The 56,852-nt window shown below is 69.4% G+C and carries 49 protein-coding genes and 2 pseudogenes (1 of these 51 running past the window's edge); 18 read left to right on the top strand and 33 right to left on the bottom strand.

Annotation, left to right across the window (positions count from 1 at the left end):
- Positions 1-957: the 5' portion of a DUF3068 domain-containing protein gene (locus A5655_RS07895; RefSeq protein WP_067007796.1), read on the bottom strand. Its footprint begins 333 nt before the window's first position; only the first 957 of its 1,290 coding nucleotides appear in the window; the start codon lies at positions 955-957; its stop codon lies beyond the left edge, outside the window.
- A gap of 144 nt (positions 958-1,101) precedes the next feature.
- Here A5655_RS07895 and A5655_RS07890 point away from each other — a divergent pair.
- Positions 1,102-2,299, top strand: a pseudogene (locus A5655_RS07890) (acyltransferase family protein).
- Position 2,300: 1 nt separating this feature from the next.
- Here the strand turns inward: A5655_RS07890 and A5655_RS07885 are convergent.
- The 8 genes from A5655_RS07885 to A5655_RS07850 form a co-directional block, all read right to left on the bottom strand.
- Positions 2,301-2,774: a YbjN domain-containing protein gene (locus A5655_RS07885; protein ID WP_067007790.1), complete on the bottom strand. Its 474-nt coding sequence runs from the start codon at positions 2,772-2,774 to the stop codon at positions 2,301-2,303.
- Between the two features lie 83 nt (positions 2,775-2,857).
- A complete protein-coding gene (locus tag A5655_RS07880; protein ID WP_067007787.1) occupies positions 2,858-4,330 on the bottom strand; it encodes an AMP-binding protein in 1,473 nt (490 codons plus the stop codon).
- On the bottom strand, positions 4,331-5,308 hold the full coding sequence (locus A5655_RS07875) for a phosphotriesterase (RefSeq protein ID WP_067007784.1): 978 nt from the start codon (positions 5,306-5,308) through the stop codon (positions 4,331-4,333).
- Between the two features lie 61 nt (positions 5,309-5,369).
- Positions 5,370-6,062 (bottom strand): bifunctional 2-polyprenyl-6-hydroxyphenol methylase/3-demethylubiquinol 3-O-methyltransferase UbiG, encoded by a 693-nt coding sequence (locus A5655_RS07870; protein WP_067007780.1) that lies wholly within the window; start codon positions 6,060-6,062, stop codon positions 5,370-5,372.
- Between the two features lie 12 nt (positions 6,063-6,074).
- Positions 6,075-7,334, bottom strand: coding sequence for an ATP-grasp domain-containing protein (locus A5655_RS07865; protein ID WP_067007776.1), 1,260 nt, complete (start codon positions 7,332-7,334; stop codon positions 6,075-6,077).
- Positions 7,334-7,858 (bottom strand): MaoC/PaaZ C-terminal domain-containing protein, encoded by a 525-nt coding sequence (locus A5655_RS07860; protein ID WP_067007772.1) that lies wholly within the window; start codon positions 7,856-7,858, stop codon positions 7,334-7,336. Before A5655_RS07860 ends, A5655_RS07865 begins: the two co-directional genes overlap by 1 nt.
- Positions 7,859-7,873: 15 nt before the next feature.
- Positions 7,874-8,779, bottom strand: a complete 906-nt coding sequence (locus tag A5655_RS07855) for a CoA ester lyase (protein WP_067007769.1) — start codon at positions 8,777-8,779, stop codon at positions 7,874-7,876.
- Positions 8,776-10,017, bottom strand: coding sequence for an aminotransferase class I/II-fold pyridoxal phosphate-dependent enzyme (locus A5655_RS07850; RefSeq protein ID WP_067007766.1), 1,242 nt, complete (start codon positions 10,015-10,017; stop codon positions 8,776-8,778). The genes A5655_RS07855 and A5655_RS07850 overlap by 4 nt, the downstream gene beginning before the upstream one ends.
- 174 nt (positions 10,018-10,191) lie before the next feature.
- Here A5655_RS07850 and A5655_RS07845 point away from each other — a divergent pair, with 174 nt between their 5' ends.
- The 4 genes from A5655_RS07845 (at position 10,192) to A5655_RS07830 (ending at position 14,546) form a co-directional block, all read left to right on the top strand.
- A complete protein-coding gene (locus A5655_RS07845; RefSeq protein ID WP_067007763.1) occupies positions 10,192-11,097 on the top strand; it encodes a hypothetical protein in 906 nt (301 codons plus the stop codon).
- Positions 11,098-11,147: 50 nt separating this feature from the next.
- Complete coding sequence (locus tag A5655_RS07840; protein ID WP_067007760.1) at positions 11,148-12,845, top strand: acyl-CoA dehydrogenase family protein; 1,698 nt, start codon at positions 11,148-11,150, stop codon at positions 12,843-12,845.
- Positions 12,846-12,921: 76 nt separating this feature from the next.
- Entirely contained in the window at positions 12,922-13,608 is a 687-nt protein-coding gene (locus A5655_RS07835; RefSeq protein WP_067007757.1) for a TetR/AcrR family transcriptional regulator, read from the top strand.
- Positions 13,605-14,546, top strand: a complete 942-nt coding sequence (locus tag A5655_RS07830; RefSeq protein ID WP_067007754.1) for a R2-like ligand-binding oxidase — start codon at positions 13,605-13,607, stop codon at positions 14,544-14,546. The genes A5655_RS07835 and A5655_RS07830 overlap by 4 nt, the downstream gene beginning before the upstream one ends.
- Before the next feature lie 2 nt (positions 14,547-14,548).
- On the opposite strand, the gene A5655_RS07825 is transcribed toward A5655_RS07830, so the two are convergent.
- On the bottom strand, positions 14,549-15,925 hold the full coding sequence (locus A5655_RS07825) for an NADP-dependent succinic semialdehyde dehydrogenase (protein WP_067007751.1): 1,377 nt from the start codon (positions 15,923-15,925) through the stop codon (positions 14,549-14,551).
- Positions 15,926-16,004: 79 nt separating this feature from the next.
- Here A5655_RS07825 and A5655_RS07820 point away from each other — a divergent pair, with 79 nt between their 5' ends.
- Both A5655_RS07820 and A5655_RS07815 read left to right on the top strand, forming a co-directional pair.
- The gene (locus tag A5655_RS07820) at positions 16,005-17,651 is read left to right on the top strand and encodes an acetolactate synthase large subunit (protein WP_067007748.1); all 1,647 of its coding nucleotides are present in this window, start codon (positions 16,005-16,007) and stop codon (positions 17,649-17,651) included.
- Between the two features lie 40 nt (positions 17,652-17,691).
- Positions 17,692-19,203 carry an HNH endonuclease signature motif containing protein gene (locus A5655_RS07815; RefSeq protein ID WP_067007744.1) on the top strand — a complete coding sequence of 504 codons (1,512 nt, stop codon included), beginning with the start codon at positions 17,692-17,694 and terminating at the stop codon, positions 19,201-19,203.
- A 7-nt stretch (positions 19,204-19,210) separates the two neighbouring features.
- On the opposite strand, the gene A5655_RS07810 is transcribed toward A5655_RS07815, so the two are convergent.
- The 4 genes from A5655_RS07810 to A5655_RS07795 all read right to left on the bottom strand — a co-directional run bounded on the left by A5655_RS07810 (position 19,211) and on the right by A5655_RS07795 (position 25,405).
- Positions 19,211-20,659, bottom strand: coding sequence for a lipase maturation factor family protein (locus tag A5655_RS07810; RefSeq protein WP_067007741.1), 1,449 nt, complete (start codon positions 20,657-20,659; stop codon positions 19,211-19,213).
- Positions 20,660-20,715: 56 nt separating this feature from the next.
- Complete coding sequence (locus A5655_RS07805; RefSeq protein WP_156764759.1) at positions 20,716-24,888, bottom strand: alpha-(1->3)-arabinofuranosyltransferase; 4,173 nt, start codon at positions 24,886-24,888, stop codon at positions 20,716-20,718.
- 67 nt (positions 24,889-24,955) lie between these two features.
- Positions 24,956-25,129 carry a DUF2613 domain-containing protein gene (locus A5655_RS07800; protein WP_065443914.1) on the bottom strand — a complete coding sequence of 58 codons (174 nt, stop codon included), beginning with the start codon at positions 25,127-25,129 and terminating at the stop codon, positions 24,956-24,958.
- 75 nt (positions 25,130-25,204) lie between these two features.
- Positions 25,205-25,405 carry a DUF2613 family protein gene (locus A5655_RS07795; RefSeq protein WP_067007738.1) on the bottom strand — a complete coding sequence of 67 codons (201 nt, stop codon included), beginning with the start codon at positions 25,403-25,405 and terminating at the stop codon, positions 25,205-25,207.
- Positions 25,406-25,503: 98 nt separating this feature from the next.
- On the opposite strand from A5655_RS07795, the gene A5655_RS07790 reads away from it, so the two are divergent.
- The 3 genes from A5655_RS07790 to A5655_RS07780 are packed head-to-tail and all read left to right on the top strand — an operon-like array spanning position 25,504 to position 28,598.
- Positions 25,504-26,649 carry a glycoside hydrolase family 3 N-terminal domain-containing protein gene (locus A5655_RS07790; protein ID WP_067007735.1) on the top strand — a complete coding sequence of 382 codons (1,146 nt, stop codon included), beginning with the start codon at positions 25,504-25,506 and terminating at the stop codon, positions 26,647-26,649.
- Between the two features lie 55 nt (positions 26,650-26,704).
- Positions 26,705-27,322: a TetR/AcrR family transcriptional regulator gene (locus A5655_RS07785; RefSeq protein ID WP_067007732.1), complete on the top strand. Its 618-nt coding sequence runs from the start codon at positions 26,705-26,707 to the stop codon at positions 27,320-27,322.
- Positions 27,323-27,338: 16 nt separating this feature from the next.
- Entirely contained in the window at positions 27,339-28,598 is a 1,260-nt protein-coding gene (locus A5655_RS07780; protein ID WP_067007728.1) for a chloride channel protein, read from the top strand.
- Here A5655_RS07780 and A5655_RS07775 read toward each other — a convergent pair.
- Both A5655_RS07775 and A5655_RS07770 read right to left on the bottom strand, forming a co-directional pair.
- Positions 28,595-29,440: a MaoC/PaaZ C-terminal domain-containing protein gene (locus A5655_RS07775; protein WP_067007726.1), complete on the bottom strand. Its 846-nt coding sequence runs from the start codon at positions 29,438-29,440 to the stop codon at positions 28,595-28,597. The two genes, A5655_RS07780 and A5655_RS07775, sit on opposite strands and share 4 nt — an antisense overlap.
- Positions 29,440-30,816 (bottom strand): 3-oxoacyl-ACP reductase, encoded by a 1,377-nt coding sequence (locus A5655_RS07770; RefSeq protein WP_067007909.1) that lies wholly within the window; start codon positions 30,814-30,816, stop codon positions 29,440-29,442. Before A5655_RS07770 ends, A5655_RS07775 begins: the two co-directional genes overlap by 1 nt.
- Before the next feature lie 150 nt (positions 30,817-30,966).
- Here A5655_RS07770 and A5655_RS07765 point away from each other — a divergent pair, with 150 nt between their 5' ends.
- Positions 30,967-32,280 carry an acetyl-CoA C-acetyltransferase gene (locus A5655_RS07765; protein ID WP_067007723.1) on the top strand — a complete coding sequence of 438 codons (1,314 nt, stop codon included), beginning with the start codon at positions 30,967-30,969 and terminating at the stop codon, positions 32,278-32,280.
- 294 nt (positions 32,281-32,574) lie between these two features.
- Here the strand turns inward: A5655_RS07765 and A5655_RS07760 are convergent, their stop codons facing one another.
- A complete protein-coding gene (locus A5655_RS07760; protein WP_067007721.1) occupies positions 32,575-34,410 on the bottom strand; it encodes an acyl-CoA dehydrogenase in 1,836 nt (611 codons plus the stop codon).
- Between the two features lie 190 nt (positions 34,411-34,600).
- Between A5655_RS07760 and A5655_RS07755 the strand changes: the two genes are divergently transcribed.
- Positions 34,601-35,641: an isopenicillin N synthase family oxygenase gene (locus tag A5655_RS07755; RefSeq protein ID WP_067007718.1), complete on the top strand. Its 1,041-nt coding sequence runs from the start codon at positions 34,601-34,603 to the stop codon at positions 35,639-35,641.
- Between the two features lie 5 nt (positions 35,642-35,646).
- A complete protein-coding gene (locus A5655_RS07750) occupies positions 35,647-36,135 on the top strand; it encodes a flavin reductase family protein (protein WP_067007906.1) in 489 nt (162 codons plus the stop codon).
- A 10-nt stretch (positions 36,136-36,145) separates the two neighbouring features.
- On the opposite strand, the gene A5655_RS07745 is transcribed toward A5655_RS07750, so the two are convergent.
- The 4 genes from A5655_RS07745 to A5655_RS07730 all read right to left on the bottom strand — a co-directional run bounded on the left by A5655_RS07745 (position 36,146) and on the right by A5655_RS07730 (position 40,064).
- Positions 36,146-36,892 carry a succinate dehydrogenase/fumarate reductase iron-sulfur subunit gene (locus A5655_RS07745; RefSeq protein ID WP_067007715.1) on the bottom strand — a complete coding sequence of 249 codons (747 nt, stop codon included), beginning with the start codon at positions 36,890-36,892 and terminating at the stop codon, positions 36,146-36,148.
- Positions 36,892-38,808 (bottom strand): fumarate reductase/succinate dehydrogenase flavoprotein subunit, encoded by a 1,917-nt coding sequence (locus A5655_RS07740; RefSeq protein ID WP_067007713.1) that lies wholly within the window; start codon positions 38,806-38,808, stop codon positions 36,892-36,894. The genes A5655_RS07745 and A5655_RS07740 overlap by 1 nt, the downstream gene beginning before the upstream one ends.
- A 42-nt stretch (positions 38,809-38,850) precedes the next feature.
- On the bottom strand, positions 38,851-39,678 hold the full coding sequence (locus A5655_RS07735) for a hypothetical protein (RefSeq protein ID WP_067007709.1): 828 nt from the start codon (positions 39,676-39,678) through the stop codon (positions 38,851-38,853).
- Positions 39,679-39,767: 89 nt separating this feature from the next.
- Positions 39,768-40,064 (bottom strand): hypothetical protein, encoded by a 297-nt coding sequence (locus A5655_RS07730; RefSeq protein ID WP_067007706.1) that lies wholly within the window; start codon positions 40,062-40,064, stop codon positions 39,768-39,770.
- 95 nt (positions 40,065-40,159) lie between these two features.
- Here A5655_RS07730 and A5655_RS07725 point away from each other — a divergent pair, with 95 nt between their 5' ends.
- Positions 40,160-40,918 (top strand): isocitrate lyase/phosphoenolpyruvate mutase family protein, encoded by a 759-nt coding sequence (locus tag A5655_RS07725; RefSeq protein WP_067007903.1) that lies wholly within the window; start codon positions 40,160-40,162, stop codon positions 40,916-40,918.
- A 180-nt stretch (positions 40,919-41,098) separates the two neighbouring features.
- Here the strand turns inward: A5655_RS07725 and A5655_RS07720 are convergent, their stop codons facing one another.
- A complete protein-coding gene (locus tag A5655_RS07720; protein ID WP_067007900.1) occupies positions 41,099-41,548 on the bottom strand; it encodes an Hsp20/alpha crystallin family protein in 450 nt (149 codons plus the stop codon).
- 214 nt (positions 41,549-41,762) lie between these two features.
- Here A5655_RS07720 and nirB point away from each other — a divergent pair, with 214 nt between their 5' ends.
- Positions 41,763-44,327 carry a nitrite reductase large subunit NirB gene (gene nirB, locus A5655_RS07715; RefSeq protein WP_082978549.1) on the top strand — a complete coding sequence of 855 codons (2,565 nt, stop codon included), beginning with the start codon at positions 41,763-41,765 and terminating at the stop codon, positions 44,325-44,327.
- A 13-nt stretch (positions 44,328-44,340) separates the two neighbouring features.
- Positions 44,341-44,706 (top strand): nitrite reductase small subunit NirD, encoded by a 366-nt coding sequence (nirD, locus tag A5655_RS07710; protein WP_067007701.1) that lies wholly within the window; start codon positions 44,341-44,343, stop codon positions 44,704-44,706.
- 13 nt (positions 44,707-44,719) lie between these two features.
- On the opposite strand, the gene A5655_RS07705 is transcribed toward nirD, so the two are convergent.
- The 10 genes from A5655_RS07705 to A5655_RS07660 all read right to left on the bottom strand — a co-directional run bounded on the left by A5655_RS07705 (position 44,720) and on the right by A5655_RS07660 (position 54,066).
- Positions 44,720-45,169 (bottom strand): hypothetical protein, encoded by a 450-nt coding sequence (locus A5655_RS07705; RefSeq protein ID WP_067007698.1) that lies wholly within the window; start codon positions 45,167-45,169, stop codon positions 44,720-44,722.
- A 31-nt stretch (positions 45,170-45,200) separates the two neighbouring features.
- Positions 45,201-45,974, bottom strand: coding sequence for a sirohydrochlorin chelatase (locus A5655_RS07700; protein WP_067007695.1), 774 nt, complete (start codon positions 45,972-45,974; stop codon positions 45,201-45,203).
- Positions 45,965-47,116: a uroporphyrinogen-III synthase gene (locus tag A5655_RS07695; RefSeq protein WP_067007692.1), complete on the bottom strand. Its 1,152-nt coding sequence runs from the start codon at positions 47,114-47,116 to the stop codon at positions 45,965-45,967. Before A5655_RS07695 ends, A5655_RS07700 begins: the two co-directional genes overlap by 10 nt.
- A 77-nt stretch (positions 47,117-47,193) precedes the next feature.
- Positions 47,194-48,576: a NarK/NasA family nitrate transporter gene (locus A5655_RS07690; RefSeq protein ID WP_067007689.1), complete on the bottom strand. Its 1,383-nt coding sequence runs from the start codon at positions 48,574-48,576 to the stop codon at positions 47,194-47,196.
- 322 nt (positions 48,577-48,898) lie between these two features.
- On the bottom strand, positions 48,899-49,444 hold the full coding sequence (locus A5655_RS07685; RefSeq protein WP_067007684.1) for a GNAT family N-acetyltransferase: 546 nt from the start codon (positions 49,442-49,444) through the stop codon (positions 48,899-48,901).
- A gap of 35 nt (positions 49,445-49,479) precedes the next feature.
- Entirely contained in the window at positions 49,480-50,364 is an 885-nt protein-coding gene (locus A5655_RS07680; protein WP_067007681.1) for a 5-oxoprolinase/urea amidolyase family protein, read from the bottom strand.
- A 14-nt stretch (positions 50,365-50,378) separates the two neighbouring features.
- Positions 50,379-51,053, bottom strand: a complete 675-nt coding sequence (locus tag A5655_RS07675) for an allophanate hydrolase subunit 1 (protein WP_067007678.1) — start codon at positions 51,051-51,053, stop codon at positions 50,379-50,381.
- A 101-nt stretch (positions 51,054-51,154) separates the two neighbouring features.
- Positions 51,155-52,144 carry an ABC transporter substrate-binding protein gene (locus A5655_RS07670; protein WP_067007675.1) on the bottom strand — a complete coding sequence of 330 codons (990 nt, stop codon included), beginning with the start codon at positions 52,142-52,144 and terminating at the stop codon, positions 51,155-51,157.
- Positions 52,145-52,199: 55 nt separating this feature from the next.
- Positions 52,200-52,784, bottom strand: a complete 585-nt coding sequence (locus A5655_RS07665) for a TetR family transcriptional regulator (protein WP_067007672.1) — start codon at positions 52,782-52,784, stop codon at positions 52,200-52,202.
- A 31-nt stretch (positions 52,785-52,815) separates the two neighbouring features.
- On the bottom strand, positions 52,816-54,066 hold the full coding sequence (locus tag A5655_RS07660) for a DNA polymerase domain-containing protein (RefSeq protein ID WP_067007669.1): 1,251 nt from the start codon (positions 54,064-54,066) through the stop codon (positions 52,816-52,818).
- Between the two features lie 59 nt (positions 54,067-54,125).
- Here A5655_RS07660 and fadD2 point away from each other — a divergent pair, with 59 nt between their 5' ends.
- Positions 54,126-55,805: a long-chain-fatty-acid--CoA ligase FadD2 gene (gene fadD2, locus A5655_RS07655; RefSeq protein WP_067007894.1), complete on the top strand. Its 1,680-nt coding sequence runs from the start codon at positions 54,126-54,128 to the stop codon at positions 55,803-55,805.
- 1 nt (position 55,806) lies between these two features.
- Here fadD2 and A5655_RS07650 read toward each other — a convergent pair whose 3' ends face one another.
- On the bottom strand, positions 55,807-56,136 hold the full coding sequence (locus tag A5655_RS07650) for an ATPase (protein ID WP_067007666.1): 330 nt from the start codon (positions 56,134-56,136) through the stop codon (positions 55,807-55,809).
- Positions 56,137-56,636: 500 nt separating this feature from the next.
- Here A5655_RS07650 and A5655_RS28645 point away from each other — a divergent pair.
- Positions 56,637-56,852: pseudogene (locus A5655_RS28645) on the top strand (hypothetical protein); the annotation flags it as partial.

Here is a 56,852-nt window from a genome sequence, read left to right as displayed (position 1 = left end):
CCGGTCCCGCTCGTCGCGCGCCGTGTTGACCTGGGCTTCGACGGTGTCCTCGTTCGAGGTGACGGTGTAGTCGGCCAGCGTCATCTCCGGTTTGAGGGGATCACGCGCGAAGTAGTGGTTGGCGTGCTCTTTCTGCTTGACGATGGTCCCCGACACCGGGTCCACCCAGAAGGTCCGCTGCGCGGCGTAGTAGCGGGTCATGGTGATCTGTTCGTTGGGATCGCCGCCCTGGACGCCCCACATCGCCGCCGAGGTGGTGAATTTGGAGTCCGTCGCCTGGTCGGCGTACAGCGTCGGGTATGTCACCGGGGCCACCAGCTTGCCGTCGCCGTTGTAGCCGACGTTCTGGGTGAACTTGTAGGTGGTCAGCCCGTTGACGTCTTCCTGGCTGTCGTAGTTGACGTCGAACGGCTTCTGCGCGATCGGATCGAAATAGGGATAGGTCTTCTTCTCGGTGTGGAACGGGAACCGGTAGGACAGCCCCTCGTGGCGGAGCGGCATCGCGGTGGGCGGGCTCTCGTCGTTGACCGTGCGCGGCTTCTGCACGGAGCCGCCGGTGTGGCTGTCGTCGGAGACGGCCAGCGCGGTCTTGCGGTTCAGCGTGACGGTGTCGACGATCGCCAGCAGCAGGCCGCTGTCCTTCTGCTTGTCGGTGCGCCGGACCGAGGTGCCGACCTGCAGCGTGACGACCTCGGCGTTGGCCGGGGATTCGACGCTGACCTGCTGCTGGGACACCAGCGGCACGTTCTGGTTGACGACGAGGTGGTCACCGGACAGCGACGCGGAGTCGAGCGCGGTTCCGTTGCCGTCGCTGATCAACGTGGCGTCGATGTTCAGCGGGATCTTGGCGATCCTGCTGCTGGTGTACGTCGACAGCAGCAGCGCGGCGATCAGCAGGGCAGCCCCGAGTCCGATGATCGCGCATGCGGCGAAACGCAACATGACTGCGCGGTTCATGTTGCCGTGCCCTCCTAATGGATTCCTCGTGGTCCGTGATGGTCTCCGGTCTTGTCGGCCGCGACCCGCTCGGATCCGACCAAGCGGCGTGGCAAACCCGTTCGACCCTAACAGCAGAATTTAAGGCCCCGGCTTACGTACCCGATTCGTCGGCGGACAACCGGCGGGCACACTTGTGAGCGTGACCGATGGCCAACAGGTGGGCGGAATCCGCAGCTTCCTGCCCGCCGTGGAGGGGATGCGCGCGTGCGCGGCCATGGGCGTGGTCGTCACGCACGTGGCCTTCCAGACGGGGCACTCCAGCGGTGCCGCGGGCCGGCTGTTCGGCCGCTTCGACCTCGCGGTGGCGGTGTTCTTCGCGTTGTCGGGGTTCCTGTTGTGGCGCGGGCACGCGGCGGCGGCCAGGGGTTTGGGGCCGCGGCCGCGGACCGGCCACTACCTGCGCTCGCGGGTCGTGCGGATCATGCCGGCCTACCTGGTGGCGGTCGTGGTGATCCTGACCCTGCTGCCCGACGCGGATCACGCCAGCCCGACCGTGTGGCTGGCCAACCTGACGCTCACCCAGATCTACGTGCCGCTGACCCTGACCGGGGGGCTGACGCAGATGTGGAGCCTTTCCGTCGAGGTCAGCTTCTATCTGGCGCTGCCCCTGCTGGCGTTGTTGGCCCGCCGCCTGCCGGCCGGCGCGCGGGTGCCGGCGATCGTCGCGCTGGCGGCGCTGAGCTGGGCGTGGGGCTGGGTGCCGGTCCACGGGCCGTCGGGGATCAACCCGCTGAACTGGCCGCCGGCCTTCTTCTCCTGGTTCGCCGCGGGCATGCTGCTGGCGGAGTGGGTGCATTGTGGGGTCGGGGTGCCGCACCGGCTGGCGCGGCACCGGATCGTGATGGCCGTCGTCGCGGCGCTGGCCTACCTGGTGGCGGCCTCGCCGCTGGCCGGCCCCGAGGGCCTGGTGCCCGGCACCGCCGCCCAGTTCGCGGTGAAGACGGCGGCGGGCTCCCTGGTGGCGTTCGCGTTGGTCGCCCCGTTGGTGCTGGACCGGGTCGACACGCCGCACCGGGTGCTGGGCAGCACCCCCATGGTGACGTTGGGCCGCTGGTCCTATGGCCTGTTCATCTGGCACCTGGCCGCGCTGGCGATGGTGTTCCCGGTGCTCGGGACGTTCCCGTTCACCGGCCGGATGCCCTCGGTGCTGGCGTTGACGCTGATCTTCGGTTGGGCGATCGCCGCCGTCAGCTATGCGCTGGTCGAATCCCCGTGCCGGGAAGCGCTGCGCGGCTGGGAGAAACGCCACCAGCCCGCGCCCCAGGTCACCGACGCCGAGGCGGACGCGATCGCGCCGTGACTCAGCGATCCATCCACTGTTCCAGCGCGTCCGCGGACGGCAGGGCGATGGCCCGCTCGATCTTCTCGAACAGGTCGGTCCCGTACTCGACGGTGGACCGGACGAAGTTGCCCAGCGCCTCGATGTGGATGCCGTCGGTCAGCAGGTAGGCGTTCTCGGCGACCACGGCCAGCCGGCCCGGCTGGGCGGTCTCGCGCACAAACGCCTTGGGCCAGTGGGTGTCTCGATTCCAGTCGTTCACCAGTTCCATCAGGCGCGGACGTTCGGCCGCAAGGTAGTACCCGGCCGGGCTGATCGAGATCTCCAGGACGTCGCGCCGCAGGCCGTTGATCCGCAGGTTCACGTGCAGCTTGCCGCGCTCGTGGCAAGACAGCAGCATCATGAATTCCTCGCCGTCACTGCTGCGGAAAAACCGCAGCTGACGCGATCGCAGATAACGTTCGATCAGCTCCGTGCTCAACGGCTCGATCTGCATGGCCCCTCTCCCGGACAACGGTCATCGACGCACCCATGGTGGGGCCGAGCGCTTGGAAGATTCTTGGGGCGAGCGTTCGGGCGTCAGGCCGGCTCGGCGGCCCCGAGGCGCGCGATGACCTCCGCGCGCACCGCCGAGCGCCGCGCCTTGCCGGCGTCGTCGCGCAGGGGAGTCCCGACGAACTCCACCGTGTGCGGCACCTTGTACGACGAGATGCGTTCGCGCAGAAAGTCTTTCACGGCGTCGCCGTCCAACGCGGACCCGTCGGCGGTGTGCACCAGGGCGTAGGGCACCTGGCCCAAATCATCGTGCGGCACGCCGACGACGAGGCAGGACAGCACCTCCGGGTGGGCCGACAGCGCGTTCTCGATCTCGGCGGGATAGACGTTGCGGCCCCCGACGGTGAACATGTCGACGCGGCGGTCCGACAGGTACAGGAACCCGTCGGCGTCGAAGTAGCCCAGGTCGCCCAGCGAGTCCCAGCCGTCGCGGCTCTTGGCCTCCACCCCGACGTAGCGGTAGGTGGGCGCGCTGCCGGGGGCGGGGCGCATGTAGATCTCGCCGATCACGCCGGGCGGGCAGGGGTTGCCGTCGTCGTCGAGCACCTTCATCTCCCCGGCGACCACGACGCCGACGGAGCCGCGGTGGGTCAGCCACTGATCGCCGCTGATGAAGGTGAGCGCCTGTAATTCGGTGCCGCCGTAGAGTTCCCAGACGGCTTCGGGGCCCAGCAGGTCGATCCAGGCCTGCTTGATGGCGGGCGGGCACGGCGCCCCCATGTGCCAGAACCGCCGCAGCGACGACAGGTCGTAGGCGCCCGGGTCGGCGTGGTAAACCGGCAGCGCCCGCTGCATGATCGTCGGCACCGTGGTCAAAAACGTCACCCGATGGTCGGTGATGAGCCGCAGGAACCCGTGCGGGTCGAACCGGCTCATCAGCACCAGGTGATGGCGCATCACCAACGCGATCGTCGCGGTGGTGAACCCGGTGTTGTGCGACAGCGGGATCGGCACCAGCGTGGTGTCGCCCTCCTGCGCGCCGAGCGGGTAGCCGACGGCGGGCGGAATCCGGCTGTCGCCGCCGGACTCGATGAGCTTGGGCCGCCCGGTGCTGCCGCCCGAGCCCATCGCCTTCCACACCGGCGAAACCGCCTCCGGCAACGCCGCGTCGGACAGCGCCGGGTCGGGGGCGAAACCGGCTGGGACGCTGGGTATTTCACGATGTTCGCGGCCCACCAGCAGGGCCGGCGGGCGCAACTCGAGCAGCCCGGCCAGCTCGGCGTCCGGCAACCGCGCCGACAGCGGCTGCGGTACCGCGCCCAGCTTCCAGCACGCCACCGCGGCCTGGATCCACTCGATCGAGTTGGGCAGCACCATGGTCACGTAGTCGCCGACCCCGACGCCGCGCTCGGCGTACGCGCGGGCCAACCGGTTCGTCGACCGGTCGAGTTCGCCGCGGGTGATGGTGCGACCGTCGCAGGTGACCGCGGGCTCGTCGGGAGCCAGCGCCGCAAGCTGCGAAATCTGGGTGCCGATCGGCGGGACCGGCTGGTTCATCTAGTAGGCGCCCTGTCGCTCGAAGACGCGGCGCGGGTTGTCCACCAGCATGGTGTGCAGCTGCTCGTCGGTGACGCCCCGCTCCTTGAGGGCGGGGATCACGTCGTTGTGGATGTGCAGGTAGTGCCAATTGGGCGCGGCGACCGGCAGCAGCTCCTCCGGGATGGCGTCGAAGTAGCAGTTGGCGTCGTGCGACAGCACCATCTTGTCGGCGTGGCCGCGCTCGCACATCCGCGCCACGGTGTTCACCCGGTCCTCGAACGGCAGGTACACGTCGATGCCGAACCGGTCCATCCCGATGTAGGAGCCGTTGCCGATCAGCTCCTCGAGGTAGTCGAGGTCGGTGGTGTCACCGGAGTGGCCGATGACCACCCGGCTCAGGTCGACGCCCTCCTCTTCGAAGATGCGTTGCTGCTCGAGCCCGCGCCGGGTCTCGGCGTGCGTGTGCGTGGAGATGGGCACGCCCGTGCGTTTGTGCGCCTGGGCGACGGCGCGCAGCACCCGGTCGACGCCGGGGGTGACGCCGGGCTCGTCGGTGGCGCACTTGAGGATGCCCGCCTTGATCCCCGTGTCGGCGATGCCCTCCTCGATGTCGCGGACGAACATGTCGGTCATGATCTCCGGGCCGTCCATCGCCGTGCCGGGCCCGAGGTAGTGGAACCGGAACGGGACGTCGTTGTAGGTGTAAAGGCCGGTCGCCACAACGATATTCAGCTCGGTGGCCGCCGCGACCCGGGCGATGCGGGGGATGTAGCGGCCCAGGCCGATCACCGTGAGGTCGACGATGGTGTCCACCCCGCGGGACTTCAGCTCGTTGAGCCGGTCGACGGCATCGGCCACCCGCTGGTCCTCGTCGCCCCAGGCTTCGGGATAGTTCAGCGCGATCTCGGTGGTCATGATGAACACGTGCTCGTGCATGAGCGTCACGCCGAGGTCGGCGGTATCGATGGCGCCGCGGGCGGTATTGAGTTCTGGCACGGGTCTGACTCTAGGTCGACCCGCCGCCAAACCAACAGGGGCGTTTTCGGTCGAGGTGTTGTCAAGCCCGCGAGCGCACCGCCTGCAGCCACTCCGTGGACTCGGGGGCGCGGTCGAGCAGCCGCAGTCCGGCGCGGTCGAGTTCGCGCCGGATGTCGGCGGGCGTCAGCACCTCGAGGTGAAAGCACTGCCGCATTTCGGATCCGTCGACCAGCAACGCGTATTCGCCCTCCACCAGCCGGTCGAGATCGCGGTGGATGGTCACGCGTGCCGTCGCCCCGCCGATCTTCTTGTCTTCCGTCCAGCCCGCGGGCCGGGCGGCCCAAAAGGCCGGCGGCTTCCACTGGATGATCGCCCTGCCCGCGGGTTTGAGGTGGTGGGCGACGGTGGCCAGCACCGCCCGCCGAAGCTCGGCGCCCCGGTAGTGAATCAGGTTGGTCGGCAACAGGACCGCGTCGAACCGCTCGGTCAGGCGCAGCCCCTCGATGCGGGCGCGGACGGTCCGCGCGTGCCGCACCTCGGCGAGCATCCGTTCGGAGTCGTCGACGGCGGTGACTCGGTGGCCCAGCCGCGCCAGCGGGTCGGCGATGCGCCCGGTGCCCGCGCCGAGTTCCAGCACCGAGCTGCGCGGCGCGAGGATCGCGTCGATCTGCTCGGGCTCGCCCGTGGGGGGCATGCGGCGGTAGAGCTCGACGAGGCTGCCGTCACCCGTCCGGTCCGGGTCCGTCTCGGCGTGGCAGTGACAAAACGTCATGGCTGATCCCTTCTAGGCGAGTTCGTAGAAGCCCGCGCCGTCGAGGTAGCGCAGCGTCCACAGGTCACGGGCCACCGCTTCGCCGACCTCGTGCAGCAGCGTGATCCAGACCGGGTAGGTCAGGTCGTTGGTGGTGAGCGGCAGATGTTCGCCGGGATTCACCCGCACCCGCATGTCATAGAAGCTGTCGAGCCCCTTGATGGCCTCCAGGCCGCGATAGGACACCAGCGTGCCGCGGCGCGGGGCGACCATCGTGGTCCGCGCGACGTGCCGGTGCAAGCGGTACGGCCCCCCGCAGTTCCGGGCGAACCGATCAGGTCGCGCGTAGGCGTCCACCGTCCAGTCGACCTGCGATCGCCCGGTGGCCAGCCGCGCGCACTCGGGCAGGCCGGCGCCCGCGATCCGCGCGCCCACCTCCACCAGGCACGGCCCGTCGGACGTCATCTTGATCTCGGCGTGGGCCGGGCCGTGCCGGATGCCCAGGGCGTCGAGCACCTCGAAGGCGTAGGCGACCAGCTCGTCCTGCAGATCGCCGATCGCCGGCAGCAGCCGCCAGGCGACCAGCAGGTCGGGAACGCCGTTGGCGTCGATGCGGTACGTCTCCCAGATGTCGCACACGTGGTGCTCTCCGTCGCGGCTGACGGTGTCGACGGTGTATTCGGCGCCGACCAGGCACTCCTGCGCGACGACGCCGTCGTTGCGGTGCGCGAGCACGTTGTCGCGCCCGTTGAGGCGCCGGAAGGCGCGCACCGAGTCATCGGGGGTGCGGCACCAGGTCACGCCGTCGTTGCCGGCGCTGCGCAGCGGCTTGACGACGACCGTGCCGCCAATGCCGTTGTGCCAGTTGCGGAGCTGGTCCGCGTCGTCCACCAGGGTCTGCCGCGCCCCCCGCAGGCCTTGCTGCTTGATCCGCTCGATCATCAGAAACTTGTCGCGCCGCGCGGGGCTCAGCGCGGTCCCGTTGGTGGGTGCGCCGGTGACCGGGTGCAGGGCCTCGCTCAACGCGTCGGCCAGTTCGACTCCCGGTTCGGTGCCGGCCACGACGGCCACGGGGCGGAAGGGCGACAGCCTGGCCAACGTCTCGGACAGGTCGCCGCGGTGCACGATGTCGACGTCGTAGGGGTACCGATCCGGTTGGCCGCGCAGCGCGACCGGCACCTCGGCGGTGCTTTGCACCCGCAGCGGCGTGTAGCCGAGGCTCCGGAAGCCTTGGGCCAGTTCGGTTCCGATGGCGGCGTAGGTATCGACCAGGACGACGTGTCGCTGCCTCATCAGTACGCCGCCTGATCTTCGAGATCGTGCTCGCGGGTCGGCAACAGGAACGCCCGCCGGCACGTCAGGAACAGCGTGCCGTCCGACTTGACCCCGCGCGTGGCGCAGCTGACGATGCCTTGGTGGGGGCGGGATTCCGACAGGCGCTTGTCCAGATACTCCGTCTCGGCGTAGATGGTGTCGCCGACGAAAACCGGCGCGACGAGGCGGATGTCGTCCCAGCCCAGGTTGGCCAGGCCCTTGGCGCTGGTGCTCGGGACGCTCATGCCCGACACGATCGACAACGTGACCAGGCTCGACACCAAAGGCCGCTTCCACTCGGTGTTTTCGCAGTAGGCATTGTCGATGTGCAGCGGGTGCAGGTTGTGCGACAGCAACGACATCCAGACGTTGTCGGCATCGGTGAGGGTGCGACCCGGACGGTGCTCGACGATCGCGCCGACCTCGATGTCCTCGAAGACCAGGCCCGGAGACTCCCGCCAGCGCCGGTCGCCGACCTTTTTATAGGCACGAATCTCGTCCACGACCAACCCCGTCCGCTAGTAGCGGACCCGACGCGCCGCCACGGCACGCCGCGTGGCGCCGTGTGCGTCGAGCGCTTCCGCGCGCCGCAGCAGACCGCGCGCCGCGGCGACCATGGGCGGGCCGACCATCTGCCCGTCCAGGATCCCGATCCGCCCGGACTCTTCGCGCGCGGTGTCGATGACGCGCCGGGCGCGCTGCACCTCGGTGGGCAGTGGGGTAAACCCGTCGTTGATCACCGCCACTTGCCGGGGGTGAACCGCGGCCTTGCCGCCGAAGCCGAGCTCGCGCGACCGGTTCACGTCCACCTTGAGGGCGAGTTCGTCGCCGACGGCGAAGGTGGGTGCGTCGATCGCCGGAACGCCGGCCGCGGCGGCCCCGGCGACGATGCGAGAACGCGCGTACAGCAACGGCTCCCAGTCCATCGAGATGCCGAGATCGGCCGCGAAGTCCGCGGCCCCGAAGACCAGCGCCCGCACCCGCGGGGTGGCGGTGGCGATCTCCTCGGCGGCGGCGAGGCCGGCCGCGGTCTCGATCGTCACCAGGAAATCGATGTCCGCGCCCGCGTCACCCAGCATGTCCTCGAGGATCAGCAAGTCGTGCGCGCAGTTGACCTTCGGGACCAGCAGCGCGTCGGGCGCCATGGCGCCGTACGCGAGCGCGAGCACGTCGCGCAGGCCGTCGGTGGTGCGCAGGCTGTTGATCCGCAGGGCGCGGAGGCATCCGGTCGGCGGCGCCTTGAACAATCGAGCGGCCAGGTGACGAGCCAGGTCGCGCCGGGCGGGCGGCACCGCGTCTTCGAGATCCAGCGTGCACACGTCGGCGCCCGATCGCAGCGCCGTGGGGTACTGGCGCGGATTGATCGCGCTGGTCATCAGCATGGTGCGAAACACCAACGGCCGAATGGCTTCTCGCTGACTCATGCCGGAACACCAAGCAGCTCAGGCGATTCCGGCGCCAGCAGCTCGCCCACCGTCGCGCACAGGCGGCGGATGTCGTCGGCCTCGTTGTCGGAGCGCAGCATGATCCGCAGCCCCGCCTCGCCCCTCGGGGTGACCGGGAAGAAGACCGCCGACGCGTAGAACCCGCGGTCGAGAAGTTGCCGGGACAGGCCGATCGCCTTGTCGTCCTCGCCCGTCCGGATGAGCCGGATGGGGGTGTCCAGGCCGGCCTGCGGGGTGGAGATGAGGCTGTCGAAGAGGGCGGCGTTGTCGCGCAAGTGCTGTTGCCGCCGGGCCAGCTCGGGCGAATTGTGCACCCGCAACGAACCCAGGCAGGCACCGATCGTCGGCGCGTTCGCCGGCTTGGACCAGGCCAGCGGACCGCCGAAGCGCATCAGGATGTCATGGTGTTTCGCCGGGCCCAGCATGATGACCCCGCCGCTGGCGCCGTAGGCCTTGCCGAGCGAGGCGACGATGATCGTGAGCGGGTTGAGCTCGTCGGGCATCAAGGACCGCACGATTCCCTCGCCGCGCTCGCCGTACATCGACAGCGAGTGGGCCTCGTCGAAGAAGAGGAACAAGCCGTAGCGGTCCTGCAGCTCCAGCAGCTCTTTGACCGGCGCGACGCCGCCCAGCGAGTAGGCGCCGTCGGCGACGTAGGCGACCCGCCGGTGCCTCTTGCACATGTCCTCGAGGTAGTTGAGGTCGTTGTGCGGGCTGGTGTAGACCGGCGCCTCGTCCGCGCAGATCGGCTTGATGTAGTTCAGTGAGAAGTGGCTGAACTTGTCGAACACCATCACGCGCGGCTCCCCGTCGTCGGTCAGGTGTCCCGAGGAGATCAGCGGCAGCACGGCCGAACTGGCCACCGCCGTGGAGATGGCGGAAACGCAGTGGGCGCGCCACAGCTCCGAGAGCCCGGCCTCCAGCTCGTCGATGATGGAGAACCGGATGCGCAGCCGCGAGGCGGACAGCGCGAACGTCTGTTCCGAATCGATCGCCGCGCGGGCGCCTTCCAAAACCCATGGGTGGGAATGCAATCCGAGGTAGGAGCAGGAAATCATGTTGATGAAGCGGTGCCCGTCGCTCTGGCGCTCCAGCAGGTCGTCGCCGACGTAGCGAACGATGTTGTCCAGCAGCCCGTTGTCGGCCGCCGCCTGCCACGCCGGATTGCCGACCTCGACGGCCTTGGCGTTGTTGCGGTATCGGTGGATCGGGTTCATGCATAGGACCGTAGAAAGATCCGCGCGCCCGGCCCTCCACCGATCGGATCGCGGACGGGATGAACCGTCGTTCCCCCGATCGGGGGACACGGGATTGGCCGGACAGTCGACAGACATCGCCGCGTTTCGCCGGCACTGTTGAGCCATGCTTTCGGCGACCGGCGGGGTGATCTGATGCCCTGGCTCGCCCTGATCACCGGCAACGGCCTGCACGCGGTGATCACCGCCCTGCTGGGGTTGTCCATGATCAACGTGGCGGACAGCCTGCTGATCCTGGCGATCGCCGCGGCCGGCTCGACCGTGCTGGGAGCCGTTGCGGCCCGCCGCAACCCGGCGGCGCGGGTGCCCGCCACCCGAAGCTTCGCCTGGCTGAACCTGTGGACCGCGGTCACGTTCGTCTCCTTCTTCCTGGGGCTGGCCGTCTACAGCGCGGTCGTCGTCTTCACCCTGGGGGCCTCGTTCGCCCCCCTGGCGGTGACGGCCTGGTCGGCCCGTCAGGCCCGCCGCGGCCACGCCCCGACGCGCCCGGGCCGCGCCCAATGGCTGGCCGTCTGCCTGCTGGTCGCGCTGGGCGCAGCGCTGGTGGCCGCGCTCGCGGGGTCGGATCCCGGCGGCATCGCGGCGTTGCTGGTCGCGGCGGCGCTGGGCGTCGTCGACGGCGCCGCCGCCGGCGGGGTGGCCATCGTTTCCCGCGGTCTGGGCGCCGCCGGGGTCGGTGTCTGGCAGGTGATGGCGCACCGCTATTACGCGACGCTGGTGGTGGCCGCCGCGGCCCTGCTGATCCTGGTCCCGGGCGGACCGCTCGCCGCGCCCGCGCTGCCGTTGGGCGTCTCGATCGCGGCCGCGTTCGCGTCCTTGGTGGTGCCATTCTTCTTGATCCAGTACGCAATTCAGCAGCTGGCGCCGGTTTTGGTGACCGGGGCGCTGGCATTGATACCGGCCATCGCGCTGTTCGTCGAGATGGCGGCCGGTCAAGCGGTGAGCTGGCCCGCGCTGCTGCTCGGGTTGCTGATCGTGCCGGCCAGCCTCGCGATACTCACCACCCGGCAGCAACCGGCGAGAGCTTCCTCGATCCGCTAGCAATGGCGTACCGTCACCCTCGTTCTGATCGCAACCCTGGGAGTCATGCGATGTTGCTCAATCCCAACCGCCTGCAACGCCGGTATCCGGACCGCCGCTCGGGGGAGATCATGGCCGCGACGGTCGACTTCTTCGAGTCCCGCGGCAAGGCGCGGCTGAAGGCCGACGACCACAACCGGGTCTGGTATTCCGACTTTCTGGATCACGTCGGGCGCGAGCGCATCTTCGCCTCGCTGCTGACTCCGTCCGCATACGGGGCGGACGACTGCCGCTGGGACACCTACCGGATCAGCGAATTCGCCGAGATCGTGGGCTTTTACGGGCTGAGCTACTGGTACCCGTTCCAGGTCACCGCCCTGGGCCTGGGGCCGATCTGGATGAGCGACAACGAGGACGCGAAGCGCAAGGCCGCCGCCCAGCTGGAGACCGGCGAGGTGTTCGCCTTCGGGCTGTCCGAGCGCACCCACGGCGCCGACGTCTACCAGACCGACATGATCCTGACGCCGTCGGAACACGGCTGGACGGCCAGCGGCGAGAAGTACTACATCGGCAACGCCAATGTGGCGCGGATGGTCTCCACGTTCGGCAAGATCGCCGGCACCGACGAGTACGTGTTCTTCGCCGCCGACTCCCAGCACGACCGGTACGAGCTCATCAAGAACGTGGTGAACTCGCAGAACTTCGTCGCGAACTACGCGCTGCGCGACTACCCCGTCACCGAGGCGGACATGTTGCACCGCGGCCCGGACGCCTTCCACGCCGCCCTGAACACCGTCAACGTCTGCAAGTACAACCTGGGCTGGGGCGCCATCGGCATGTGCACCCACGCCATGTACGAGGCGGTCACCCACGCGTCCAACCGGGTCCTGTACGGCACCGTCGTCACCGACTTCACCCACGTGCGGCGGCTGCTCACCGACGCCTACCTGCGGCTGATCGCGATGAAGCTCGTCGCCACCCGCGCCTGCGACTACATGCGCAGCGCGTCGGCGGCCGACCGCCGCTACCTGCTCTACAGCCCGCTCACCAAGGCGAAGATCACCAGCGAGGGGGAGCGCGTCATCACCGCGATGTGGGACGTCATCGCCGCCAAAGGCGTTGAGAAGGACACCTTTTTCGAGGCCGTCACCCGCGAGATCGGCCTGCTGCCCCGCCTGGAGGGCACGGTCCACATCAACATCGGGCTGCTCGCCAAGTTCATGCCGAACTTCCTGTTCGCCCCGAACGCCGACCTGCCCGTGATATCCCGCCGCGACGACGCCGCCGACGACACGTTCCTGTTCGCCCAGGGGCCGACCGGCGGCCTGGGCAAGGTGCGGTTCGGAGACTGGCGCACCCCGTTCGACGCCTTCCGGCACCTGCCCAACGTCGCGCTGCTGCGCGAGCAGGTCGACGTGCTCGCCGAGATGCTGGCCAGCGCCACACCGGATGCCGTGCAGCAGAAGGACATTGACTTCGCCTTCGGCGTGGGCCAGCTGTTCGCCACGGTGCCCTACGCCCAGCTCATCCTGGAAGAGGCCCCGCTGTCCGGGATGGACGACGCCGTGATCGACGAGATCTTCGCCGTGCTGGTGCGCGACTTCAACGGCTACGCCGTGGAACTCGGCGACAAGCCGGCGACGACCGACGAACAGGCCCGGTTCGCGATGCGGATGATCCGTCGCCCGGTGCACGACCCCGCGCGCTACGACCAGATCTGGAAGGAACACGTCCTTCCGCTCAGCGGCGCCTACCAGATGCGGCCGTAGGTCCGCGGCCCCGAGCCTTGACTGTGAGCTAGCTCACCGTAGAATGACCAGTGGTCATCGACGCTAGGAGGCCGCAATGCCGACGGTGACATGGGCGCGCGTGGACCCCGCCCGCCGCGCCGCGATCATCGAAGCCGCGGAAGACGAGTTCGGGGCGCACGGGTTCTCCCGCGGCAGCCTCAACGTCATCGCGCGGCGCGCCGGGGTCGCCAAGGGCAGCCTGTTCCAGTACTTCGCGGACAAACGCGACCTCTACGCGTTCGTCGCCGACGTCGCCAGCCAACGGGTGCGCGCCTACATGGAGGACCGCATCCGCGAGCTGGACCCGAGCCGGCCCTTCTTCGACTTCCTGACCGACTGGCTCGACGCGTGGGTCGCCTACTTCGCCGACCATCCGCACGAACGCGCGCTGCACGCCGCGGCCACTCTCGAAGTCGACACCGAGGCCCGCGTCAGCGTGCAGAACGTCATTCACCGTCACTACCTGGAAGTGATGCGGCCACTGGTCCGCGACGCGCAGCGGCGCGGCGACCTGCGCGCCGATTCGGACACCGACGCGCTGTTGTCGTTGCTGCTCTTGATCTTTCCGCACCTGGCGCTGGCCCCCTACATGCGCGGCCTGGACCCGGTTCTCGGGCTCGACGAGCCCACGCCGGAGCAGCCCGCGCTGGCGGTGCGCCGGCTGGTCGCGGTCCTGGCGGCGGCGTTCTCGGCGAACGCGGCCGTCGCCCCCGAGCCGAAACGATCTGAGGAGGTCACATGACACGCACACACTCGGGCTCGATGGTCGCGGGCGGACTCAACTGGGACAGCCTGCCGCTGCGGCTCTTCGCCGGCGGCAACGCGAAGTTCTGGAATCCCGCCGACATCGACTTCTCGCGCGACCGCGCGGACTGGGAGCAACTGACGGAGGACGAACGCCACTACGCCACCCGGCTCTGCGCCGAGTTCATCGCCGGGGAGGAGGCGGTGACCGAGGACATCCAGCCGTTCATGGCCGCGATGCGCGCCGAAGGCCGCCTCGGCGACGAGATGTACCTGACGCAGTTCGCGTTCGAGGAAGCCAAGCACGTGCAGGTGTTCCGCATGTGGCTCGACGCCGTCGGCATCGCCGCCGACCTGCACGCCTACCTCGACGACATCCCCACGTACCGAACGATCTTCTACGAGGAGTTGCCGGCCTGCCTCAACGCCCTGTCGAGCGACCCGTCCCCGGCCGCCCAGGTCCGGGCGTCCGTCACCTACAACCACATGGTCGAGGGCATGCTGGCGCTGACCGGGTACTTCGGCTGGCACAAGATCTGCGTCGAGCGCGGCATCCTGCCCGGCATGCAGGAATTGGTCCGGCGCATCGGCGACGACGAACGACGCCACATGGCGTGGGGCACCTTCACCTGCCGGCGCCACGTCGCCGCTGACGACGCCAATTGGGACGTCTTCGAGACGCGCATGAACGAGCTGATGCCGCTCGGGCTGCGCCTCATCGAAGAGGGCTTCTCGCTGTACGACCCGATGCCCTTCGGCCTTTCGGTGGACGAGTTCATGGCCTACGCCGCCGACAAGGGCATGCGGCGGTTCGGCACGATCAACAGCGCGCGGGGCCGCCCGGTCGCCGAGATCGACCTCGACTACTCGCCGGTGCAGCTGGAGGACACCTTCGCCGACGAGGACGAGCGGGCGCTGGCGGGCGCGTCGGCCTAGGCCTACCCGACCCAGACCGTCTTGGCGTTGCAGAACTCGCGGATCCCGAGGCCCGCGAGCTCGCGCCCGTAGCCCGACCGCTTGACGCCGCCGAACCCCAGCTCGGGGTAGGACACGGTCATCCCGTTGACGAACACCTGGCCGGCCTCGATGTCGTCGATGAAGCGCTGCTGCTCGGCCTCGTCGTTGGTCCAGGCGTTGGACCCCAGCCCGAAGGTGGTGGCGTTGGCGATCTCGATGGCCTCGTCGATGTCCTTTGCGCGGTACATGGAGGCGACCGGGCCGAACACCTCCTCGGTGTAGAGCGCCATGTCCTTGGTGATCTCGGTGACCACCGTCGGCGGGTAGAACCAGCCCGGGCGGTCGGGAGTCTTTCCGCCGCAGCGGATCACCGCCCCGGCCGCGGCCGCGTCCTCGACCTGCTTGGCGATCTCGTCGCGGCCCGACTCGGTGGCCAGCGGGCCCACGTCAGTGTCCGGGTCGGTCGGGTCGCCGACCTTCAGGGCTTCCATCTTTTCGACGAACTTGTCGACGAAGGTCTCGTAGATGTCGGTGTGCACGATGAACCGCTTGGCGGCGATGCAGGACTGGCCGTTGTTCTGCACCCGCGCGGTGACCGCCGTCTTGACGGCCTCGTCGAGGTCCGCCGACGGCATCACGATGAACGGGTCGCTGCCGCCGAGCTCGAGCACCGTGGGCTTGATCTCGTCGCCGGCGATCGCGCCCACCGATTGGCCGGCCGGCTCGCTGCCGGTCAGGGTGGCCGCCGCGACGCGGGGGTCGCGCAGGATGCGCTCGACGGCGCCGGACGGAACCAGCAGCGTCTGGAAACAGCCCTCCGGGAAGCCGCCGCGGGCGATGACGTCTGCGAGGTACAGCGCCGACTGCGGCACGTTCGACGCGTGCTTGAGGATGCCGACGTTGCCGGCCATCAGCGCCGGCGCGGCGAACCGCACGGCCTGCCACAGCGGGAAGTTCCACGGCATGACGGCCAGCACCACGCCGAGCGGTTGGTAGCGGATGTAGGCCTTCTTCGCGCCGACCTTCGCCGCGTCGGCCGGCTCGTCGGCCAGCAGCTGCTCGGCGTGCTCGGCGTAGTAGCGAAAACCCTTGGCGCACTTGAGCGCTTCGGCCTTGGCCGACTTCAGGGTCTTGCCCATCTCGAGGGTCATCATCGCCGCGACGTCGTCGGCCTCCTTTTCCAGCAGGTCGGCGGTGGCGTTTGCCCACTCCGCGCGCTGGGCAAAGGTGGTGTTATGGCGGTAGTCCTGGAACCGGGCGTAGGCGCGCGCGATGGCGGCGTCGACTTCCTCGTCGGTTGCGGGGGTGAAGGTTTTTACTGTCTCGCCGGTAGCCGGGTTGATCGTGGCGATGGGCACGCTGAGATCCTTCGCTTCGGGGTTGGTAAGAGGTCCAACAACCAGCCTGCCACTATCGTTCCCCCAAGGGAGGTGCCGGATGAGTAAAGCCGCTCAGCTGATCGTGAAGTGCCTGGAGAACGAGGGTGTTTCCGTCGTGTTCGGGGTGCCCGGCGAGGAGAACATCCGGTTCGTGCAGGCGCTGGCCTCCTCGAGCATCCGGTACGTGCTGACCCGGCACGAGCAGGCGGCGTCGTTCATGGCGGAGATGTACGGCCGCGTCACCGGCCGGGCGGCGGTGGTGTCGGCGACCCTGGGCCCGGGCGCCATCAACATGCAACTCGGCGTCGCCGACGCCACCACCAACAGCACCCCGATGGTGGCGATCTCGGCCCAGGTGGGCCAGGACCGCGAATACAAGGAATCGCACCAGTACGTCGACCTGGTGTCGATGTTCGCCCCGATCACGCGGTGGGCCGCGGGCATCCCGACCCCCCGCGCGATCCCCGAGATGGTCCGCAAGGCGTTCAAGGTCGCCGAGGCCGAACGCCCGGCCGCGGTCTACCTCGCGGTGCCCGAGCACATCGACGCCGACGAAGACGACTACGACCTCGCGCCGTTGCCCCGCAACGTCGTTCGTCCGGACGCGCCCGCGCCCCGTCAGGTCGCGCGCGCCGTCGACATCCTGCGCCAGGCGAAGCGGCCGGTGCTGCTGGCCGGGCACGGCGCCGCGCGCGCCGACGCGACCAAGGCCCTGGTCCGCTTCTCCGAGGAGTTCGGCATCCAGGTGGCCAACACGTTCCACGGCAAGGGCGTGATGCCCGACGACCACCCCAACAGCATCGGGACGCTGGGGTTCATGCGGCACGACTACGTCAACTTCGGGTTCGACAACGCCGACGCCGTCATCGCCGTCGGCTACGAGCTGCAGGAGTTCGATCCCGTGCGGATCAACCCGCAAGCCGACAAGAAGATCATCCACGTGCATCGCTTCCCGGCCGAGGTCGACGCGCACTACTCGGTCGACGTCGGGATCATCGGCGACATAAGCGATTCGCTGAACGCGCTCACCGACGCGCTGGCCGGTCACCGCTTCGAGCACGCCGCCGACGTGCCGGGGTCGGGACTGCTGGCCGAGGAATTCGCTCGGGGACAACAGGATTCGCGCTACCCGCTGGCGCCCGCGCGGTTGGTGGCCGACACCCGCGAGGCGCTGGGCCGCAGCGACGTGGTGCTCGTCGACACCGGCGCCACCAAGATGTGGATGGCGCGGCTCTACCCGACGTACGAGCGGAACACCTGCCTGATCTCAAATGGCCTGTCCACCATGAGCTTTGCGCTGCCCGGGGCGCTCGGCGTCAAGTTGGCCCGCCCGGACTCCAAGGTGCTGGCCGTCGTCGGCGACGGGGCGTTCCTGATGAACTCCCAGGAGATCGAGACCGCGGTGCGCGAGCGGATCCCGCTCGTCGTGCTGATCTGGGAGGACGGCGGCTACGGCCTGATCGAGTGGAAGATGGACCTCGAACTCGGCGAGCACCACTACGTGAAATTCGGCAACCCCGACATCGTGAAATATGCGGAAAGCTTCGGCGCCAAGGGGTATCGGATCAGCAGCGCCGACGAGCTGTTGCCGACGCTGAAGGCCGCGCTGGCGGACGACGGGGTGTCGCTGATCGCTTGCCCGGTCGACTACGCCGAGAACCTGCGCCTGACCGACCGGCTCGGTGAGCTGGACGAGACCCTGTAGTCGCGAAAGTTTGTCGCCGGGCCGCGCTATACTCGAACACATGTTCGATGAAACCGCGCAGGCCGAGGTGATGGCCCGGTTCGACGAGATGATCGAGCGGCGCTATCCGTCGACGACGGCGGAGTCGGCCGCGTTGATCGGGGAGATCTGCGCGGCGGCGCGGGCGGAGAACCGGGCCGCCGCCACCCAGCTGGACCGCATCGGGCGGTTGTTCGCCTACCGGCTTTCGCGCTGTTCGGAGACCGAGGACTGGGCGATCGACACGATGGAGGCGGTGGCCGCCGAGGTGGGTGCGGCGTTGCGGATTGGCCAGGGGCTGGCGGCCAGCCGGGTGCGCTATGCGCGGGCGATGCGCGAACGGCTCCCCAACGTGGCGGAGGTCTTTGCCGCCGGGGATATCGATTATGGGATGTTTCAGACGATCGTGTACCGCACGGATCTGATCGAGGATCCCGACGTGCTGGCGGCCGTGGATGCGCGGTTGGCGGCCAATGTGGCGCGCTGGCCCTCGATGAGCCGGGGCCGGCTGAGCGCCCAGGTGGACAAGATTGTCGCCAAGGCTGACGTGGATGCGGTGCGCCGGCGCGCGAAGGCCCAGCGTGATCGGGAGGTGTGGATCGGGCCGGATCAGGACGGCCGGGCCGAGATCGGTGGTGTCCTGTTGTCCCCGGATGCCCACGCCCTGGACAAGCGGCTGAATGCGTTGGCGGCCACCGTGTGCCCACACGACCCGCGCACCCGAGAGCAGCGCCGCGCCGATGCGCTGGGCGCGCTGGCCGCCGGGGCCGATCGGCTGGGCTGTCGCTGCGGGCGCCCCGACTGCGCCGCGGGGACAAGGCCCGCCGCGTCGCCGGTGGTGATCCATGTGATCGCCGAGCAGGACACGCTCGATGGGCGCAGCGGCGCGCCGGCCTCGGAGGTGGGTGCCGACGGGCTGATCCCGCCGGAATTGCTGGTCGAACTCGCGAAGTCGGCCAAGCGGGTGCCGTTGATCCACCCCGGCGACGCGCCGCCGGAGGACGGTTATGTGCCGTCGAAGGCGTTGGCCGACTTCGTGCGGTGCCGGGATTTGACGTGTCGTTGGCCGGGCTGCGATGCCCCGGCCATCGGCTGCGATCTGGATCATACGATCCCCTACAGCCAGGGCGGGCGCACGCACGCGTCAAACCTCAAGTGCTACTGCAGAACCCACCATTTGATCAAAACCTTCTTCGGCTGGACCGAAAAGCAACTCGCCGATGGCACCCTGATCCTGACCTCCCCGGCCGGCCAAACCTACGTGACGACCCCGGGCAGCGCGCTGTTGTTCCCGAGTTTGTGCTATTCGGTCGGTGGGGTGCCCACACCCGAGGCCGACCCGCCGCCCGACTACTGCCTCGAGCGCACCGCCATGATGCCCAAACGCCGGCGCACCCGCGCGCAAGACCGCGCCGCACGCGTCGCCACCGAACGCCGCCACAACCGCGACGCCCGTCTGGCCCGAAAAGCCCGACGCCCAAGTTACTTTGGACCCGCCCCGCCCCAAGACGACGACGACCCCCCGCCGTTTTGACGCCGGGCTAAGCTCCCCGCGGAGACTGCGCTTTTTCCAGCGTCATGGGCCGCACGTACTGACCGATCAGCGTCCGATGCCACCATGCCCGCTCGCGCCGCAGCTCGCGCCACGTCGTGAACCGGTACTCGTAGAGCTGCGCGCGCACGTACCGCGGCGGCGCGTCGGGGAAGGGATTGCGCCGCAACAGGCGCAGCGTCGGCCGGTCGTTGCGCAGCAGCCGCTGCATGAACGGTTTCAGCCAGGGCTGCGCGTAGCCGGGCGAGATGGCGGCGAACCACATCAGCCAGTCCAGGCGCAGGTGATACGGCGCCCACTGCCGCGGCAGCCGGCGCAGGCCGCCGGGCTTGCCCTTGAATTCGTATTCCTGCCAAACCGTTTCGTCGGTGATTGGCGAGCCGTCGGTGCCCTCGATCACCACCTCGCGGCGGATGCGTCCGATGCTGCCGAAGGCTCCGTACGTGTTCACCAGGTGAAATGGGTTGAAGGACATGTTCATTCGCTGACGCGGCGAGAGCATGTTGCGCACCGGCCAGTAGCTCATGAACAGCACCGCGGCGCTGAACGCCATCACCACGCCGGCGAACCACAGCGGCGTCCCCGGGCAGGCCGGGTGCGCGGGCAGGGAAAGCAGCACCCTGAAAGCGGAGTCGTCGATGGCGCTGAACGCCAGCATGATCGTCACCCAGTTGAGCCAGGCGAAGTTGCCGGAGGCCACCAGCCACAGCTGGGTGACAACGACGACCGCCCCGGCCACGCTGGCCACCGGCTGCGGCGCGAACAACCCGAACGGCACGATCAGCTGGGCGAAATGGTTGCCCGCCACCTCGACACGGTGCAGCGGCCTGGGCAGGTGGTGGAAGAACCAGCTCAGCGGCCCCGGCATCGGCTGCGTCTCGTGGTGGTAGTACAGGCAGGTCAGGTCGCGCCAGCACGGGTCGCCGCGCATCTTGATCAGCCCGGCGCCGAACTCGACCCGAAACAGCAGCAGCCGCGCCATCCACAGCGTCAGCACCGGCGGGGCCACCCGGTCGTTGCCGAGGAAGATCATCAGGAATCCCGCCTCCAGCAGCAGCGACTCCCAGCCGAACCCGTACCAGGTCTGGCCGACGTTGACGATCGAAAGGTAAAGCGCCCACAGCGCCAGCCACGCCAGCATCGCGGCCCACACCGGCGCCAGGTCGGCCGCGCCGGCGACGATCGCCGCAGCCAGCGCCGCGCCCAGCCAGGCCACCGTCGCGAACAGTCGGTCGGAATAGCGCAGATGAAAAAGGCTCGGCGCGCGCCAAAACGTCTGCCTGGCCAGGAATCGCGGCACCGGCAGCATTCCGTGTTCGCCGATGAGCGCGCGGAATTGCAGTGCGGCCGCGACGAACGCGATCAGGTAGATGGCCGCGACGCCCCGCTGCAGGACCATCCGGCCCAGCCAGTATTCGGGTGCCGAAAACCAATCCATGGTCGTCACGTATTACCAGTCAAGCAGCGCGGAAACCGCTAGCCAACGGCCAAAAGTCATTCGTCGCGCGGACGCGGCTCCCGTCGGGGCAGCGTCACCACCGAAGCGGCGAGCACCGCAAGCGAAATCAGCGCCAGCAGTTGCACATTCGCCGCATGCCCGGCGTATCCGTCGACCGAGCGCCAGGGATGCCGCGAGAGCACCGCCCCGGCCAGGATCAGCCCGCCGGCGCTCAGCGCCACGGCCGCGGTGTCTCCCCAGCGCCGCCGGTGGCGCAGCGCATACCGCAGGCCCAGGGGGGCGCCGGCCACGACCAGCCCCGCCACGCCCGCGATGAGCGCCCCGGCGGCCAGCACGCCGACCGCCGCCCAGGGCCCCGGCGCCCACGGCCGGGCGGGCGGGTCGTCGGCGCGCCCGCGCCGGCGCCATAAGGCGAGCGCGGCCAGCAGCGGCAGCAACGCCAGCCCCACCGCCAGGCCAGCTCGGTACAGCGAGTTCGAAGCGAAGGTCAACGTGATGGTTCCCGGATCCCCGGCCGGCACCACCCAGCCCTGCTGCCACCCGTTGACCGCGACCGGCGTCAAGCGGGCCCCGCTGCCGGTGCGCGCCACCCAGCCGGGGTTGATGCTCTCCGGGATGACCAGCAGCCGCGCGGCGGGCGACGCGGGCGCCCGCACCTCGCGGCGGCCCGGACCCCACGCTGTGGTCTGGGCGCGAACCGGCGAGGCGCCGGCGAGTTCGGCCGGTGTCGACAGCCGGGCCCCGTCCACGACGAACTGGGCGCCGGGGCTGATCAGCAGCTCCTGCTGGCCGGCCGGCAGCGCGATCGGCTCGGGTTCGCAGGGCTGCGCCGCGACCGGTTCGCCGTCCAGCAGCGCGCCGGCGGTGGTGCGGATCGAGGTGTGCACGAACCGGCCGGCGACCGCGATGACCGGGCCGCGGTCGCAGCCGACGGTGATCTCGCGTGAGCGGTTGCGGGCGGCGTCGGCGGGCGCGATCGGGTTGCCGTCGGCCCCGAGCACCGCGACCTCGGCCAGGCCGGGCGGCTTGAGCTGATCGAACCCCAGGGCGTTTCGGTCGATCACGTCTTCCCAGTCGAGCAGGCTGATGCTGACGGTGTCGGTCACCCGCGGCCTGAGCGAAAGCGTTTGCGGCTCACCCGGTTTCAACTCGCGGACCTGCGGGCCGTCGCCCAGGTTGACGGCCACCATCCTCGGGTGCGCGGGCAGCGTCGAGGAGCTGGGCACCACGCGCAGCCCGGCGACCTCGGTGGCCCGCGGCAGGGTGACGGTCAGCGTCGGCGGGGATTTGTGCTGAACCACCCGCTGGGGTGCGGTCCACGCGGTGGCCGGGTCGCCGTCGGTGGCGGCGAACGCGGAGCCGAGGATGTCCACCACGTCGGAATCGCCTTGGGCCCGAGTGGTATTCGGCTCGGCGACCAGGTCGGCCAGTTTGGGCCCCTGCCGTGGCCGCACCCACACCGTCGGCGTCACCGACACCGGGGCCGCGACGGTCAGGGTGCGGCTGAAGTTGACCGGCTCTTCCGGCGCCAGCGCCATCGACGCCGCGCAGCGCACGCCGTCGGGCGCCGCCGCGCAGCCCGGCCTGCCGAGCAATTCCGAACCCAGGTCCCAGGCGGCGACCGCCGCGCCCGGCGGCGGCCCGGGCACGGAAACGGTGTGCCGCAGGCTGACCGGGTGCGCGAAGCCGGACGCGTCGTACTGGGTGATCGACAGGTCGGTGATGCCGAACTGCACGCCGGGGGAGCCGTCGTCGGTGCCGGCGGCGGTGACCCGCAGCCATGGGGTTTCGCCGTAGGGCAGCGCCGTCGCGAGCGGCTTGCCGGGCTCGTCGAACCGCAGGGTGGTGCTGCCGTTGGCGGTCTCGATCAGGATGCGGCGGACCTGGGCGCCGACGGCGGTCGCGCTGGGCGTGATGGTGATCGAGCCGTTGCTCACCGGGTGGTCGAAGTCCACCCGCAGCCACTGCCCGACGGCGGCTTGCAGCGCGTTGGACACCCACGCCGTCCCGGAATCGCCGTCGACGGCCGCGGCGGGGGAGGTCGCTGGCGCGACGTCGGGCATGGCGGTGGAGTCCGACGACGAGCTCGACACCGTGATGCGCCCGCCGTTCCAGGCCCCGAACACCGTGTCGGCGCCCGGGACCGGATAGTCGGGCACCCGGTTGAAGGTGTGTCGGGCGTCGCCGGCCGCCCGGACGGCCGACGAATGCTGGTCGACGCGGCCGTAGTCGGTCTCGCGGGCCACCGGGGTGTCGGTGACCGTCACGAGGGGCGCGGGCAGGCCGGCACCGCGGGCGTCGGACGTTATCAGCGCCGGGCCCAGCGGCGGCCGGCCCAGCAGCCGTCGCCGCTCGTCCAGGCGCAGCAATACCTCGGGGCCGCCGTCGACACGGGCCACCCCGTCGGCGTCGACGAAGTACGGCGCGCCGGGGTCGACGGCACCCGCCACCCGGTAGATCTCCACCGCCGGGTAGCGCGGCCGCAGCCCGCCGTCGGAGACGAAACCCGCCAGCGTGCCGGGCCCCACCGGAGCGCCGAACTGCGCCACCTTCTGCAGTCCCGGCGAGCCAGCGATCGCGCGGTGCACCAGGATGGGGCGCGCAGAGCGCGACGCCTCGGGATCCAGGTCGTTGCGCAGCACGACATACGAAATACCTTGGCGGGCAAGGGTATCGGCCAGGCCGGCCGAGGGCTGCCCGGACGCGAACAGGCGTTGCACCGAATCCAGCGCGCGGATGGTCTGCGGCGGGGTCAACGGGATCGAGTCGCGCACGCCCCACGGGCTGCCGCCGAGCACCTGCAGCGGCTCGTCATGGGTGGTGCCCCACGCCTGGGTTGCGAACGGCGCCCCCGGGACCACCAGCACCCGCCCGGGAACCGGTGTGCCCGTGTTGTGTTCGTCGAGCCAGTCGGCGGCCTGGTGCCAGTACGCGGGGATCGCGCCGAACGTGCCCGGCGGGGCGAGCCGGCCGGTCCACGCCAGCGAGGTGCTGACCATCAGCGCCGTCAGGGCCACGATCGCCACGGCGGCCCGCTTGTCGCGCTCGGGATGGGCGAACGCGCGCAGCCACGCCGGGCGTGGCGCGCTGCCGGGCAGCGCGACCCGGCCCAGCAGCTGAGCGACGCCCAGCGCCACCGGGATCCGGATCACCGGTCCCAGCTTGTGCACGTTGCGCAGCGGCGCGCCGGCGGCGTCCATGAACGCCTGCACCTGGTGGGCGACAGGTGATCCCAGGCCGCCGCCGTAGCCGACGGCCATCAAGACCACGCCGACCAGCAGCATCGTCACCAGCCGCCCCCGCGCCGGCATCCCCGGGCCGGCCAGGCCGGCCAGCCCCGCCGCCGCGACCAGGCAGGTGGCCAGCACGGCCGCCGACCCGGTCACCAGGGGCGCGCCGGCGGTGGCGGTCGGCGCCACGAAAGGGGTCCAGGAGTCGGTGCCGCGCAGGATCTCGGTCAGCGACGACCACTGCGTCGTCACCCCGGAGGACTCGATGAAGTCCAGGAACGGGGGGCTGACGTGGCGCAGGCAGACCAGCGCCACCACCCACCACAGCGTGGCCAGGCCCAGCGCCAGCGCCCACCACGCCGTGTAGCGCCACCACAACCGGTTCGGCCGGTGGCACGCCCACCAGATCACCGCGGGCAGGCAGCCGGCCAGCGTGGCGATGGCGTTGACCGCGCCCATCAGCGCGACGGCCAGCCCGGCCTGCGCGGCCAGCGCCCGCACGGATCTGACCGTCGACGCCCGCAGGGCCAGGATCGTCGGCAACAACACCCACGGCGCCAGCATCATCGGCAACGTCTCCGACGAGATCGATCCGAGCGTGGTCAGCACCCGCGGCGCCAGCGCGAACGCCAGAGCGCCGATCACCCTGGACGTCGGGCTGCCGATGCCCAGCGTCTCGGCCACCCGCAGCAGCCCCCAAAAACCGATGCTGAGCAGCAGCGCCCACCACAGCCGCTGGGTGATCCAGCCCGGGACGCCGAGCGCGTGGCCGACCAGGAAGAAGGTGCCGTGCGGGAACAGGTAGCCGTAGGCCTGGTTCTGCGCCTGGCCGAACGGCAGTTCGCTGTTCCACAGGTTCGTGGCGCGGGCCAGGAACCGTAGCGGGTTGGCGGTGAGGTCGAGCTTGGTGTCGGGGGAGACCTGTCCGGGCGACTGCGCGAACGTCAGCGCCAGCGCGACGGCGCCGACCACCAGCAACCATCGGCGGGAAAGCGGCGCGGCCGACGAGCATGAGGCCGACGCTTCGGCCCGAGTCCTCGCCGGGCTAGCTACGGTTGCCGTACTCGACCCGGTTGAGCACTGACGACTGCGGATCGCCCCCGGGGAGTGGCGGCTTCGTGTCCTGCTGCACCATCAAGGTGATCCCGAAGATCGCGGCCGCGCCCAGCAACAGACCAACCACGACGCTCGCGGCGGCGGGCGCGATGATCCGGTTCATGAAACGGCTCCTGAAGTTTTGCGGGGGACCTAGCGCCAACCTAGCAGAACGGCCGCCGCCGGCCGGGCCCGCGAGTCACGGCCACGGAATGCAATGGCCACGCCAGCAGCGGGAGCCGTAACTCACCAGGTACGGCCCGGCGGGCTGCTGCGGTGCGGTCTGTACCGGCGCCGCCTTGTGGTCTTCGACCTCGAGCGTCACGCCGACGGTCGCCGCGGCGCCGATCATCAGCCCCGCCGCGATGCTTGCGGCCGCCGCCCACGAAAACCCGGCCATCGCTGGCTCCCCTCCCTGCCAGTCAAAAGCTCGTTGCCAACCTACCGCCGATGCCCCTGGCGGCAGGGACGAAACGCCCGCCGTGACAACATGGCCCGATGCCCTTCCCCCGGACCCTGGCCGTGCTCGTCGCCGCAACAGCGCTGGTCGCCGGCTGCGGTCATCACGGCGCGCATCCCCCGGCGGCCTCGTCGAGCAAGCCGGCGGCCGCCCCCGCGCCGCCGGTGTGCGCCGACCCGACGGCCGTCCCGGCCGCCCTGTCGACCCGCGACAAGCTGGCACAACTGCTGATGGTGGGCGTGCGGAACGCCGACGAAGCCCGAACCGTCGTCAACGAGAGCCACGTCGGCGGGATCATCATCGGCGGCTGGACGGACCTCTCGATATTCAAGGGCGGGCTGGCCGAGGTCGCCCACAGCGCGGGGCCGCTGCCGCTGGCGGTCGGCGTCGACGAAGAAGGCGGCCGGGTGTCGCGGTTGAAGTCGCTGATCGGGACGGCCCCGTCGGCCCGGCAGCTGGCGCAGACCCAGTCGCCCCAGCAGGTCCACGACCTCGAAGTGGAGCGCGGCAAAAAGATGCGCGACCTGGGCATCACCGTCGACTTCGCCCCGGTGGTCGACGTCACCGACGCCCCGGACGGCGTGATCGGGGACCGCTCGTTCGGCGCGGACCCGAACACCGTCACCGCCTACGCCGGGGCCTACGCGCAGGGCCTGCGCGACGCCGGGCTGCTGCCGGTGCTCAAGCATTTCCCCGGCCACGGACATGGCTCGGGCGATTCACACAAGGGCGGCGTCGTCACGCCGCCGCTGAGCGACCTGCAGACCGACGACCTCGTGCCCTATCGGACACTACTGACGCAGCTCCCCGTCGCAGTCATGATCGGTCACCTGCAAGTCCCCGGGCTGACCGGCGACGACCCCGCCAGCCTGAGCCGGGCCGCGGTGCAGTTGCTGCGCGACGGCACCGGCTACGGCGCCCCGCCCTTCAACGGCCCGGTGTTCAGCGACGACCTGTCCAGCATGGCCGCGATCTCCGATCGGTACGGCGTGGCGGAGGCCGTGCTGCGCGCGCTGCAGGCCGGTACCGACGTCGCGCTGTGGGTCAGCATCGAAGAGGCGCCCGCGGTCCTGGACCGGCTGGAAAAGGCGGTGGCGGGGGGCGAGCTGCCGATGCCGGCGGTCGACGCGTCGCTGGTGCGGGTGGCGACGATGAAGGGCGTCAATCGAACATGTGGCCACTAATGCGCCGCATCCTCGTTACCCTGTAGCCAGATAGCAGGCTAGAGAGGCAACAGCGATGGCGGGTGGTACCAAGCGGTTACCGCGTGCTGTCCGCGAGCAGCAGATGCTCGACGCCGCCGTGCAGATGTTCTCCGTCAACGGGTATCACGAGACGTCGATGGACGCCATCGCCGCCGAGGCGCAGATCTCCAAGCCGATGCTGTACCTGTATTACGGCTCCAAGGAGGACCTGTTCGGCGCCTGCCTGGACCGCGAGCTGGGGCGGTTCATCGAAGGGGTGCGCGCCGACATCAACTTCGATCAGAGCCCAAAGGACTTGCTGGGCAACGCCATCGGGTCGTTCATGCGTTACATCGACTCCAACCGCGCGTCCTGGATCGTGATGTACACGCAGGCCATCAGCTCGCAGGCGTTCGCGCACACCGTGCGCGAGGGACGCGAGCAGATCATCGAGCTGGTGGCCGAGCTGATGCGGGCCGGCAGTCGCACCGCGCGGTCGGACGCCGAGTACCAGATGATGGCGGTGGCGCTGGTCGGCGCGGGTGAGGCGATGGCCAACCGGCTGTCCAGCGGCGAACTCGGCGTCGACGAGGCGGCCGAGCTGATGATCGACCTGTTCTGGCACGGCCTGCGCGGCACGCCGGAGGATCGCGAAGCCGCCGCGGCCGGCTAGCCCCTACATTCGTGGGGTGGCCCCTCCGCCTCGAGTGCCTCCCCGGCGCAACCTCGACTTCTTTTGCGCCGTAGTCATCGTCGGGCTGCTGGCCGGGGTCGCCGGGTTGGCGACGACGGAAGTGCTGCGGTTCGTCGAGCACGTCACCTACCACTACAGTTTCGGCACGCTGCTGACCGGGATCACCGGCAGCAGCCCGGTCCGCCGCGCGCTGGGGCCGGTGGTCGGCGGCGCGCTGGCGGGGTTGGGGTGGTGGATCCTGCGGCGCCGCACCCCGGTGCCGCCGCTGGCCCAGACCATCGCCCGCCGCGAGCCGATCCCGCGGCTGGCGTGGAGCATCGACGCGGCGTTGCAGGTGCTGCTGGTCGGATCCGGCGCGTCCCTGGGCCGCGAGGGTGCCCCGCGCCAATTCGCCGCGGCCCTGGGTGATTTCGCCACCGCATGGCTGAGGCGGCTGTCCAGCCGGGACCGCGAGGTCCTGCTGGCGTGCGCGGCCGGGGCGGGGCTCGGCGCCGTCTACGCCGTTCCGCTAGCGGGCGCGCTGTTCGCCGTGCGGATCATGCTGAACACCTGGCACCCACGGGCGGTGGGCGCGGCCTTACTCACGTCGAGCCTGGCCGTCGCGATCTGCTCGGCCGAGACGCACGATCAGCCGAGCCTGGCCTGGCCCAGCACGGAATCGTCGTATCTGCTGACCGCGCACGGGCTGATCCTGGCGCCGGTGGCCCTTGCGGTGGGACTGGCGTTCAAGCGGCTGATGGCGGCGGCGCGGCCGGCCCGTGAGAGGCGTTCGTGGGTGCTGATCCCGGCGCTGGCGGCCGCGGGTTTGGTGATGGGCGTCTGTTCGCATTGGTGGCCGGAGTTGCCCGGCAACGGCCGCAGCATCCTGACCGTCAGCCTCGCCAGCCGCATGACGCTGTCGGCGGCCCTGGTCATCCTGGTGTTGAAGCCGCTGTTGACCGCCCTGTTCCTGCGCGCCGGCGGGGCGGGCGGAATGTTGACGCCCTCGCTGGCCACCGGTGCGGCCGCGGGATCCGCCCTGGTGCTGATCGTCAATTGGGCGGCCGGGACGCACCTGCACACGCCGGCGGTCTCGCTGGCCGGGGCCGCCGGGGTGCTCGCGGTGACCCAGGGATCGCCGATCTGGGCGGCGATCTTCGTCTGGGAGCTGGCCCACCCGCCGTTGTGGCTGTTCGGTGTGTTCCTGCTGACCGCCTGCGGCGCATACGGATTGAAGGTGCTCGCGATCGGCCGCAGGCCGGCGCGGACGGGCTAGAGGGCCCGCACGCTGCCGGTCAGATAGGGGTATCCCTTCGCGACGTTGCGCAGCGAAAGATCCCAGCCGCCGTCGTCGCCCTGATCGATGTACAGCCCCGCCGTGCCGGGCAGCACCAGCGGCTTGCCGAACCGCACCGCGTACTGCGCCGCGTCGGGAATCCGGGCCTCGATGTTCGCCAAAACCGCTGCGGCGCTGAACATCCCGTGCGCGATGACGCTCGGGAAGCCGAACAATTTGGCGGCGATCGGGTTGGTGTGGATCGGGTTGTGGTCGCCGCCGACGGCGGCGTAGCGGCGGATCTGGCCGGGGCTGATCCGCAGCACGGTGCTCGGCGGGGGCAGTTTCGGCTGCTTCTGCGGCGGCGGTTTGGGCTCGTCGGACAGGCTGGTGCGTTGCTGGTGCAGGAAGGTGGTCACCTGGTGCCACGCGACGTCGTTGCCCACGCTGACGTCGGTCACCAGATCCACCAGCAGGCCCTTGCGGTGTTCGCGCAGGTTCTCCGCGTGCACCCGCACGCCGACCGTGTCGGTCACCGCGATCGGGCGGTACTGGGTGATGCGGTTTTCGGTGTGCACCGATCCCATTGCGGCAAAGGGAAAGTCGAAGCCGGTAACCAGCGACATCATGGCGGGAAAGGTCAACGCGAAGGGGTAGGTCAGCGGCACGTGGTTGCCGTAGCGCAGGCCGGTGACGCCCGCGTACTCGGCGACGTTGGTCTGGTCGATCGGCAGTTCGTCGACCGTCACCGTGCGGCTGGGCAATTGGTCGGAGCGGGGTAGCAGCGGCAGCGCCCCGGCCGCCGCGCGCAGCATGTTTCGCAAACCGCTCGGCTGATTCATCATGCCCCCAACATCGCCTGGCCACAGACCCGAATGACGTTGCCGGTCACCGCGTTTGACGCCGGGCTGGCGAAGTAGGCGATCGTCTCGGCGACGTCGACGGGCTGCCCGCCCTGCAGCAGCGAGTTCATCCGGCGGCCGACCTCGCGGGTGGCCAGCGGGATCGCCGCGGTCATCTGGGTTTCGATGAAGCCCGGCGCGACCGCGTTGATCGTGATGCCCTTCTCGTAGAGTCCCGGGGCCAGCGCCTGGGTGAGGCCGATCATGCCGGCCTTGGTGGTGGCGTAGTTGGTCTGCCCGCGGTTGCCCGCGATGCCGGCCATCGACGACAGGCCGATCACCCGGCCCCCGTCCCCGATGCTGCCGTTGCCGATCAGGCCTTCGGTAAGCCGTTGCGGGGCAAGCAGATTGACGGCCAGCACGGCGTCCCAGCGCGCGTCGTCCATGTTGGCCAGCAGCTTGTCGCGGGTGATGCCGGCGTTGTTGACCAGGACGTCGGCGTGTCCGGAGTAGTGGTCGTGCAGGTGCTCGGTGATCTTGTCGACGGCATCGTCGGCCGTCACGTCCAGCCACAACGGGGTGCCGCCGACCCGGCTGGCGGTCTCGGCCAGGGTTTCGGCGGCCGACTCGACGTCGATGGCGACGACGCGGGCGCCGTCGCGGGCGAACACCTCGGCGATGCAGGCGCCGATGCCGCGGGCGGCGCCGGTCACGATCGCGACCTTGCCGTCCAGCGGCCGTTCCCAGTCGGCCGGCGGGGTGGAGTCGGCTTCGCCGACGTAGAAGACCTGGCCGTCGACGTAGGCGGACTTGCCGGACAGGATGAACCGCATCGTGGATTCCAGGCCGGTGGCGGCGGGTTTGGCGTGCGGCGACAGGTACACCAGCTGCGCGGTGGACCCGTTGCGCAGCTCCTTGCCCAGCGACCGGGTGAAGCCCTCCAGCGCGCGCTGCGCGATGCGCTCGTCGGTGCCGGCGGCCGCGTCGGGCGTGGTTCCGACGACCACGACGCGCGCGTTGTGGCCCAGGTTGCGCAGCACCGGGGTGAAGAACTCGTAGAGGCACTTGAGCCCGGCCGGCGTGGTGATGCCGGTGGCGTCGAACACCAGCCCGGCGAACTTGTCGGCCCAGCGGCCGCCCAGGTTGGCGCCCACCACGTCGTAGTCGGAGTGCAGGGCCGCGCGCAGCGGCTCGGCCACCCTGCCCGGCTGGTCTTGGGGACCCCCGATCAGCAGGGACCCGGCCAGCGGCGGCTCGCCGGGGCGGTACCGGCGAAGCGTCTCGGGCTGCGGAATGCCGAGTTGCTTTGCCAGAAACGATCCGGGGCCGGAGTTGACCACCTGCGAGAACAGATCGGACGAGCCTTTTGGAGCCACTGAGCTGCCTTCCATGTCGTTCGGTTGGGGAGTGCCCGTTATCGGCCAACCGTATCGGGACGAACTTACTTCAGAGTAAGAACAGTGGGTACTATGGCGAACAACGGCCGGTTCAAAAAGTGATGTACCCGGAGATGCACGGAGAGAAAAGTGGCCCCTGCGAGTTCTAAGACCAGGCGACCTGTCGCGGTACTGGGCGGCAATCGCATCCCGTTCGCGAGGTCGGACGGCGCGTACGCCGAGGCGTCCAACCAGGACATGTTCACCGCCGCCCTGGACGGGCTGGTGGACCGGTTCGGGCTGGGCGGCGAGCGGCTGGGCGTGGTCGTCGGCGGCGCCGTGCTCAAGCACAGCCGCGACTTCAACCTGACCCGCGAATGCGTGCTGGGCTCCGAGCTGTCGTCGTACACGCCAGCGTTCGACGTTCAGCAGGCGTGCGGGACGGGGCTGCAGGCCGCGATCGCCGCGGCCGACGGCGTCGCCTCCGGGCGCTACGAGGTGGCCGCCGCCGGCGGGGTGGACACCACCTCCGACCCGCCGATCGGCCTGGGCGACAACCTGCGCCGTCAGCTGCTCAAGCTGCGCCGATCCAAGTCGAACCTGCAACGGCTCAAGCTGGTGGGCACGCTGCCCGCCACGCTGGGGATCGAGATCCCCGCCAACAGCGAGCCGCGCACCGGGTTGTCGATGGGCGAGCACGCCGCCATCACCACCAAGCAGATGGGCATCAAACGCGTCGACCAGGACGCGCTGGCCGTCGCCAGCCACCGCAACATGGCCGCCGCCTACGACCGGGGCTTCTTCGACGACCTCGTCACGCCGTTCCTCGGGCTCTACCGGGACGACAACCTGCGCGCCAACGCCAGCACCGAGAAGCTGGCGACGCTGCGCCCCGTCTTCGGGGTGAAGAACGGCGACGCGACGATGACGGCCGGCAACTCCACCCCGCTGACCGACGGCGCGTCGGTCGCGCTGCTGGCCAGCGAGGAGTGGGCGGCTGCCCGCTCGCTGACCCCGCTGGCCTACCTGGTGGACGCGGAGACCGCCGCGGTGGACTACGTCAACGGGCGCGACGGGCTGCTGATGGCGCCGACGTACGCGGTGCCCCGCCTGCTGGCCAGGAACGGCCTGAGCCTGCAGGACTTCGATTTCTACGAGATCCACGAGGCGTTCGCGTCGGTGGTGCTGGCGCACCTGCAGGCGTGGGAATCCGAGGAGTACTGCAAGGAGCGGCTGGGGCTCGACGCCGCGCTCGGGTCGATCGATCGATCCAAGCTCAACGTGAACGGGTCGTCGTTGGCCGCCGGCCATCCGTTCGCGGCCACCGGCGGGCGGATCCTGGCGCAGGCCGCCAAGCAGCTGGCCGAGAAGAAGGCCGAGCAGAAGGGCGGCGGGACCCTTCGGGCGCTGATCTCCATCTGCGCCGCCGGCGGCCAGGGTGTGGCCGCGATCCTGGAGGCCTGACCGCGGGCCCCGAACATCGGGGCGCGAATGATTTCGGTCACAGTCGGTTACGAACCGGGGCTCTTGGGTATCCGAACGTCCGGATAGCCCCGTGTTGTGGTCTGACCCCCCGACCCCGACGGCAATACGGGGCATCCCTGGAATCGACCGCCGGTCGCGCACGGGGGGGCGAAAAGGGCCGCCGCTGGAGTGAGGGGATCCAGCGGCGGTCTTTTTTGCTTGTCCCGCCCAAAAACCCAAGGTCCCCCGCTTCAACGTGGAAGCGGGGGACCTTGTTCGTTCAGCCAGGCGGGCCTAGAACGCCGCCTCGTCGAGCTCCATGATGTCGTTGTCCAGCGTCTCGATGACCTCGCGGGTGCTGGCCAGCAGGGGCAGGAAGTTCTTCGCGAAGAACGATGCCACCGCGATTTTGCCCTCGTAGAAGGACCGCTCGGCGCCGGTGGCGCCGGCGTCCAGCGCCGCCACCGCAACCGCGGCCTGACGCTGCAGCAACCAGCCGATGACCAGGTCGCCGACGCTCATCAGGAAGCGCACCGAGCCCAGGCCCACCTTGTAGAGGCTGGTGACGTCCTCCTGCGCGGCCATCAGGTAGCCGGTCAGGGTGGCCGCCATGGCCTGCACGTCGGTCAGCGCCTTGCCGAGCAGCTCGCGCTCGGTCTTGAGCCGCCCGTTGCCGGACTCGCTGTCGACGAACTTCTGGATCTCCCCGGACACGTGGGCCAGCGCCACACCCTTGTCGCGGACGATCTTGCGGAAGAAGAAGTCCTGCGCCTGGATGGCCGTGGTGCCCTCGTAGAGCGAGTCGATCTTCGCGTCACGGATGTACTGCTCGATCGGGTAGTCCTGCAGGAAGCCGGACCCGCCCAAGGTTTGCAGGCTCTCGGTGAGCTTGGCGTACGCCTGCTCGGAGCCCACACCCTTGACGACCGGCAGCATCAGGTCGTTGACCTTGACGGCCAGCTCGGCGTCCACACCGTGCAGCGCCGCGGCGACCGCCGCGTCCTGGTAGGTCGCGGTGAACAGGTACAGCGCGCGCAGACCCTCGGCGTAGGCCTTCTGGGTCATCAGCGACCGGCGGACGTCGGGGTGGTGCGTGATGGTCACCCGCGGCGCGGTCTTGTCGGTCATCTGGGTCATGTCGGCGCCCTGCACGCGGGACTTGGCGTACTCGAGCGCGTTGAGGTAGCCCGTGGACAGCGTGGCGATCGCCTTGGTGCCGACCATCATGCGGGCCTGCTCGATGACGTCGAACATCTGCGCGATGCCGTTGTGCACCTCGCCGACGAGCCAGCCCTTGGCGGGCACGCCGTGCTGGCCGAGCGAGAGCTCACAGGTCGCCGAGACCTTGAGGCCCATCTTGTGCTCGACGTTGGTGACGAAGACGCCATTGCGCTCGCCCAGCTCGCCGGTCTCGAAGTCGAACAGGAACTTGGGCACGAAGAACAGCGACAGCCCCTTGGTGCCCGGGCCCGCGCCCTCGGGGCGGGCGAGCACCAGGTGGAAGATGTTCTCGAACAGGTCGCCGGAGTCACCCGAGGTGATGAAGCGCTTCACGCCGTCGATGTGCCAGGAGCCGTCCTCCTGCTGGACCGCCTTGGTGCGGCCGGCACCGACGTCCGAACCGGCGTCCGGCTCGGTCAGCACCATCGTCGAACCCCAGCCGCGCTCGGCGGCCAGCACGGCCCACTTCTTCTGCTCCTCGGTGCCGAGGTGGTAGAGGATGTTGGCGAACCCGGCGCCGCCGCCGTACATCCACACGGCGGGGTTGGCGCCCAGGATGTGCTCGTGCAGCGCCCACAGCAGCGCCTTCGGCATCGGCATGCCGCCGAGCGCCTCGTCGATGCCCGCCTTGTCCCAACCGGCCTCGGTGACGGCGCGGACGGACTCCTTGAAGGATTCCGGCAGCGTCACGGAGTGGGTCTCGGGGTCGAAGACCGGCGGGTTGCGGTCGCCCTCGACGAACGACTCCGCGACCGGTCCCTCGGCCAGACGGCTGATCTCGGACAGCATTTCCTGGGCGGTGTCGACGTCGAGGTCGCTGTACTCGCCCTGGCCTAATGCCTTGTCAACGCCGAAAACCTCGAACAGGTTGAACACCTGGTCACGGACGTTGCTCTTGTAGTGGCTCACTACGTTCCTCCTCGTTGAGAATGCCACTTGTGGTTGGGTACTAGGTCTAAGTTACCCACCAGTAACTGCCCTAAAATATAACCGTTATTGTCGGCGAAGCAAGCGAGTGTGAGCTAGATTCCACCGTCTAACTAACCAACCGGTTGGGGAGTCCACCTTTTCGCGCCTGACCTGCGGAGATGATTGAGCAATGACGGACGTGAGGCGCGTCACAACCCTGCCCGTGGTGGACCTACGGGCCGCCCCGGAGGCCCTGCGGGAGGGGCTGCGCGAGGCCGCCCACGAGGTCGGCTTCTTCTATTTGATCGGCCACCACGTGCCCGACGAGCTCGCCGCCCGGATGCTCGGCGCGGCGCGCCGGTTGTTCGCGCTGCCGCAGGCCGACAAGAACGCGATCGCGATGGTGCGCAGTCCGCATTTCCGCGGCTATACCCGGCTGGGCGGCGAGCTCACCCGGGGCCGGGTGGACTGGCGCGAGCAGCTCGACCTCGGCCCGGAGCGCCCCCCGATCGGCGGCCCCGGCCGGCCGGACTACCTGTGGTTGCAGGGCTCGAATCAGTGGCCGACGGCCCTGCCCGAGTTGCCCGGGATCGTCGCCGAGTGGGATGCCGCGCTTTCCGCGGTGGCCCGCACCCTGCTCGGGCACTGGGCGGCGTCACTGGGCAGCCCGCCGGACGCGTTCGACGCCGCGTTCGCCGACGCGCCGGCCACGCTGATCAAGATCATCCGCTACCCCGCCCGCGCGGCCGGCCCGCAGGGCGTGGGCGCGCACCGCGACGCCGGGGTGCTCACGCTGCTGCTCGCGGAGCCGGGCAGCCACGGCCTGCAGGTGCGCCGGGCGCGGGGCGGCCAGGCGGGCTGGATCGACGTGCCGCCGGTGCCGGGCGCGTTCATCGTCAACATCGGCGAGCTGCTCGAGGTGGCCACCGGCGGCTACCTGCGGGCCACCGAGCACCGGGTGAACCTGGACGGCCCCGCCGAGGAGCGCATTTCGGTGCCCTACTTCTTCAACCCCCGACTGGATGCCCAGATCCCGGTGCTGACGCTGCCCGACGACCTGGCGGACCGCGCCGACGGATCGGACGACCCGTCGGACCCGATCTTCTCCGTCTACGGCCGCAACGCATGGAAGAGCCGATTGCGCGCGCACCCGGATGTGGCTTCAGCCCACGGATATTCGGTAGGTAGGGTCGGGGGCGAGAATTCCGTTCCCGGAGCAAGGGGCGAATGACCGCGGTGAACCCGAACAAGAATCTGACGCCGTCCACCCTGCGTGAGGCCTTCGGCCACTTTCCGTCCGGCGTGGTGGCCATCGCCGCCGAAGTCGAGGGGATCCGAGAGGGCTTGGCCGCCAGCACCTTCGTCCCCGTCTCGCTCGAGCCGCCGCTCGTGTCGTTCTGCGTGCAGAACACCTCGACGACATGGCCCAAGCTCAAGGGCGTGCCGATGCTGGGCATCAGCGTGCTCGGCGAGGTCCATGACGCGGCCGCCCGCGCGTTGGCGGCCAAGACCGGGGACCGGTTCGCCGGTCTGGAGACGGTGTCCTACGACAGCGGCGCGGTGTTCATCAAGGGCACCGGCCTGTGGCTGGAGAGCGCGATCGAGCAACTGATCCCGGCGGGCGACCACACCATCGTGGTGCTGCGGGTCAACGAGGTGACGGTGGACGCCGAGGTGGCGCCAATCGTGTTCCACCGCAGCACGTTCCGCCGGCTCGGCGTCTAGGGCGCCTCGCCTAGCGGCGGAAGAGCTTGTTACCCAGCCAAACCACGGGGTCGTATTTGCGGTCGGCGACCCGCTCTTTCATCGGGATCAGCGCGTTGTCGGTGATCTTGATGTTCTCCGGGCACACCTCGGTGCAGCACTTGGTGATGTTGCAGTAGCCCAGCCCGTGCTCTTCCTGCGCCTGGTTGCGCCGGTCCAGCGTGTCCAGCGGGTGCATCTCCAGCTCGGCGATGCGCATCAGGTAGCGCGGCCCGGCGAACGCCTTCTTGTTCTCCTCGTGGTCGCGGACCACGTGGCAGACGGTCTGGCACAAGAAGCACTCGATGCACTTGCGGAACTCCTGCGAGCGCTGCACGTCGACCTGGGCCATCCGGTACTCGCCGGGCTGCAGGTCCTTGGGCGGCGCGAAAGACGGTATCTCGCGGGCCTTTTCGTAGTTGAACGAGACGTCGGTGACCAGGTCGCGAATCACCGGGAACGTGCGCAGCGGCGTGACGGTCACGACCTCGTCCTCGGCGAACGTCGACATCCGGGTCATGCACATCAGGCGGGGGTAGCCGTTGATCTCCGCCGAGCACGACCCGCACTTGCCGGCCTTGCAGTTCCACCGGACGGCAAGGTCGGGCGTCTGGGTCTGCTGCAGGCGATGGATGATGTCGAGCACCACCTCGCCCTCGTTGACCTCAACCGTGAAGTCCTCCAGCGCGCCGCCGTCCTCGTCGCCGCGCCACACCCGCATGGTCGCGTTGTAGGTCATTAACCTCTCCGTCCTGGGTGGTCGGCCAGTTCTCCGTCGGTGTAGTACTTCTCCAGCTCGGAGATCTCGAAGAGCTCCAGCAGATCGGGCCGCATCGGCACCTGCTCCTCGCGCGTGATGCTGATGTCGGGGATCACCTCGTCGCCGCCGGACGCGCGGCAGACCAGCAGCACCTTGCGCCAGGACGAGTCCATCGACGGGTGATCGTCGCGGGTGTGTCCGCCGCGGCTCTCGGTGCGCTCCAGTGCGGCCTTGGCCACGCATTCGCTGACCAGCAACATGTTGCGCAGGTCGATGGCCAGGTTCCAGCCGGGGTTGTACCGCCGCTGCCCCTCCACGTGGACGTTCTTGAACCGCTCGCGCAGTTTGTCGAGCCGGCCGAGCGCCTCGGAGATCTCCTCCGACTTGCGGATGATGCCCACCAGGTCGTTCATCGACTGCTGCAGTTCCAACTGCAGGGTGTAGGGGTTCTCGGCCGCGGCGCCGTTCGTCGGTCCCTCGAAGGGCGCGAGCGCGCGCTTGGCCGCCGTCTCGACGGCATCCTCGGCGACCGCCGGGCGGCTGCTCAGCGCGCGCACGTAATCGGCGGCCCCGAGGCCGGCGCGCCGGCCGAACACCAGCAGGTCCGACAGCGAGTTGCCGCCCAGCCGGTTGGAGCCGTGCATGCCGCCCGAGCACTCGCCGGCGGCGAACAGGCCGGGGACGGTCGCCGCGCCGGTGTCGGCGTCGACCTCCACGCCGCCCATCACGTAGTGGCAGGTGGGCCCGACTTCCATTGGCTCCTTTGTGATGTCGACCCCGGCCAGCTCCTTGAACTGGTGGTACATCGACGGCAGCCGCCGCTTGATCTCTTCCGGCGTCAGGCGCGAGGCGATGTCGAGATACACCCCGCCGTGCGGGGTGCCCCGGCCGGCCTTGACCTCCGAGTTGATCGCGCGCGCGACCTCGTCGCGCGGCAGCAGGTCCGGGGTGCGACGGGCCGAGTCGTTGTCCTTGAGCCACTGGTCGGCCTCTTGCGCGGTTTCGGCGTACTGGCCCTTGAACACCGGCGGGATGTAGTCGAACATGAAGCGCTTGTCGTCGGAGTTCTTCAGCACCCCGCCGTCACCGCGGACACCCTCGGTGACCAGGATCCCCTTCACGCTCGGCGGCCACACCATGCCGGTCGGGTGGAACTGCACGAACTCCATGTTGATCAGCGACGCGCCCGCCCGCAGGGCCAGCGCGTGCCCGTCCCCGGTGTACTCCCAGGAGTTCGAGGTGACCTTGAACGACTTGCCGATCCCGCCGGTGGCCAGCACCACGGCCGGCGCCTCGAACAGGACGAAGTTGCCGCTCTCGCGCCAGTAGCCGAACGCCCCGGCGATCGCGTCGCCGTCCTTGATCAGTTCGGTGATGGTGCACTCGGCGAACACCCGGATGCGCGCCTCGTAGTCGCCGAGTTCGGCGAAGTCCTCCTGCTGCAGCGAAACGATCTTCTGCTGCATGGTGCGGATCAGCTCCAGGCCGGTGCGGTCACCGACGTGCGCCAGCCGCGGGTAGGTGTGCCCGCCGAAGTTGCGCTGGCTGATCTTGCCGTCCTTGAGGCGATCGAACAGGGCGCCGTAGGTTTCCAGCTCCCAGACGCGGTCCGGGGCCTCCTTGGCGTGCAGCTCGGCCATCCGCCAGTTGTTGAGGAACTTCCCACCGCGCATCGTGTCGCCGAAATGGGTCTTCCAGTTGTCCTTGGGGTTGGTGTTGCCCATGGATGCCGCGCACCCGCCCTCGGCCATCACCGTGTGGGCCTTGCCGAACAGGGACTTGCACACCACCGCGACCTTCAGGCCGCGCTCACGCGCCTCGATGACCGCACGCAATCCCGCGCCGCCGGCGCCGATGACGACAACGTCGTAGGCATGCCGCTCGACCTCAACCATGAAACCTCGCTCAGTTCTCTCTATAGTCGGCGAAATGGCTTGTCAGCCAACAAATCTCAGGTCAGGGATGGTGCCGCTGGCCACCAGCGCGATGTAGAAGTCGGTGAGCATCAGGGTGCCCAACGTGATCCACGCGAACAGCTTGTGCCGCGTGTTGATGGCGCTGACCTGGGTCCAGATCCAGTACCGCACAGGGTTCTTGGAGAAGTGCTTGAGTCGTCCGCCGGTCACGTGCCGGCACGAGTGGCAGGACAGCGTGTAGATCCACAGCATGATGACGTTGCCGAGCAGGATCAGGTTGCCCAGACCGAAGCCGAATCCACCGGGCCCGCTGTCGGAATGGAACGCGACGATCGCGTCATAGCTGTTGATCACCGAGATAATGCCGGCGATGTAGAAGAAGTACCGGTGGCTGTTCTGGATGATCAGGGGAAGCCTGGTCTCGCCGGTGTAGTGCACGCGGGGCTCGGCCACCGCGCAGGCGCTGGGCGACTGCCACACCGTGCGGTAATAGGCGCCGCGGTAGTAGTAACAGGTCAGCCGGAAGAGCAGCAGGAACGGCAGCGACACCGCCGCATACGGCAGCCACCAGACGTCGGGCAGGAACTGGGGCCAGATGTCGCCGGCCTCGCCGCAACCCTTGCTCACGCACGGCGAGTAGAACGGCGTCAGGTAGTGGTACTTCGGGACGAAGAAGTAATTCTGCTGGAACGCGCGTGCCGTCGCATAGATGATGAAAGCCGCGAAGCCCAGGTCGATCCGCAACGGCGACATCCACCACCGGTCGGTGCGTAGGGTCCGCTGCGGGATGCGGGCGCGTGTGGGTGAAAAGACACCGGACGCAGGACGGTTCGCCGTGGGTGCGCTCATCTAGTGTTCCTCTTCGAACGGGCTGTCTGTCGAAGGGTACACAGAGCAAACCCCCTGTTTCGCGGGGGGCTTGAAGTTGTCCGAGGTTGTCAGGACCTGTTGTGACCCCCGACACCCTCGTCGTCGACATCGCGCCAGAAATCGGTGTCGTACTGGGTGTCGGGAATGACGATCTTCTCGCCGGACTGCTGCACGGTGGCGCGGTCCAGGTCCAACTCGGCGACGTCGGTGTCGAGCAGTTCGACGTCGGACAGGATCCGGTCGGCGTCGATGACGATGCGGCGCATCGCCGGGCTGTCGCCGTACCGCGCCCGCAAGGAGCTCACGCACCGCCGCAGGCCACCGATGAGGTCGTGCAGTTCGGCGAGTTCAGTCGTGGCGCTCAACGAATCTCCTACGTACTTTCCTGGGGGCCGGGCGGTGTTGCGGATCACAGTACGCCCTCGATAGTAGCGACCGTCGCGGCCTAATGTCGGACACCATGACAGCCCAAACCACCGCCCAGCGCGCCGCGGCGCTGCTCGAACTGCACCGGCCGGGCGACCCGGTGATCCTGCCGACCGTGTGGGACGCGTGGTCGGCCCGCCTGGCCACCGACGCGGGATTCGCCGCGCTGACGGTGGGCAGCCACCCGCTCGCGGACTCGATCGGCAAGCCCGACAACGAGGGCATGTCCTTCGACGACGTGTTGACCCGGGTCGCCCAGATCACCGCCGCGGTCGACGTCCCGGTGTCGGTGGACGTCGAATCGGGCTACGGGCAGCCGGCGGCCCGCCTGATCGAGGGCCTGCTGGGCGTGGGCGCCGTCGGGCTGAACATCGAGGACACCGTGCACTCGGAGGGCAAGCGGCTGCGCTCCGCCGGCGAACACGCCGAACTGGTGGGGACGCTGCGCGCGGCCGCCGACGCGGCCGGGGTGCACATGGTGATCAACGCGCGCACCGATCTGTTCCTGCGGCGCGACGGCGACGACGCCGACCGCGTCGAGCGGGCGGTGGCGCGGCTGACCGAGGCCGCCGCCGCGGGCGCCGACGTCCTCTATCCCGTGGGCTACCACGACCCGGAGACGTTGCGGCGCTTGGCCGCCGAGTTGCCGCTGCCGATCAACGCGTTCGCGCTGCCCGACCACGACGACCCGGCGTCGTTTGGCCCGCTCGGCGTCGCCCGGGTCAGCTTCGGCCCCTTCCTGCAGGCCGCGCTGGCGGCCCGGGGCAAGGAGCTGCTGGCCCGCTGGGCCTGAATGTGTTGCGGCTTGGCGGGGCCGTTTGAGTGTGAAGCGCTGGCTTTCGGTGTGAAGCCAGGCCGGGATTCGGCGATTTTCTCGCCCACGCTTCACACCCAAAGCCGTGGCTTCACACGCGAATCCGGCGAGGCCGTCCAGAATTGACGCGGCCCCGCCGGATTGATCTGGTCGCGGGGATTACTTGGTGATCGCGATGCGCTGCGGCTCGGTTCCGGCTGGGTCTTTATAGGCGCCGGCGACCCGCACGGTCAGCACGCCGTCGTCGTAGGAGGCGCTGATGGCCTCACCCGTGACGTGGGTGGGCAGCCGGAACGAGCGGCGGAAGGATCCGTAGCGAATCTCCCGCAGCGTGCGGCCGTCCGCCTCCTGGGCGTGCTCGTCGCGGTGTTCGCCATGGATGACCAGCCGGCCCTTGTCAACCTCGACGTTGACATCGTTCTCTACGTCGACACCCGGCAGTTCCAGGCGGACCACCGCGTCGTCGCCGTCCTTGACGACCTCGGCGGCCGGCGTGAAACCGCTGCTCACCGGCTTGAACCAATCGGTCGCCGCGGCGGGGCCGAAGAAGTCGCGCAACCAGCGGTCGGTGTCCCACGCCGGTCGCGACCACAGTGCGAGGTTGCTCATGGGGATCTCCTTATGCTTCATTGTGAGTTTGCTGTGACCGGCGCCATGCCGGCCGGTTATTACTAGAAACATGAGTCGACCACGCTAAAGTTCCACTCGGCCGTTCGCCCGCGGCGAACAGTTTCACAGTCGCCGTTGTGAGGTGTGAGGACGCCGTCATGTGGGTGTCACATTGCGCGATTCCGAGTTAATTTCCCGCCCCTACCCTCATGGCATGGCCCAATCCGAAACCTGGCGCGCGGAACGTGCTGCGCGTCACGTCGTTGTGGTCGGGCACGGCATGGTCGGGCACCGGCTGGTCGAGGCGCTCCGTGCCCGCGACACCGACGGGCGTTGGAGCATCACGGTTTTGGCGGAGGAGGCCGACGCGGCCTATGACCGTGTCGGGCTGACCTCCTACACCGAAAGCTGGGACCGGCAACTGCTGGCGCTGCCCGGCAACGACTACGCCGGCGACGACCGGGTCCGGCTGGTGCTGAACGCCCGCGCCACCGAAATCGACCGGGACACAAAGACCGTGGTGACCGCCGATGGTCAACGGCACGGCTACGACGCCCTGGTGCTGGCCACCGGGTCCTACGCCTTCGTCCCGCCGGTGCCCGGCCACGACCTGCCGCAGTGCCACGTCTACCGCACGCTCGACGACCTCGACGCCATTCGCGCCGGCGCCCAGCGCACGCTGGAGGCCGGCAACGCCACCGCTGGGGTGGTCATCGGCGGCGGCCTACTCGGGCTCGAGGCCGCGAATGCGCTGCGCCAGTTCGGGTTGCAGACGCACGTCGTCGAGATGATGCCGCGGTTGATGGCCCAGCAGATCGACGAGGCCGGTGGCGCGCTGCTGGCCCGAATGGTCACCGAACTCGACATCGCCGTGCACGTGGGGACGGGTACCGAATCGATCGAAGCCGTCGCGCATCCGGACGGGTCGACGTCGGCGCGCGTGCGCCTGACCGACGGCGAGCTGATCGACGCTGGCGTGGTGATCTTCGCGGCCGGGATCCGGCCGCGCGACGAGCTGGCGGCGGCCGCCGGGCTGGAGCGCGGCGAGCGGGGCGGCGTGCTCACCGATTTGTCCTGCCGGACAAGCGATCCCGACATCTACGCGATCGGCGAGGTCGCGGCGATCGGGGGGCGCTGCTACGGCCTGGTCGGCCCGGGCTACACCTCCGCCGAGGTGGTGGCCGACCGGCTGCTGGACGGCGCCGCCGAGTTCGGCGAGGCGGACCTGTCGACGAAGCTCAAGCTGCTGGGCGTCGACGTCGCCAGCTTCGGCGACGCGATGGGGGCGACGGAGAACTGCCTCGAGGTCGCCATCAACGACGCGGTGAACCGGACCTACGCCAAGCTGGTGCTGTCCGACGACGCCAAGACCCTGCTGGGCGGGGTGCTCGTCGGCGACGCCTCGTCGTACGGGGTGCTGCGGCCCATGGTGGGCAGCGAGTTGCCAGGCGATCCGCTGGCGCTGATCGCGCCGGCCCAGGCCGACGGCGCGCCGGGCCTCGGCGTTGGGGCGCTGCCCGATTCGGCGCAGATCTGCTCGTGCAACAACGTCACCAAGGGTGACCTGAAGGGCGCGATCGCCGGCGGCTGCGCCGACGTGCCCGCGCTCAAGTCGTGCACGGCCGCGGGCACCTCGTGCGGGTCGTGTGTGCCGCTGCTCAAGCAGCTGCTGGAAGCCGAGGGCGTGGAACAGTCCAAGGCGCTGTGCGAGCACTTCAGCCAGTCGCGGGCGGAGCTTTTCGAGATCATCACCGCCACCGAGATCCGGACGTTCTCGGGCCTGCTGGAGCGCTTCGGCCGCGGAAAGGGTTGCGACATCTGCAAACCGGTGGTCGCCTCCATCCTGGCGTCCACCGGCTCGGAGCACATCCTCGAGGGCGAGCAGGCCTCGCTGCAGGATTCCAACGACCACTTCCTGGCCAACATTCAAAAGAACGGCAGCTACTCGGTGGTCCCGCGGGTCCCCGGCGGTGACATCAAGCCGGAGCACCTGATCCTGATCGGCCAGATCGCGCAGGACTTCGGGCTGTACACCAAGATCACCGGCGGCCAGCGGATCGACCTGTTCGGCGCCCGCGTGGACCAGTTGCCGGAGATCTGGAAGCGACTCGTCGACGGCGGCATGGAATCCGGGCACGCCTACGGCAAGGCCCTGCGCACCGTGAAGAGCTGCGTCGGCAGCGACTGGTGCCGCTACGGCCAGCAGGATTCGGTGCAGCTGGCCATCGACCTGGAGCTGCGGTACCGGGGCCTGCGGGCGCCGCACAAGATCAAGCTCGGCGTCTCCGGTTGCGCGCGCGAATGCGCCGAGGCGCGCAGCAAGGACGTCGGCGTCATCGCCACCGAAAAGGGTTGGAACCTCTACGTCGGCGGCAACGGCGGCATGACGCCCAAGCACGCCCAGTTGCTGGCCAGCGATCTGGACACCGGGACGCTGGTCCGCTACGTCGACCGGTTCCTCATGTACTACATCCGGACCGCCGATCGGTTGCAGCGCACCGCGCCGTGGGTCGAATCGCTGGACGGCGGCCTGGATCACGTCCGCGAGGTCGTGTGCGACGACTCCCTGGGCCTCGCCGAGGAGTTCGAGGCCGCCATGGAGCGGCATGTGCAGAACTACAAGTGCGAATGGAAGGGCGTGCTGGAGGACCCGGACAAGCTGTCGCGGTTCGTCTCGTTCGTCAACGCCCCCGACGCCGTCGACTCGACGGTGACGTTCACCGAGCGCGCCGGGCGCAAAGTGCCTGTGCCCATTGGCATGCCGCGGGTTCGGTCATGATTAAGGAGACACGATGACACTTCTCAATGACGCTCAAGACATTCAGGTGTGGACGACCGCCTGCCCCTACGACCGCCTGATCCCCGGTCGTGGCGTCGGCGTTCTCCTCGACGACGGTTCGCAGGCGGCGCTGTTCCGGCTGGACGACGGGTCGGTGCATGCGGTCGGCAACGTCGACCCGTTCTCCGGCGCGGCCGTGCTTTCGCGCGGGATCGTCGGGGACCGCGGTGGCCGCGTCACCGTCCAATCACCCATCCTCAAGCAGGCTTTCGCGCTCGAGGACGGTTCCTGCCTGGACGATCCCCGGGTGTCGGTGCCGGTTTACCCGGCGCGCGTCACGCCCGACGGCCACATCGAGATCGGCCGCATCGCCGCCTAGGCGAAGACTCTCGCTAGTCGATATCCCCGACGAGGTAGCGCTGCAGCGTCGGGCCGATAGCGTCGACGATCGCCTCGACCGACATCGAGTGCAGCGGTTCGGAGCGCACGCCGTAGCGCATGATGCCCAGACCCACCAGCTGAGAGGCGCACAGCGACGCCCGCACGGCGACCTTGTCGGCGCCCAGGATCCTCAGCAGCGGTCCGAAGACCGGGCCGATGAACATGCCCTGCACGATCTCGGCGGTCTTGGCCAGCCCCGTGGACGCGATCGCGCTGGCCGCGAAGGGGCCGCCGCCGGCCGCGTCCCAGGTGGTGATCAGCATGTGCAACGTCCGGCGGCCCACCTGGTTGACCCCGCCGGTGACGATCCGGTCGATGAACTCCGGTGTGCCGAACGGCAACCGCAGCATCTTGGCCACCGGGTCGAGCAGCCCACGCGATGGCTCTTCGCGACGCGGCATGGTGCCAGGATCGCCGGTGTGCGATCAAAGATCAAGCGTCGCGCGCGTCGGCGTGCCTCGTCAGCCGGTTGCTGTGCTCCACCGAATTCGAAAGTGCGTGGGGGGCTTGGGTTCGCCGCCTCGGGAGTCCGGGCGCCGCGCGGCGGAACCGGTTCGCGATCAGCCGCGCCAGCCCGGGATGGGTGCCCAGCGGTTGGGTGACCGCGTCGGCGCCGCTGGCCCGCAGGCGCTGTTGGAACAGGCCGTCGGCCAGTAGGTAGGAGGCGACGACGAGGCGACGCGCGCCGCCGCGGCGCGCGGCGGCGACCGCGTCGGCCACGGACGGATCGCCGGTGGCCGCGAATCCCAGCCGCACCCGCGATCCCACCAGCGCGGACAACGTGGTCGCGGTCACGTGCAGATCGGCGCGCGCCCTGGCGTCGGTGGTGCCGGCCGCCGCGAGGATCACCGAATCGCCCGGCCGCCAACCGGATTCCGCCAGCTGATCGGCGACTATCCGGGCGATCTCCCCACTCGGTCCGAGCGCGGGGGCGACGGTGACGTTCGGATGCCCGCTGGCCGCCACGTGGGCGGGCACGTCGGTGCGCACGTGATACCCGCGCGACAGGAAGGCCGGGACGACGACGGCGGGGCGGCCGGTGGCCGCCGCCCGCGACAGCACCTCGCCGGGCGTCGGGCCCAACACGTCGACGAACGCGACCTGCACGCGGCGGTCGAGGAGCGCGCTCGCCTGCGCCGCGAGGTCCCCGATCATCGCGACGCCGCCCGGCCGGCGGGTTCCGTGTGCCGCCAGGATCAGGTCCATCGGGCACCGCCCGGCGGGTCGACGGCGAGCCGGTAACCCCGCTTGACCACCGTTGCCACGATGTTCTTGTCGCCCAAGGCCGTTCGCAGCCGAAGCACGGCCGTGTCGACGGCGTGCGGATCGTTGCTGCTGCCGGGCAGCACCCGCAACAGCTCGGTGCGCGCGACGACGTCGCCGGGCCGTTGCGCCAGCGCGCGCAGCACCGACATCCCGGACGGGGACAGCAGCTTGATGTCGCCGTCCACCAGCACGCACGTTCCGCGAATGTCGATCGTGTGGCCGGCCGCCTGCACCGTGGACGATCCCAGCAGCGGCAGCTCCTCGGCGATGTGGCGGGCCAAGGCGCCCAACCGCATTCGCGCGGGCGATGACGTCGGGACGCCCTTGCGGATCAGCGGTTTAGATGTCACCGGGCCGACGCACATCGCGTGCACGTCGGTGCGCAGGGCCTCCAGCACCTGGTCCTCGACGGACAGGTCGCGGCTGCGCTCCAGAACCGCGGCCGCCGCGGGCGCCGACGTGAAGGTGACCGCGTCGAACTGCCGTCGCGCGATCCCGGTCACCAGCAAATCGAAATCGCCACCCAACGGTGTTGACTTCCACCGGTACACCCGGATGGGCACCACCTCGGCCCCCGCGAAACGCAGGCCGCCGATGAATTCCGGGAACGGGTCCCAGGCGTCGGCGGCGCCGTGCAGCTGGATGGCGATGCGCATCCCGGACACGCCCGACTCGAGGAGATACTCGAGCACTTCCTGTGAGGATTCGGACTCAGGAGACCACTCCTCGTGCAGCCCGGCGGCGCGCACCGCGCCCGTGCCCTTGGGTCCCCGCGACACGATCCGGGTCTTCGACAGCGATGCGACCAGCTGGTTGGCCAGCCCCCATCCCTCGGCGGCGGCCAGCCAGCCGCGGAAGCCGATGCCGGTGTGCACGACCAGGATGTCGGGCGGTTGCGCGATCAAAGCTTCGGTGTGGCTTTGTAATTCGTCGTCCTCGGGCAGCGCGATCATGTTGATCGCGGGCGCGCTGCAGACCTCTGCGCCCTGCCGACTCAGCAGCGCGCAGAGTTCCTCCGCGCGCCTCGATGATGTAACCGCGACCCGGTAACCGGCCAGCGGCGTGGACCTCGGCTGAGCCATAAGACCTGTGTATGCCTGGGACGTTTCCGCCGCGTTACCACGCAATTGCTGCAGCATTGCCCTTGTTGCGACGGTCATCACACCCGGGCGTGATCCGCTGCGGGGACCGCTTCCGGGGCGCTCGGGCGGCGCACGTACAGCATCCAGGTGAGGGCCGCGGCGAACACATAGGACGCCGAAAACATCCAATAGGCGGACGTTTCGCTGCCGCTGTTGAGGTAGGACTCGCGCAGCGCCAGGTTGATTCCCACGCCGCCCAGCGCGCCGACCGCGGAGCAAAAGCCGATCAGCGATCCCGACATCGCCCGCGACCACTGCCGGCGCTCGGCATCGGGGAGATCCAGCCCCCGACTGCGCGCCTCGAAGATCGACGGGATCATCTTGAACACCGACCCGTTGCCCATCCCCGACAGGACGAACAGGGCGATGAAGCCGATCACATAGCCGATCATCGTCGTCGAGCCGCTGCCGTCGCGGCCGTCGAGGGTGCTGATGGCGACCAGCAACCCGGCGCCCACCGTCATGCCGCCCAGCACGCCCAGGGTGACGCGGCTGCCGCCCATGCGGTCGGCCAGCCGTCCCCCGTAGATGCGCGCCAGCGAGCCCAATAGCGGTCCCACGAAAGCGATCTGCGCGGCGTGCAGCGACGCGTGCTTGGCTGTTTCGCCGCTCGCCAGGAAGTTGACCTGCAGCACCTGACCGAACGCGAACGCAAACCCGATCCACGAGCCGAAGGTGCAGATGTAGAGCAGCGAGACCACATAGGTGTCGCGCTCGAACAGCACCGAGCGGATGGTGTTGACCTCGACGCCGTGGTCGAGGTTGTCCATGAACAGCGCCGCCGCGATGCCGACGATCGCCAGCAACACGAGGTACACCGCGCACACCCAGTACGGCGCTTGGTGGCCGGCGGTCGCGAGTACCAGCAGGCCGATCAGCTGGATGACGGCGACCCCGAGGTTGCCGACGCCGGCGTTGATCGCCAGCGCCGCGCCCTTGAGGCGCTCCGGGTAAAAGGCATTGACGTTGGCCAGCGACGCCGCGTAGTTGCCGCCGCCCAGGCCGGTCAGGGCCGCGCACACCACGTACGGCCACAGCGGCAGACCCGGATTGGCCATCAGGACGATGGTGCCGACGGTCGGGATCAACAACACGAACGCCGAGAAGGCGGTCCAGTTGCGCCCCCCGAAGGTGGCGATGCCCAGCGTGTACGGGATGCGCGCGCACCCACCGGCCAGGGTGGCGACGGCGCCCAGCAGCAGCTTGTCGCCGGCCGAGAAGCCGTAGACGGACGCGGGCATGAACAGCGTCATCACGGGCCACAGGGTCCAGATCGAGAAGGCGACGTGGTCGCCCGCGACCGTGCAGAGCAGGTTGCGGCGGGCGATGTTCTTGTTGCCGGCCTCCCAGGCCGCCGCGTCCTCCGGATTCCAGTCCGTGATGCGGTGGTTGCGGCCCATGCGGTCTGCACCTTTCCTCGGCGGAGGGATATCGCGAACGCTCACACCGGCGAAATCGCCTGGGCGCGTTGGGCGTCGGCGGGTGCGGGTCCTGTCGGGGCCGGGATTCGATGGGTTGTGGGTGCCCCGGACGAATATGCTTGGCCCGCCGTGCATTTCGATGCTCACATTTACCGGTTAAGTCCGTCAACTCAATTGGACGGTTATCGCCTGTAAGTTGAATCCCAGTTTTCTGGTAAATAGCTGGGGGTGCCCCGGGGGGTTTGTGATCCAGTGCGCCAGCCGGATTCGCTGTGAGCTGGAATACATCGCCGCCCGCGAGCTACCAGACGTCGCCCGCCCGCCAGTCGCACATCAACCCCGCGGTGGGGTCCAGGCCGATCTCGACCGGCAGGACGAACACGGCGCCGTCGTCGTCGGGCGTGCGGGTCGGGCCGGCGGGGGCCAGCACCGACGTCGGGCCGCGCCATGGCAGCCAGCCCCGGGCCGCGTAGATGCCGCGGGCGAGGTCGGTCGAACTGACGGCACCCACCTGGTAGGCGCCGCGGATCACCTGCTCGGCGCCGTCCAGCAGGGCGTGCACCAGGCCCTGCCCGCGGAAGTCCTCCCGCACCGCGATCCCCTCGACGTAGCCGCACCGCAGCGCGTCGCCGCGGTATAGCAATCGCCGCTGGACCACGGCGGCGTGCGCGATGATCGCGCCGTGCTGCCAGATCAGGGCGTGCATGCCGCCCAGCGAGTGCTCCCAGTCGTCGGCGGTGAAATCTCCGGCGAAGGCGGCGGTGACCATCTGGCGGACGCGCTGCCGGGTCTCGACGTCGAGGTCTGCGGTGTGGACCAGGCGCGCGGTGTGGACCTGGGTTGGCACCCTCTTTGTCTACCAGCCTTGTCCAGCGGCGGGCGCTACGAGTACGACGGGCCACCCCGGGGCCGCGCCCAGTGCAGGCGAACGTACTGGCCCGGCCGCACCTGCGCGATCTTGTCGACGTCCTCGTCGGTGACCACGCCGATCACCGGGTATCCGCCGGTGACCGGGTGATCGGGCCCCAGGATCACCGGTAATCCGTTGGGCGGCACCTGGATTGCGCCGCGCGTGGCGCCCTCGCTGGGCAGCTGCCGGTCCGGCCAGCGGTGCTGCAGCGGGCGGCCCTCGAGCCGCATCCCGACCCGGTCGCTGCGGTTGGAGGCCATCCAGATCGTGCGCACCAGGGCGTCGGGGTCGGTGAACCAGTCGTCGCGCGGGCCCGGCACCACCCGCACCTCGACCAGGTGCTCGCTGATCGCGGCCACCGGCGCCTGGTCGAGTTCGGGGTAGTCGTCGGTGTGCTCGCCGACCGGTAGCCGGTCGCCGCTGTGCAGCGGCGCCGGGCCGATCGCCGACATCACGTCGTAGCTGCGCGAGCCCAGGACGGGGTCCACGCAGATCCCGCCGCGCACCGCCAGGTACGTCCGCAGCCCGGCCCGCGGGGCGCCCAACGAGATCACCTGCCCGTCGCGGACGTGGTGAATGCTGTTGGTGCCGAACTCGATTCCGTTCACGGTGGGGTCGGTGTCGGCGCCCGTCACCGCGATGTCGACGTCGCCGCCGCGGACGCGGGCGGAAAAGCCGCCGAAGGTCACCTCGACGGTGGCGCGGTCGTCGGGGTTGGCGACCAGCCGGTTGGCCAACTTGTGGGCGCGCCGGTCGGCGGCCCCGGACCGGCTGACGCCGAGGTGGGCCAGCCCCGGGCGGCCGAGGTCCTGGACGACGGCGAACGGCCCGGTGCGCAGAATCTCCAAGGTCGGCATGGCTATCTCCTTGCTCAGACGGCGCGGAACTGGACCCACATGCCCCGCGTCAGCAGAGCCGGGTGGGGCCGGTCGAGATCCCACAGGACGGCGTCGGTGCGGCCGATGAGCTGCCAGCCGCCGGGCGATTGCCGGGGATATACCGCGCTGAACTCCCCGGCCAGCGCGACGGAACCGGCCGGCACCGACGTCCGCGGCTCCGACCTGCGCGGCACCCGCAGGCGCGCGTCGCCGTCGACCAGGTACGCGAAACCCGGTGCGAAGCCGCTGAATCCGACCCGCCACGGGGTGGACGTGTGGGCGTCGATCACCTGCGCCGTGGACAGCCCGGTGTGGCCGGCGACCTCGGCGAGATCGGGGCCGTCGTACACGACGTCGATCACCACGTCCGCGCTGCGGTCCGCCGGGGCCGCGGCATCGGCGGCGACCCGCATCCGGCGCAGCCGCTGCCGGGTGACGCCCTGCCGGCGGGGGCTGTCGAGCTTGACCAGCACCGTGCGGGCGGCGGGGACGACGTCGACCACGCCGGGCAGCGCCGCCGTGCCCAGCGCATCCACCCACGCCAACACCTCCGCGGTGCTGCCGCATTGAAGCATCAGCGCACGGTCGCCATAGTCGAACACGGTGTTGCCAACCAGGTCGGTCGACAGCTCCTGGGAGAGGCCGCTGCCCATATCCGTCACGCTCATTACTGAACGGTAACCCCGGCATCGGTGCAGGCGGGAGGGAATGCGGGCGGATTTTCGAGCAATGCCAGAGGTGCCTTACCGAACGCTCAAACAGGCGGGATTCAGCCCAGGATCTTGCCGATCAGCGGCGGCAGCTGATCGGCGATCAACGGGTAGCTCAGGGGCGACGCGAACGCGATCGCGCCGGCCTGGTCCTTGGTGGTGAAGACGTGGCGGTTCTGGGCGGTCGCCAGCGAGCCGGCCACCTCGGGATCGGCCAGGAGCGCCTTCTGATCGTCGGGGCTCTCGGTCGTCCAGATCACCACGTCGGCGGAATCGAGCACCGCCTTGATCTGATCGCGCGGGATGACGGCGCGGTGATCGCTACCGAAGGGCTTGATGCTGTCGGCGATGACGAGGCCCATCTGGTTCAGGAAGTCGGTCCGCCAGCCCGCCAGCGTCGCCACCACCGTGCCCTGCCACAGGGCGCCCTGCATCAGCAACGCCTTCTTGCCCGTCCACTGCGGATTCTTTTGGGCGACGGCGCCGAACTGCTTGTCCACGCCGTCGATCAGGGACTTCATCTGGTCGGCCCGGAACACCGCCTGGCCGACGGCGCTGGCCTGGTCCTTCCACGGCTCGAAGAACGCGTCGCCGTCCGACTGCGCGAGGGTCGGCGCGATGGCCGACAGCCTCTGGTAGGTGTCGGAATCCAGGCCCGCGTTGATGGCCACGATCAGGTCCGGTTTCAGGCCCGCGATCTGGTCGACCTGAATGCCGTTGTCCAGGTTCAACACCACGGGCTGGGCGCCGCCGAGCTTGGGCTGGGCCCAGGGCCACACCGCGAAGGGCTGATCGCCGAACCAGTTGGTCACCGCGACGGGCACCACGCCCAGGGCCAGCAGGTCGTCCTGCTCGGTGTAGCCGGCGCTGACCACCCGCTTGGGCGGCTCCTTGATGACGGTCTGACCGAAAAGGTGGGTGACGGTGACCGATCCGCCGGGAGCGGCGCCCGGCGAGGGTTTGCGTGGCGAGCACCCCGCGGCGATCGCGGCCATTCCCGCAGCCCCCGCGAGCTGCAGGAATCCCCGTCGATTCCATCCGTGTCGCATCGCGTGAGATTATCGCTTTCTTCGCTCTGACCCGCTCCGCCGCGCGGTTTCGCCGTCAGCTCAGCGGCATGCCGGCGTCCAGGAAGTCCAGCGCTCGATAGATAGTGTCGGCCGTCTTGGGCGCGCTGTCGTAGGCCGCCATCATGGCGCCCACCATGGCACCGACGAACACCCGAACTTCGAAATCGTCTGCGGGACGGCCGATTCGGTGACCGATCGCCTCGGCCATGACGGTCACGGTGCGGTAGTACTCGTCGTACAGCGCGGCCTTGAGTTCGGGTATCGAGAAGATCAGCCGCTGTCGCGTGTTCTCGAACTCCTGCTGTTCCGGCGATAACCCCGCCATCGTGGTCTCGTACGCGCGGCGGATGGCCTGGCTGGGCGACAGTTCGGGGGGCTGGTCGTTGAACGCCGCCAATATCAGCGGGTCGAGGTCGTCGGCGAGCAGCAGCGATTCCTTGGACGGGAAGTACCGGAAGAACGTGCTGGGTGACACCTCGGCGGCGTCGGCGATCTGCTCGACGGTGGTGGCGGCGTAGCCGTTCGCGTCGAAGAGGCGGAACGCCTCGCGCCTGATGGCCTGGTGCGTCCGGATCTTCTTGCGTTCCCGCAGTCCCTGGGGCTGGTCGGTCACGGGCATGGGGCAATTCTCGCGCATCCGGCGGCGCGGCTCATCCCCTTCGGGGCCCTTCGTACCCCGTCCAGGGGCTGTAGTCGGCGATCAGCTCTTCCTGCGGCGGGCGCCGGTCGGCCGGCACGTGCTGCAGGTTGATCCGGATCCGGTACCAGATGGAACTCGGCCCGCGCATGCCGTCGACCAGGACGTCGGCCGGCCGCAGCAGGGCAGCCGCCTCCGGATGCCGGTCGCGCCAGCTGTCCAGCGCGGCCATGGCCTCGTCCTTGGTTTTGGTGCGGGCGATCTCGATGAGCGGCTTCGACGAGACCCGCCCGCCCTCGGTGCGGGTCCCGGCCCCCTTGGGCGCCCGCTCCGGCGGCCCCAACTCCTCGGCCAGGATCAGCAGCCGGTCCAGCTCGCCGACCGCGTCGTCCATCCCGGCCCACGGGTCGCCCATCTCGGCGAATCGGGCGGGCACCGTGTCGATGGTGAATTCCGCGGGGTCGCAGCCGGCGACCTCGTCCCAGTGCAGCGGCGTCGAGACCCGGGCGTCCGGCGTGGCGCGCACCGAATAGGCCGACGCGACGGTGCGGTCCTTGGCGTTCTGGTTGAAGTCGACGAACACGCCCTCGCGCTCCTCCTTCCACCACCGGCTGGTCGCCGCGTCGGGCACCCGCCGCTCGACCTCGCGCGCGACGGTCTGGGCGGCCAGCCGCACCTGGCGGAATTCCCAGCGCGGGGCGATGCGGGCGTAGATGTGAAAGCCCCGGGACCCGGACGTCTTCGGCCACGCCACCAGGCCGTAGTCCTCCAGCACCTCGCGGGCCACCAACGCGACGTCGACGATGCGCCGCCACGCGACGCCCGGCATCGGGTCCAGGTCGACGCGCAGTTCGTCGGGGTGGTCGAGGTCCTCGGCGAGCACCGGGTGCGGGTTGAGATCGACGCAGCCCAGGTTGATCACCCACGCCAGCCCGGCGGCGTCGCGGACTACGGCCTCCGCGGCGGAGGTGCCCCGCGCGTAGTGCAGTTCGGCGACGTCGACGTAGTCCGGTCGGTTGGCCGGCGCCCGCTTCTGGAACACGGCCTCCTGCGCGATGCCCTTCACGAAGCGCTTGAGAATCATCGGGCGGCCGGCCACCCCGCGCAGCGCCCCGTCGGCGACCGACAGGTAGTAGCGGACCAGGTCGAGCTTGGTGTGCGGCCCCGAGCCGCCGTGGCGTTCGAAGACCACTTTGTCGGGGTGGGTGATGGTGACCTCGCGCCCGGCCACCTCCACTGACGCCGGGCCGGTCATGTTCATCATCGTAGGTCGGTGGGTATTAACTAGTGGCGCTGCGACCTACGTCACATAGGGTGGAATTCATGCCTAACCTCTTCGACCTGCCCGGCCAGGCTGTCTCCAAAGTTCAGCAGTACCTCGAGCGGGGCACGGCCGAACTGCACTACGTGCGCAAGATCTTCGAATCGGGCGCGTTCCGGATCGAGCCGCCGCAGAACTACGCCGCGATGGCCGCGGACATCTACAAGTGGGGCGAGTTCGGCATGCTGCCCTCGCTCAACGCCAGGCGCCATCCCGACCGCCCGGCCTGCATCGACGAGGAGGGCGAATTCACCTACCGCGAGCTCGACGAGGCCGCGCACGCGGTGGCCAACGGGCTGATCGAGAAGGGCGTCAAGGGCGGCGACGGCGTCGCCATCCTGGCCCGCAACACCCGCTGGTTCCTGATCGCCTACTTCGGCGCCGCCCGGGTCGGCGCCCGCATCATCCTGCTCAACAGCGAGTTCTCCGGGCCCCAGATCTGTGAGGTGTCGGAGCGCGAGGGCGCCAAGGTGATCATCTACGACGACGAGTACACCAAGGCCGTCAGCAAGGCCGAGCCGGAGCTGGGCAAGCTGCGGGCGCTGGGTTCCAACCCCGATGCGGACGAGTCGTCGGGAAGCGACGACCAGACCCTGGCCGACCTGATCGAGCGCAGCGACAATTCTCCCGCCCCGAAGGCGAGCAAGCACTCGTCGATCATCATCCTGACCAGCGGCACCACCGGCACCCCCAAGGGCGCGAACCGCAGCACCCCGCCGACGCTCGCGCCGATCGGGGGCATCCTGTCGCACGTGCCGTTCAAGGCCGGCGAAGTGACCTCGCTGCCGGCGCCGATGTTCCACGCCCTGGGTTTCCTGCACGGCACCATTGCGATGTTCCTCGGCTCGACCCTGGTGCTGCGCCGCAAGTTCAAGCCGCCGCTGGTGCTGGAGGACATCGAGAAGCACAAGGTGACCGCCATGGTCGTGGTCCCGGTGATGCTGTCGCGCATCCTCGAGGCGCTCGAGAAGATGGATGACAAGCCGGACCTGTCCTCGCTGAAGATCGTCTTCGTGTCCGGTTCGGCGCTCGGGTCGGAGCTGGCGGAACGGGCGCTCAAGGACCTGGGCCCGGTGGTCTACAACATGTACGGCTCGACGGAGATCGCCTTCGCCACCATCGCCGAGCCCAAGCACCTGGAATTCAATTCGTCGACCGTGGGGCCGGTCGTCAAGGGCGTCAAGGTCAAGATCTTCGACGACAACGGCAAGGAGTTGCCGCAGGGCGAGGTCGGGCGGATCTTCGTCGGCAACGCCTTCCCGTTCGAGGGCTACACCGGCGGAGGCAAGAAGCAGATCATCGACGGGCTGCTGTCCTCGGGCGACGTCGGCTACTTCGACGAGAACGACCTGCTCTACATCAGCGGGCGCGACGACGAAATGATCGTCTCCGGCGGCGAGAACGTCTTCCCGGCCGAGGTCGAGGACCTCATCACCGGGCATCCGGACGTCGTGGAGGCCACCGCCATCGGCGTCGAGGACAAGGAGTGGGGCCACCGGCTGCGCGCGTTCGTGGTCAAGAAGCAGGACGCCGACCTCGACGAGGACACCGTCAAGCACTATGTGCGCGACCACCTGGCGCGCTACAAGGTGCCCCGGGAGGTCGTGTTCCTCGACGAGCTGCCGCGCAATCCCACGGGCAAGGTCCTCAAGCGCGAGCTGCGCGAGATGGAGATCGACTGAACTACCTGCGGCCTTGGATGGCGCGGGTGATCTGCGCGGAGAGCTTGGGGTCGACCAGCAGCTGATCGATGAGCGCGGTCAGGACCTCTTGTCCGGTCACCCGCGCGACCCCGATGCGGTCGGCCGCCTCGCGCTGCCAGACGTCGAGCGCCCGGTGCGTGGCCAGCGGCAGATCGACGGTCCGTCGCGTTCGCCGGCCGCCCGCTGGCCGGGCGGCGGCTTCCCCGAACGGGGTGAGGCGCTGCGTCGGTCCGGTCTGTCCGGGCAGCGGCGGCTTGTAGTGGGCGAACCGGTTGGGGCTGGACTCGTGGCGGTTGGGGTTGATACTCATCGCGGCGACCCTCTCTGGGGTGCAAGTCAGTAGATCCGCTCGTCAGTATGCGCGTCGTCGAGCACCTCCCATTGATATCACCGCCGGGGGCGCCCGGCGCGTCGGGCCGCGTCCCGCGGGTCGCCGCGGGTTGACGGTCCTGGCGGTTTGTGAACGCGATATTCCGGCCGCACGAAAAATGGGTTTGCTGCGCTGACTTTGCCGGGCGGACATCCGAATTCCATGCGATTCATTGAAGTGCCATTTCATTAAATATGCGTCTACGCCATCGCGGACATACTGATCTCAGTAGATGGCGTATGAACAGGGCAAACATCCAAGCCACGGACGGCGCCGCCGGAGATACGGAAAAACGAATTTGCGCGACGATATTATCCGATCCTTTTGGCGCCGCGGCAAGATAAAGATCACATTGGGTAGCCATTTCCGGTGTATAACCAGCAGAATATGGATATTCAGACTTAAAGCTTCTTGTTCAACATCGTGGAAGGGGCTCGCAAATGTTGAATCCACTGTTTTCGATCCGCCGCGGCGCGGTCGGCGTGGCGGCGGTCGGGTTGGCGACCGGGGCGATCTTGTTCGGTGGTACCCCCGTCGCGCACGCCGCCCCGCCGCCCGGCGTCAGCTTCGACACGGTCGGCCCGCGACACGGGGAAGTCGGCCTATATCGGCGACGCCATCACCCGCCGGCCCGCCCTCCACACGCTGGACGCCGC

Source organism: Mycobacterium sp. 1081908.1, assembly GCF_001673535.1.
GTDB lineage: Bacteria > Actinomycetota > Actinomycetes > Mycobacteriales > Mycobacteriaceae > Mycobacterium.
This window is presented reverse-complemented; position numbering and strand designations above follow the sequence as displayed.

Excerpts from the sequence above, each read along its gene's own strand:
- A5655_RS07885 (WP_067007790.1), bottom strand. The coding sequence starts at position 2,774 with ATGCAGATCGAGCCGTTGAGCACGGAGCTGATCGAACGTTATCTGCGA.
- A5655_RS07880 (WP_067007787.1), bottom strand. The coding sequence starts at position 4,330 with ATGAACCAGCCGGTCCCGCCGATCGGCACCCAGATTTCGCAGCTTGCG.
- A5655_RS07870 (WP_067007780.1), bottom strand. The coding sequence starts at position 6,062 with ATGACGTTTTGTCACTGCCACGCCGAGACGGACCCGGACCGGACGGGT.
- A5655_RS07865 (WP_067007776.1), bottom strand. The coding sequence starts at position 7,334 with ATGAGGCAGCGACACGTCGTCCTGGTCGATACCTACGCCGCCATCGGA.
- A5655_RS07855 (WP_067007769.1), bottom strand. The coding sequence starts at position 8,779 with ATGAGTCAGCGAGAAGCCATTCGGCCGTTGGTGTTTCGCACCATGCTG.
- A5655_RS07850 (WP_067007766.1), bottom strand. The coding sequence starts at position 10,017 with ATGAACCCGATCCACCGATACCGCAACAACGCCAAGGCCGTCGAGGTC.
- A5655_RS07845 (WP_067007763.1), top strand. The coding sequence starts at position 10,192 with ATGCCCTGGCTCGCCCTGATCACCGGCAACGGCCTGCACGCGGTGATC.
- A5655_RS07840 (WP_067007760.1), top strand. The coding sequence starts at position 11,148 with ATGTTGCTCAATCCCAACCGCCTGCAACGCCGGTATCCGGACCGCCGC.
- A5655_RS07835 (WP_067007757.1), top strand. The coding sequence starts at position 12,922 with ATGCCGACGGTGACATGGGCGCGCGTGGACCCCGCCCGCCGCGCCGCG.
- A5655_RS07830 (WP_067007754.1), top strand. The coding sequence starts at position 13,605 with ATGACACGCACACACTCGGGCTCGATGGTCGCGGGCGGACTCAACTGG.
- A5655_RS07820 (WP_067007748.1), top strand. The coding sequence starts at position 16,005 with ATGAGTAAAGCCGCTCAGCTGATCGTGAAGTGCCTGGAGAACGAGGGT.
- A5655_RS07815 (WP_067007744.1), top strand. The coding sequence starts at position 17,692 with ATGTTCGATGAAACCGCGCAGGCCGAGGTGATGGCCCGGTTCGACGAG.
- A5655_RS07810 (WP_067007741.1), bottom strand. The coding sequence starts at position 20,659 with ATGGATTGGTTTTCGGCACCCGAATACTGGCTGGGCCGGATGGTCCTG.
- A5655_RS07800 (WP_065443914.1), bottom strand. The coding sequence starts at position 25,129 with ATGAACCGGATCATCGCGCCCGCCGCCGCGAGCGTCGTGGTTGGTCTG.
- A5655_RS07795 (WP_067007738.1), bottom strand. The coding sequence starts at position 25,405 with ATGGCCGGGTTTTCGTGGGCGGCGGCCGCAAGCATCGCGGCGGGGCTG.
- A5655_RS07790 (WP_067007735.1), top strand. The coding sequence starts at position 25,504 with ATGCCCTTCCCCCGGACCCTGGCCGTGCTCGTCGCCGCAACAGCGCTG.
- A5655_RS07785 (WP_067007732.1), top strand. The coding sequence starts at position 26,705 with ATGGCGGGTGGTACCAAGCGGTTACCGCGTGCTGTCCGCGAGCAGCAG.
- A5655_RS07775 (WP_067007726.1), bottom strand. The coding sequence starts at position 29,440 with ATGAATCAGCCGAGCGGTTTGCGAAACATGCTGCGCGCGGCGGCCGGG.
- A5655_RS07755 (WP_067007718.1), top strand. The coding sequence starts at position 34,601 with ATGACGGACGTGAGGCGCGTCACAACCCTGCCCGTGGTGGACCTACGG.
- A5655_RS07745 (WP_067007715.1), bottom strand. The coding sequence starts at position 36,892 with ATGACCTACAACGCGACCATGCGGGTGTGGCGCGGCGACGAGGACGGC.
- A5655_RS07740 (WP_067007713.1), bottom strand. The coding sequence starts at position 38,808 with ATGGTTGAGGTCGAGCGGCATGCCTACGACGTTGTCGTCATCGGCGCC.
- A5655_RS07735 (WP_067007709.1), bottom strand. The coding sequence starts at position 39,678 with ATGAGCGCACCCACGGCGAACCGTCCTGCGTCCGGTGTCTTTTCACCC.
- A5655_RS07725 (WP_067007903.1), top strand. The coding sequence starts at position 40,160 with ATGACAGCCCAAACCACCGCCCAGCGCGCCGCGGCGCTGCTCGAACTG.
- A5655_RS07720 (WP_067007900.1), bottom strand. The coding sequence starts at position 41,548 with ATGAGCAACCTCGCACTGTGGTCGCGACCGGCGTGGGACACCGACCGC.
- nirB (WP_082978549.1), top strand. The coding sequence starts at position 41,763 with ATGGCCCAATCCGAAACCTGGCGCGCGGAACGTGCTGCGCGTCACGTC.
- nirD (WP_067007701.1), top strand. The coding sequence starts at position 44,341 with ATGACACTTCTCAATGACGCTCAAGACATTCAGGTGTGGACGACCGCC.
- A5655_RS07705 (WP_067007698.1), bottom strand. The coding sequence starts at position 45,169 with ATGCCGCGTCGCGAAGAGCCATCGCGTGGGCTGCTCGACCCGGTGGCC.
- A5655_RS07700 (WP_067007695.1), bottom strand. The coding sequence starts at position 45,974 with ATGGACCTGATCCTGGCGGCACACGGAACCCGCCGGCCGGGCGGCGTC.
- A5655_RS07695 (WP_067007692.1), bottom strand. The coding sequence starts at position 47,116 with ATGGCTCAGCCGAGGTCCACGCCGCTGGCCGGTTACCGGGTCGCGGTT.
- A5655_RS07690 (WP_067007689.1), bottom strand. The coding sequence starts at position 48,576 with ATGGGCCGCAACCACCGCATCACGGACTGGAATCCGGAGGACGCGGCG.
- A5655_RS07680 (WP_067007681.1), bottom strand. The coding sequence starts at position 50,364 with ATGCCGACCTTGGAGATTCTGCGCACCGGGCCGTTCGCCGTCGTCCAG.
- A5655_RS07675 (WP_067007678.1), bottom strand. The coding sequence starts at position 51,053 with ATGAGCGTGACGGATATGGGCAGCGGCCTCTCCCAGGAGCTGTCGACC.
- A5655_RS07670 (WP_067007675.1), bottom strand. The coding sequence starts at position 52,144 with ATGCGACACGGATGGAATCGACGGGGATTCCTGCAGCTCGCGGGGGCT.
- A5655_RS07665 (WP_067007672.1), bottom strand. The coding sequence starts at position 52,784 with ATGCCCGTGACCGACCAGCCCCAGGGACTGCGGGAACGCAAGAAGATC.
- A5655_RS07660 (WP_067007669.1), bottom strand. The coding sequence starts at position 54,066 with ATGATGAACATGACCGGCCCGGCGTCAGTGGAGGTGGCCGGGCGCGAG.
- fadD2 (WP_067007894.1), top strand. The coding sequence starts at position 54,126 with ATGCCTAACCTCTTCGACCTGCCCGGCCAGGCTGTCTCCAAAGTTCAG.
- A5655_RS07650 (WP_067007666.1), bottom strand. The coding sequence starts at position 56,136 with ATGAGTATCAACCCCAACCGCCACGAGTCCAGCCCCAACCGGTTCGCC.